A 56,842-nucleotide genomic window follows, 5' to 3' on the forward strand; every position below is an offset into this window, starting at 1 on the left:
CGGCTCGCCCGGCGCCATGGGCAGCGGCGCGAGCCGGATGGCGTCGTTGCCGGCGGCCAGCCGCCGCCACGCCGCCTCGATGTCCGCCGGCTGCAGCCCGTGTTCGAGCCACTGCGCGGCGTCCTGAAAGTCGTGCCCAGCCGCCAGCCAGTTCAGCACCGCGCGGGTGCCGGCCTGCGTGCTGAAACCCTTGCCGGCGCGCGCCGTGTAGGGCCCGACCACCAGGTAGCAGCGATGCACCGCGCGCGTGAGCGCCACGTAGGCCAGGCGCAGCGTCTCGGCCGCCTGCTCCGTGCGCTGCCGCAGCTTCAGCGCCGCCTCGTCACGGGCGTCGCCGCAGCCCGCGCGCAGGTCCAGCACCGGCCGCCCCTGGGCGTCGTGCGTTTCCACCATCCCCGGCGCGGCGGCCGGCGGGGCCTGCGCGTCCCACAGGAAGGGGCAGAACACGATGCCGTACTCCAGCCCCTTGGCCTTGTGGATGGTGACGATGCGCACCAGCGCCTGGTCCGACTCCAGCCGCAGCTGGTCGGCCTCGTCCGCGCCCGGCTGCGCGCGGCGCAGCGCCAGCCAGCGCAGCAGCCCCTCGGCCGACGTGCCCTGCTGCTCGGCCGCCTCGTGCAGCCGCTCGCCCAGGTGCAGCAGGTTCGTGAGCCGCCGCGCGCCGTCGGGGCGCGCCAGCAGCCGCGCGGCCACGCCGGCCTCCTGCAGCCAGCGCCGCAGCATCGCCGCCACACCGTGCTCGAACCAGCACGCGCGCCAGCTTGCCAAGCGCTCCAGGTGCGCCGCCAGGGCGGTTTCGTCCTGCTCCAGCGCCTCCAGCGCCGTGGCGTCGAAGCCCATGGCCTCGGTCGCCAGCGCGGCGCGCAGCCGGCCGGCGTGCGCGGGCTCCAGCACCGCGGCCAGCACGCTCTGCAGCTCGCCGGCCTCCGGCGCGTGGAACACGCTGGCCGGCGACAGCGCCACGCTGCCCACGCCCAGCGCGGCCAGCGCCTGGCGCACCAGTGCGCCCTGCGCATGGCTGCGCACCAGCACGGCGATGTCCCCGCCCGCCAACGGCCGGCCGTCCACCCGCATGCGCCCGGCGCGGCCCTCGCGCAGCAGCCGCGCGATCTCCGCCGCCGTCGCCTGCACGGCCGCGTGCAGCGCCGCCTCGCGCAGCGCAGGCTGATCGCCCTGGTCGCGCGGCAGCAGCCACAGCTGCAGCGCGCCCAGGTCGCCGGCAGCGGGAGAGTCGTCCTCGAAGGCCGGGCGTGGCCGGTCACCGACGCCCACCGGCGCGATCTCCAGCCCCGGCAGCAGGAAGCTGCGGCCGTGCGACAGGAACAGGTGGTTCAGCGCCGACACCAGCGCCGCGCTGGAGCGCTGGTTGCGGTCCAGCGTGTAGACGCTTGCGGCGCGCTCGCGCGCGCGCAGGTAGGTGGGCAGGTCGGCGTTGCGGAAGCCGTAGATCGCCTGCTTGGGATCGCCCACCAGCAGCAGCGGCGCGTCCGCCGCGTCCGCCTCGCCCCAGACCCTCTCGACGATGGCCCACTGCAGCGGGTCGGTGTCCTGGAACTCGTCGATCAGCGCCGCCGGGAAGCGTGCGCGCAGCGCCGCCGCCAAGGCCGGCACCGCCTGCAGCCGCTCGTGCAGGTTGAACAGCATGTCGTCGAAGGCGGCCACCCGCAGCTCGCGCTTGCGCTGGCGCAGCGCGGCGCCGGCCTCCTCGAACAGCCGCCGCAGCAGCCGCAGCCGGGCCAGCTCCAGCTGCCGGTCCGCCCGGCGGCGGGTGGCCAGCAGCGCGTCGGCCAGGCCGAAGAAGGGGTGCGCCGGTGGGCTGAAACCCTTGCGGGTGCGCTGCGCGAGCGTGGCGGCGCACAGCAGCTCCAGCTTGTCGCCCTCCAGGTCCAGCGGCGCGAGCGCGTCGCCGCCGTGCATCCAGCGCTGCCAGCCGGCCAGCGCGGTGGCGACGCTCTCGGCGCCGTAGCTCTGGGCGTACAGGCCCGGAGCCGCCTCGTGCAGCGCCTGCGCCACGGCCTCGCGCCCGGATTGCCAGCAGGCGCGGGCGGCGTCGAGGGCCTCGGCGAGGCCGGCGGTGGGGGTCTCGTCCGCTGCCTCGTCCAGCGCCACGGGCCACAGGCAGGGTGACAGCGGTTTGCCCAGGCGCCGCGCCAGCAGCGCGGCGAACTTGCGCGGCGTGTCGCGGCGGGCGGCCAGGTGCGCGGCCAGGGCGGGGTCGAGGTCCTCGGTGGCGACGTGGCGGCGCCAGAAGTCGTGCACGGCCTGGTGCAGCAGCGCCGAGTCGTCGGCCAGCGGCGTCAGCGCCAGCGGCAGCCCGGCGGCGAAGGGCAGCTCGGCCAGCGCGCGCTGGCAGAAGCCGTGGATGGTGAAGATCGCGGCCTCGTCGAAGCTCTGCAGCGCCAGCCGCAGGCGCTGCGCCAGCGTGGCGTCGTCCAGGCCGTGCGCTTGGTGCAGGTGGCGCAGCAGCGCGGGCACGAAGGGGTCGCCGTCGTGGGCGTCGCCGCCCTGCAGCACTTCCAGCGTCTCCACCACCCGGGCACGGATGCGCTCGCGCAGTTCGGCGGTGGCGGCGTTGGTGAAGGTGAGCACCAGGATCCGCGGCAGCTCCAGGCCGCGCTCCAGCAGCAGCCGCAGCACCAGGCCGCAGACGTGCCAGGTCTTGCCCGTGCCGGCCGACGCCTCGATCAGCCGGATGCCGTCGAGCGGGGCGGCGAAGAGGTCCAGGGGGGCGAGGGTCATGGGGCGCTGCCCCGCAAGCACCGCCGCAGCGGCCCGAAGACCGTGCGCGCGCAGCGCACGAATTCCTCGTCCAGCGGCTCCGCGCAGCCGCGCAGCGCCAGCCGGTAGGCTTCGTCCTCGCTTTCGCCGGGGCGTTGCGGCGTGCCGCGCCAGGCCGCGCGCGCCCGCGGCAGCGACTCCTTGCCCTCCATGAACTCCCAGGCCGAGCGCGGGAAGAAGTGAAGTGGCCGCGACAGCCCTTGCCGGTACAGCGCCATCAGCTCGGCCAGCGTGCGGCGCGGATGCGCCACCTCGCCCAGCTCGAACGCCCCGTCGCGCGCCTGCCAGCGCGTGCGCGGGGCCACGCCCGGCGGGCGACCGGCGTTCAGCCACAGGTGCCACAGCCAGGCCTCAATGAAATCGTGCGGCCCGGCATCGCCATAGCGGCCCAGCCACAGGCCCTGCGGGCGCAGGTCGGCGCGGGCGCCCTCCAGTTGCCACGGCTCGCCCTCCAGCTCGAAGTCCAGCGTGCCGCTCCAGGGCGGCAGCGCCTGTGCCGCCCCGCGCAGCGCGCCGGCGTAGTCCGTCAGGGCGCCCATCTCGCGCCGCAGCAGCAGTCCGCCCAGCCGGCCGGTGGGGTACTCGGTGCCGGCCCGGGCCAGGCGCAGCAGCGCGCCTGGGTCGCCGCCTTGCGCCAGCGCGGGCAGCAGCCGCCGCGCCAGCGAGCGGCGGGAGCGGACATCGGGCAACAAGTCCTCCTCCTCGGCCAGGGCCTCCCGCGAGCGCGGCAGCGCCAGGCCCAGGCGCCGCTCCAGCAACACGCGGCAGGGGTTGCGGAAGAACGCGGCCAGCTGCTCCAGCGTCACGTGGCGCCAGTACTCCTCGCTGACGGGCAGCGGTGCGCCGAAGAAGGGCCGTCCAGGCACCTCGGGCGCGGCGGCCGGGAGCGCATCCCCTTCAGCCTCGTCATCCAAGACATCCGGCAGCGACGGCCCCCACGCGGGCACGTCCGCCGGCGTCTCCGCGCCGCGCTGCAGGGCCCGCGCCATGTCGGCATCGAAGCTGCGCAGGCGCGGGTCGGAGGCCGGGTCGAAGGCGGCCGGGTCGAAGGCGTGCAGCGGGTGCTCCACCACCAGCCGGGCTCGCGCGGCGGCGCGCGCCGCCGCGGAGCCATCCGCCGCGACAGCGGGCACCAGCACGTCCAACAGCTCGGACACCAGCACCGACGGCGGCAGCGGCGCGTGGTCGCGCACGCCGCGGCCGGTATAGGACAGCAGCAGGCGCTCGCGCGCCGAGAGCAGCAGGTCCAGGAATAGATTTCGGTCGTCTTGGCGGCGCTGCCGGTCGCCGCGGCGCGGTGCCAGCGCCAGCAGGTCGAACTCGGCCGGGCGCTCGGTGGCGGGGAAGGCACCGTCGTCCAGCCCGATCACGCACACCACCCGGAAGGGCAGGCCGCGCAGCGCGTCCATGGGCGCGAAGGTCAATCGCCCGGCGGGCACCGCGCCGGGTGCGCCCGCGTCGAGCTGCGCCTGCAGCGCGGCGCGCACCACGGGCAGCGGCAACGGCTCCTCCAGCGCGGCCGCGCGCCATTGCTCGTGCAGCGCGGCCAGGGCGTGCTGCAACTCGCGCCAGTCCGCGCGCTCGGCCTCGCCGGGAGCCAGCAACGCCTCGGCGGCCTCCAGCAGCGCGGCGCGCCACCGCGCGGGCGGCAGCGGGTGCGACAGCAGCGCGTCCAGCCGGCGCAGCGTGCTGCCGAAGCGCCAGAACGCGCCCAGCGCCAGCGTGTCCTCCTCGCCCTCGCAGGCGCCGACGGGCAGCCGGTCGCCGAAGGGCTCCGAGGGTGCCGAGGGCAGGGCGTAGCCCAGGAACAGCCGCGACAGGCCTTCGCCGAGGCTGTGGCGCCCGCCGTCCAGGCCGGAGCGGATGGCGGCCTCGCGCAGCCACGTGCGCACCTGCTCCAGCGCGTCGGCCTCGAAGTCGAAACGCCGCGCCACCAGCGGCTGCAGCAGCAGCTCGAAGACCTGGCCGGCGCTGAAGCGCGAACCCACCAGCCCCAGCAGCGACAGCAGCACCCGCGCCGGCGCGTTCACGCGGCTGGGTACGCGGCCGGCGATGGCGAAGGGGATGAAGCGCCCGCGCGGGGCGGTGCCGAACACCGCTTCCACCAGCGGCGCGGCGGCGTCCAGCGCCGGCGTGACGACCAGGATGTCCGAAGGCTGCAGCGTTTCGTCGGCGGCGAAGAGCGCGAGCAGCCGGTCCTGCAGCACCTCCAGCTCGCGCAGCCGCGAGTGCGCGACGTGGACCTCCACGCTGTGGTCATCCGGCTCCAGCGCCACGCTGCCCGGCTCCAGGTCGCGCAGCGCCAGCACCGCGTCCTGCAGCCGGGCCAGCAGCGTCGGGGCGCCGCGGGGGATGAAAGCCTCGACCTCGATCTCGGCCTCGGTGGCGGCCTCCAGCAGCAGGTCCAGCTGCGCCTGCGTCTGCCGGCCCCAGGCGGCCAGCAGCCGCTGTCCGACCTCGTGGTAGAGCGCGCGGCCCTGCTGCTCCAGCCGCGCCAGGCGGCGCGCGTCCACCACCTCGAACCAGTATTCGCGGCAGGGGTTGAGCACGTAGCAGCACACGTCGATGCGCCGCGCCAGCGCCTGCAGCAGCGCCAGGTGCAGCGGCGCGAGGGCGAAGGGCATGAACACGTGCACCCGGCGCGGCAGCCCGGCCGCGCGCAGAGCCTCCTCATCCAGGCGCTGCAGCGCCAGCAGCGGCGCTTCGGCGGGGTGGCGCTGCGCCAGGCCGAGGTCGAGCCGAAGGCGGCGCCAGAGTGCGGCCTGCCAGGCCTCGTCTTCCGTCTCCGCCTCGATGCCGGCGGGCCGGCCGTCGCTCCAGCCCTGCAGCCAGTCGGCGCGATAGGCCAGGAGCTGATCCATCAGCGCCGCGCCGCGCTGTGCCAGCTCCCAGCGCATGAGGGCATCGGCGCCGCCCAGCCAGGCCTGCAGCCGCGGCTGCGCGGACACCCAATCCGCGTCGCCCAGCACGCCGTAGAGGCGCCAGGCGAGTTCGGCCGGCGCGAAGGGTGCGAGCCCGGGAGCGCCGGGCAGCAGCCGCGCGCACTGCGTCGCGAGCCAGTCGGGCAGGGTGCTGAAGCTCAGGTTGGCGCACACGCCCTGCGCGTCGGCCAGGGCCAGCGACAGCGCCCGGCGCACCGCGTCGCCGGGCACGACGAGGTGGACGCTCTCGAAGGGATCGCCGCTGGGGGGCTCCGTCTGCAGGGCCTGCAGCAGCGCGTGCTGCAGCGCCTCGAAACGGTTGGAAAAACAAAGGCTCAACATCGGTACTGCGGACGCGCGCGTGCCGGGAGAGCATGTCACCACCGGGCCCGCCGGGCGGAGGTTGAAACCCCTGCGGCCCGCGCGCGAGGGCGGGAGGATAGCGGCGGGGGGCATGTCCGTGCGGGCCACGGGCGCACTGCTTGCCGTGGAGACGGCCCGCCATTTTCCGGGCCGCACATCACCACCGAGGGAGACGGGCATGGAGCTCTACATCGCGCCGCTGGGGCGCGCCATCGAGCGGCTGGACGAGGGACTGCGGCGCTGCCTGCTGGACCCGAGCGATCTGCTGATCCGCGACGGGCTGATCCAGCGCTTCGAATTCAGCTTCGACCTGGCGCACAAGGCGCTGCGGCGCTGCCTGACGCTGGCCACCTCGGAGCCGAAGACGGTGGAGGCGATGGACATGCCGACGCTGATCCACCTGGCGCACGAGCAGGGCGTCTTGCCGGGCGACTGGCCGCTGTGGCGGGTGTGGCACGACCTGCGCGCCCATGTCGGCCACGGCGACGACGAGCCCATGGGGCCGGACGTGGTGGCGGCGATTCCGCGGTTTCTGGACGAGCTGCGGTATTTGCAGAGGAGGTTGGCGGGGAGGGTGGTGTGAGGGGCAGGCAAGGACGGATTTCCTCTTCGAGGTGGGCGTGCTGAGCCGGGCCGGCGCCGACGAATCCTTCAAGGCCCTGGTGGGGCCGCGGCGGGTGCTGGCGCAGGACGGGACGTCCTGAGCACCGCCGGCACTGCCGCGGCCGGCGCTCACCCCTCAGCGCGCCGCCAGCGCCCGTGCCGCCCGTGCCGCCGGGGACGGTGCGGCCTCCTCGTAACCGCGCCGGTAATGGCTGCCGCCGCTGAGGAACAGCTCGCGGTTGGCGATCGCCTCGGCCAGCTCCGCCTTGACCTGCGCGCGCGTCTTCTGCCCTTGCGGCGCGAAGGGCGCCGGGCCGGATTCGCCCAGGGAGCGCGCCAGCGGCGGCACGCCGCCGTTGCTGACCTCGCCGCGCGCCACGGCCTCGGCCAGCTCGGCCTTCACCTGCGCCCGCGTCTTGCCGCCCGGTGCGGCCAGCAGCCCCGGCGCCGATTCGGCGTAGTGGAAGTCGTAGGGCCGCGCCAGCGGCGGCACGCCGCCGTTGGACACCTCGCCGCGCGCCACGGCTTCGGCCAGCTCGGCGCGCACCTGCGCACGCGTCTTGCCCATGCCGGCCGTGTCGGCGAAGGGTGGCGGCGCGGACTCGCGGATGTACGCCAGCACGCCCTCGGCGGCCTGCGCGTTGAAGGACAACAGCGCCGCGGCGGCAGCGGCCAGGACGGTGGTGATCAGGGTGGCTTTCATGGCGGACCTTTCGTTGCGGTGGACCTGGGGTCCAGCACCGTCGGCGGGAGAGGAGGAGGTGCCGGGGCTGGTGCTGACAACTCTGGCCGCCGGACTTCACGCCGCCGTCCAGCAAGGTTCACGTTTTGATCACCGCGCCCGCCCCCTTGCTTGCCGCCGTGGAGGGGCCGCGTGAAGATGCCGCCGCCATGAACATCGTCATCCTTGGGGCCGGGCGCGTGGGAGAGAGCGTCGCCGAGAGCCTGGCCTCGGAAGCCAACGACATCACCGTCATCGACACCGACCCGGCCCGGCTGTCGGTGCTGCAGGACCGGCTCGACCTCAAGGGCGTGGCGGGCAACGGCATCCAGCCCTCGGTGCTGCGCGACGCGGGGCTGCCCGACGCCGACCTCTTCATCGCCTGCGCGCAGCTGGACGAGTCCAACCTCGTGGCCTGCAAGGTGGCGCGCCAGCTCTTCAACGTGCCCACCACCATCGCGCGGCTGCGCAGCCCGGAGTTCCAGGAAGGCACGCCGCTGACCACCGAGCGCGAGGGCTTCGGCGTCGATCGCGTCATCTGTCCCGAGGAGTCGGTGATGCGCTCGATCTGGCAGCTCATCCGCTACCCCGAGGCGCTGCAGGTGCTGGAGCTGGCGCAGGGGCGGCTGAGCCTGGTGGCGGTGCGCGCCGTGGCCGGCGGGCCGCTGGTGCAACACCGGCTCGACGAGATCCCCAAGCTCGTGCCCGGCGCCGACATGCGCATCGTCGCCATCTACCGCCAGGACAAGCCCATCGCCGACGTGTGCGGCACCACCTGCATCGAGCCCGGCGACGAGGTGTTCGTGCTCAGCGCCACGCAGCACCTGCGCGGCGTGCTGGGCGCGCTGCGCGAGCGCGACCGCCCGGTGCGGCGCGTCATGATCGCCGGCGGCGGCCGGGTGGGGCTGCGGCTGGCGCGGCAGCTGCGCGGCGAGGTGAACGTGAAGATCGTCGAGATGAACCGCGCGCGCTGCGACTACCTGGCCACGCAGCTCCCGGGCGACGTGCTCATCCTCAACGGCGACTCCACCGACGAGGAGCTGATGGGCGACGAGAACGTGCAGGACATGGACCTGTTCCTGGCCCTGACCAGCGACGACGAGGACAACATCATGGCCTGCCTGCTGGCCAAGCGGATGGGCGCGCGCCACGTGCTGGCGCTCATCAACCGCAAGGCCTACGCCGACCTGGTGCAGGGCACCACCATCGACATCGCGCTGTCGCCGGCGCAGGCCGTCATCGGCGAGCTGCTGGCGCACGTGCGCTGGGGCAACGTCGAGGCGGTGCACTCGCTGCGCCACGGCACGGCCGAGGTGCTGGAGGCGGTGGTCAGCGGCGACCAGACCACCAGCAAGCTCGTGGGCCGGCGCATCGACCAGATCCCGCTGCCCGCCGGCGCGCAGATCGGCGCCATCGTGCGCGGGCTGCCCGAGCGCGGCGAAGCCGTCGTGGGACGGCGCGAGCGGCGGGGCCGCGGCGCGGGCGAGGGGCTGACGCTGCGCGAGCGGCGCGGCGCCATGGACGTGAGCGCCGCCGAGATCGTCATTGCCCACCACGACACCGAAGTGCGCGCCGGCGACCACCTCATCGTCTTCCTGCCCAACAAGAAACAGGTGCGGCAAGTGCAGAAGCTGTTCCAGGTTTCGCCCATGTTCATCTAGGCGGCGAGGCGCGCTTGCAGAGCCTGCTACCCGTCCTGGCCGTGCTCGGCGGCGTGCTGATGCTGTTCGCCGGCGCGATGCTGGTGCCGCTGGCCTTCGCCTACTTCGGCGACGACGCGGCGCTGCGGTCCTACGACGGCGCCATCCTCATCACCTTCTTCTGCGGCCTGGCGCTGTTCCTGCTGGGCCGGCGCTCCCACCGCGAGCTGCTGCCGCGCGACGGCTTCCTGCTGGTGAGCCTGGTGTGGACGGTGCTGCCGGCCTTCGGCGCGCTGCCGCTGCTGTTCCACATCGACGGCCTCTCGTTCACCGACGCCTACTTCGAAGCCGTCTCGGGCCTGACCACCACCGGCGCCACCGTGCTCACCGGGCTGGAGAAGCTGCCGCTGTCGATCAACGTCTGGCGCTGCCTGATGGTGTTCATCGGCGGCATGGGCATCCTGGTGCTGGCGGTGGCGATCCTGCCGCTGCTGGGGGTGGGTGGCTCGCAGCTGTTCAAGGCCGAGACGCCGGGCCCGATGAAGGACCAGAAGCTCACCCCGCGCATCGCCGAAACCGCGCGCGGACTGTGGACCATCTACTTCGTGATGGCGCTGGCCTGCTTCCTGGCCTACCGCCTGGCCGGCATGAGCTGGGCCGACGCCTTCATGCACATGTGCACCACGGTGAGCCTGGGGGGCTTTGCCGCCTACGACGCGAGCTTCGGCGCCTTCGACTCGCCGGCCATCGAGATGGTGGCCACCGTGTTCATGACGCTGGCGGGCCTGAACTTCGCGCTGTACTTCGTGGCCTGGCGCCGGCGCAGCCTCCGCGGGCTGCTGTGCGACCTGGAGGCGCGCCTGTACCTGTTCCTGCTGGCGGCGGCCGTGGTGGTGCTGACGCTGTTCCTGATGGCGCACGAGGTGTACCCCACCTTCTTCGAGACGCTGCGCCACACCGCCTTCCACGTCGTCTCGATCGCCACCACCACCGGCTTCGCGACGCGGGACTACGCGCAGTGGCCGTCCTTCGCGCCGCTGATGCTGCTGTTCATGTCCTGCTTCACTTGCTGCGCGGGCTCGACCGGCGGGGGCATCAAGCTGATCCGCTCGCTGCTGCTGATGAAGAGCGCGCAGCGCGAGTTCAAGCGCATCGTGCATCCGCGCGCGGTGGTGCCGATCACGCTGGGCGAGGCCGCGGTGGACGCCAACGTGCTGCTGTCGGTGCTGGCCTTCATGCTGATCTACGGCGCGGTGATGGTGGGGGCGACGCTGCTGCTGCTGTTCTCGGGGCTGGAGGTGGTGACGGCCTTCACGGCGGTGCTCGCCAGCCTGAACAACACCGGCCCGGGCCTGGGCGTGGTCGGCCCGGCCGGCACCTTCCAGCCGCTCACCGACTTCCAGGTCTGGGTCTGCACCATCACCATGCTGCTGGGGCGGCTGGAGCTGTTTTCGATCCTGGTGCTGTTCACGGCGGCGTTCTGGAGGAAGTGAGGGCAGTGCCCTTCAGCGCTTCAGCGCAGTCCGTGTGGATGTCCGCCTGCGCGTACCGCTGTCCGGGAAGAGTGCGACGTCAGGACGCCTCGCGTGCCGTGGGGCTGGCCGTGGGAAAAACGTTGTCATCCCGTACATGGACGCCCCTGTCATGCAAGCACTTCGTGGTGGATGGCGAGGGCCCGGCGCGCTGGCGGCGCGGCGGGAGGCGCTGGCGGCTTGATTCCAGGTTCCGCTTGCCAGTCAAGTCATACGGGTTTGGAAAATTTATGAGACCCGTATGAGCAGGCGCCCGCCCGTCGGCCTATGCGGCCGGCATGGCGTGGGTGGGCGCCTGTAAATAGGCCATCGAAAAGCTTTGCGCCGGTACCGGCCGGCCCCGGTAGTAGCCCTGCATCTCATTGCAGCCTATGAGCTGCAGATGCCTGTACTCGGACTCGGTTTCGACGCCTTCGGCGACCACTTTCAGGCCGAGGGAGTGCCCCAGTGAAATGACCGCCTTGACGATGCTCGCATTCTGATGGTCCGAGGAAATGTTGCGAATGAAGCTCTTGTCGATCTTCAGCGTGTCCATGGGCAGGCTTTTCAGGTGGCTGAGGCTCGAATAGCCGGTGCCGAAGTCGTCGATCGAGAGGCGAACCCCCAAATCCTTGAGCCTGCGCAAGGTCTGCATCGACCGCTCGATATGGCGCATCATGCCGTTCTCGGTGACTTCGATTTCCAGATAACGAGGTGCCAGCCCGCTTTCCCGGAGCGCATGGGTGATCTGGGGAAGCAGCGAATCCTTTTCCAATTGCAGTGGGGAAACGTTCACCGAAACCGAAATGGGAGGAAGGCCGGCGTCCTGCCATTTCCGGTTCTGCAGACAGGCGGTGTGCAGCACCCATTCACCGATCGCTTCCATCAGGCCGGCGTCTTCCGCCAGCGGAAGAAATACATTCGGGCCCACGACCGGACGGCCGGGCCGTTGCCAGCGGATCAGCGCTTCCGCCCCGACCACGGCCCCGGTGGCGAGATCGCACTTGGGCTGGTAATGCAGCTGGAACTCGTGGTTCTTGAGGGCGTGGCGCAGGCTGGAAATCGTCTCCAGGCGATTGACTGCCGCATCGTCCAGGTTCTCGGAGAAATACTGCGAATTGTTCCGCCCCAGCCGCTTGGCCTCGAACATCGCCGCATCCGCGTGCTTGAGCAGGGCCGCGGAATCGCACCCGTGGGCCGGGAACAGGCTGACGCCCATGCTGCAGGTCACCTGGATCTCGACGCCGTTGGCCACCCAGGGCCTGGCCACGTCGCTCAGGATGCGCTGTACGGTTTTCTCGACGGTCTTTTCGTTGATCTGGTTCACCAGGACCAGCACGAATTCGTCTCCGCCCAGGCGGGCGACGGTGTCGCTTTCGCGCACGCAGTGCCGGAGCCGATCGGCAATCGTGACCAGCAATTCGTCGCCAAGCTGATGGCCCAGGCTGTCATTGATGTATTTGAATTTGTCCAGGTCCAGGAAAACCACGGCCACGCACTTGCCGTTGCGGCGCGCACCGTCTATCGCCTGCTCCAGGCGCTCCTCCAGCAGGGTACGGTTCGCGAGCCGGGTCAGCGGATCGTGGGTGGCTCGGAAATGGATTTCCGCTTCGCTGAGCTTGCGTTGGGTGATGTCCTCGACGGTGCCCTCGTAGAAAAGAACCTCGCCGGCCTCATTGCGCACGGCGCGGGCATTCTCTGAAATCCAGATAACGGAACCATCGCGCCTGTAAACCCGGGACTCGAAATTGGATACGATTCCATGCTTGTCCATGATCTGCATGAATTCGAGCCGCCGGTTGAGGTCCACGTAGAGCTGGGAGCCTATGTCGCGCAGGCCTTCGATCAACTGGCTGGGCGAGTCGTATCCATAAATGCGGGCCAAGGCCGGATTGACGTCAAGATAGCCTTGCGCCATTGTGGACTGGTAAATGCCCTCGATGGCATTTTCAAAAATGCTTCGGTAGCGGCGTTCAGCCTCCAGCAGGTTTTCGTTGGACTTCTTCCGGTCGGTGACGTCCTGGATGATCCCTTCCAGGATCGCCAGGCCTTTGTCCACATACTTGACGGCGGACCCACGCTCCACGACCCAGCGCAGCACGCCGTCCTTTCTCCGGATCCGGTATTCCAGCTCGTACCTTCTGCCATGGTCCACCGCATCCTGGACGACTTGCCGGACATGCTCCCTGTCTTCCGGGTGAATGAGCTGGTCAAAGGGGATTGCATGCTGGCCGAGCAGTTCGCTCGGAAGATGGCCGGTGAGCTCGAAGGCGCCCTGGCTCACGAACTCCATGGTCCACGCCGTGTCGGCCAGGCAGCGATACACCATGCCGTGGATGTTGGCCAGCAGGGCTTCAAGCGAATGAATGGCTGGAGTGGACCCTTTGTCACCCATGAGGGCATCGGAAATGGTATGGGCCATGACTCACAGGCTTTGCAACGACATCGCCTTCAATTCGGCCGGTCGCGCATCGATGTGAACTGCGGATCGCAATCCAAGGCCGTGTTTCGTGAAATAGTTGGAATTTTCAGGCTCGAATTTTTTGGGGATTTGCAGAAATCGGCTTGTCCGATCCTGTTTTTTGTGCAAACGCAATTGGCTTTGCGCGGAAGTGGTGCGCATGGCCTGTCCAGGCACCATGCTGGTGCTGTCGCGAGTCTTGTTCGCTTGAATCTTGAATGGGCGCTGCAGCCGAGTCCGGAAGCACCGGCTGCGGTGTAGTCGCCCACCAGGTCGCCAGCACGATCAGCGAGCCACCGCTGTATACCTGCCAGGTCAACGGCTCGCCCAGCCACAGCAACGCGAACAGCGCGCCGAACACGGGCTCGCAACCCATGAGCAGCGACACGCGCGAAGGGCTGGTGCGCGCGGCGGCGTAGTTCTGCGCGAAGAACGCGAACACGGTGCAGAAGAGCACCAGGAAGCTGATGCTGAACCAGAACACTGGCTCCATCGGCAGCGGCGGCCAGGCGCCGCGGCGTATCAGCAGCGACAACAGCAGCGCGCCGAGGGCCATCACGCCGGCCTGCAGCGCCGTCAGCGTCAGGGCGGGCAGGGCATGCCGTCCGGCCACACGCTTGGTCAGGCAGACCAAGAAGGCCCGCAGCAGTGCCGCCAGCACCATCAGCCCGTTGCCCAGGCCGCTGTGCAGCGTTGCCGCCGCGGCCGTGCCAGCGTCAGCCAGCAGCGCTGCGCCCAGCACCGACACGCCCGCGGCCCAGAACATGCGCGCCGGGGGCCGCTGTCCCAACATGAACCACTCCACCAGCGGCGTGAAGGCCACGCACAAGCTGATGAGGAAGGCGGCGTTGGTAGCCGTGGTCAACGATACGCCGTAGGTCTCGCACAGGAAGATCGCCAGCAGGTTGCCGCCCAGCAGGCCGCCCACCTGTAGCCCCTGGCGCCAGTGGCCGCCCCACAGCGGCTTGAGCGCGGGCAGCAGCAGCACGAAGGTCAGGCCGAAGCGCAGGGCCAGGAATTCAGGCACCGGCAGCTGCTGCGTGGCCTGCTTGGCCAATGCATAGCTGCTGCCCCAGACGGCTGCCACCACCAGCAGCATGAACTCGCCGCTGCCCATGCGGCTGCGCAGCCGCGAGCCGCCCCACGGGTGCCATTCTTGCGCCGGGATACCATTCATGGAATATCAAAAGGAATTTGATTCGGATGCCGGTCATATTAAAAGCCGGTGGAATAATGGCCAACCGTTGAGCCGGAACAAGAGTATTGCGCCGTGGGAACAAATGCATTCTTGAAAATCCTGCCCGAAATGGTGAGCTTCCTGCGGGTGGCTGAATTGGGCAGTTTTTCCGCAGCCGCGAGCCAGCTCGGCATGACGCCCTCGGCCGTGAGCCGGCAGGTCACGCGGCTGGAAAAGGAGCTGGGTGTGCAGTTGATTCAGCGCACCACGCGGCAACTGCGCCTGACCGAGCCGGGCATCGAGGCGTTCGCGCATTGCCGCGCCTTGGTGACGGCGGCCCAGGCCACGATGCAGGTGGCCCAGCAGTTCGTGGGCGAGCCTCGCGGCCAAGTGCGCATCAGCGCACCCAAGGCATTTGCGCGCCACGTGCTGCATCCATTGCTCATGGATTTTCTGGGGCGCCACCCGAGCCTGGATATGCAGCTCATCGTGGCGGATCGGGATATAGACCCCATTCGCGAAGGCGTGGATCTGGTGGTGCGGCTGACCCCCGATCCGCCGCAGGGGCTGGTGGCGCGGCCGCTGATGGCGGTGCGGCAAATCCTGTGCGCCGCGCCGCGTTATCTGGAGGAAAAGGGGGCCATCGGGCATCCGCGCGACCTGCTGGCGCACAGCTGCCTCTACCTGGGCGAGCAGGAGCGCGACAACCGCTGGCGCTTCTGCAAGGGCGACGAGGCGGTGGACGTGATCGTGCAAGGGCGCTACGTCGCCAACCACAGCGAGATCCGGCTGGACGCCGTGCGCGGCGGCCTGGGCGTGGGCTGCTTACCGGACTTCGTGGCCCGCGACGCGCTGGACAGCGGCTCGATCGTGCGCGTGCTCGACGACTGGGAGTTCCAGGCCAACTACCGCGGCCAGGCCTACCTGCTGTTTCCGCCGAACAGCTTCATGCTCTCCAAGTGCCGGGCATTGATCGACCACCTGACGACAGCCCTGCGGCGCCGGGATTGAGCGCCGGCATCACGGCGCTCCCGGCGGCGCCTCCGGCTCCACCTCGCTGGCGGCGGCCTGTGTGGCCGCCTGCCGGCCCGCCGCCGCCTTGCCCGCCTGCGCCGCGCCCGTGTCGCCGTTGCGCCGCACCTGCGCCAGCATTTCTCCCATCCACTGCGTCAGCAGCGCGGTGTAGGCGCGCTGCGCGTTCTCGTCGGTGAGCCCGTGGTCGGCGCCGGCGATGCAGCGGTAGGTCAGCGAGCGCGCCTGCAGGCAGGCCTCGCGGTAGCTGGTGATGACGGGATGCGGCACCCGGTCGTCGTGCTCGGACTCCACGATCAGCACGTCGCCCTCGAAGTCGGCGCAGGCGCGCAGCGCGCGGTTGTCGTCGGCCTTGATGAAGCTGCGACGGTAGGCCTTGAGGTCCTGGTCCTTGTGCAGCCGAACCTTGGGCACTTCCCAGCCGGTGTCGATGTAGAGCGCCGGCACCCGCAGCGCCAGCCAGCGCACGCGGCGCATGCTGGTCAGGATGGCCGCCAGGTAGCCGCCGTAGCTGCTGCCCACCACGGCGATGGCGTCCGGGTCCACGTGCGGATGGCGCGTGAGCCGGTCGTAGGCGGCCAGCACGTCGCGCAGGTTGCTGTCGCGCGAGACGGATTCGCGCTGCTCCTTGGTGTCGGCATGGCCGCGCAGGTCGAAGGTCAGGCACACGCAGCCCAGCGCCGCGATCTCGCGCGCCCGGTTGAGGTACTGCTCCTGGCTGCCGCCCCAGCCGTGCACGAACAGCACGCCGGGCATGGCGGTTCCGGGCGTGATGACGGTGCCGTCGATGCTCACGTCATCGACGGCGATCTCGACGGCTTGCTCGCGTGTGCTCATGGTCCTCCCGTGTGAAGAGTCAGCTTTGGTCGGTGTGCAGCAGCGCGTACTTGGTGAGCGGACCCACGTGCTCGTCCACGCCGCGGTAGTACAGAACGGCGCCTTCGGGCAGCGGGCCGAGCTCGCCGTGCGCCTCCACGGTGGAGGCGCGCGCGGTTTCGCGCCGAGGGTCCTCGCACAGCGCCTGCAGCGCCGCCACCTCGGCGCCGCTGGCGCCGCCGATGCGCCAGGACTGCTCCAGCACGCCGACACACTCGCGCCCGGCGGCGTCGCGGCCCTGCACCACGTCGTAATTGGCGCGCGAGGCCAGGAAGCCTTCGAAGCAGTCGCGCGCGGCCTCGTGGTAGGTGCGCGCCAGCGCCACGGCGCGGGACGCCTCCGGATCGCCGCTGTCCAGTGCCATCTGCTCCAGGCGCTCGAAGCCGCCGCGCACCACCGTGAGCGTGGAGCCGCCGTAAACCTCCTGGCCGTGGCGGTTGTGGGTGTTGCGCTGGGTACCGAAGTAGCTCGCCACCAGCGAGCCCAGGCGCAGCAGCCCGATGCTCCAGGTCTTCACCCCGTCGGCCAGGTTGCGCTCCAGCACCAGGCCGTGGCGCTCGATCTGCTCCACTGGCAGCGCCTCCAGTTGCGCCCGCAGCGCGGCCGCGTCGCGCGCCACCGACTGCCCCGAGCCGCCGACGCCGCAGGCCAGTTTCAACCGCACCGGGCCGTCCGCCAGCAGCCGGGCGCCGGCCTCGCGGGCGTCGTCCAGGCTGAAGGCCGAGTAGCCGGGCAGCACGCTGTCGCGCACGCGCTCGCCGAAGCATTCGCTCCAGCCCGCGGGCGCGGCGGCACCGGGCCGGACCAGCCCGTGCGTGATGGCCTTGCTGGCGACGAAGGGCGCGGGCACCACGCCGCCAAACAAGTCCTCCTCGCCGCGGATGCCCAGGCGGTGCGCCGTCTCCAGCGAGGTGATGGTCTCGTTGGGCACCACGTAGCCCAGCGCGCCGGGCAGGTAGCTGGTGTCGGGTGCGATGTCGCCTTCCGTGAAGTCGCAGCCCAGCAGGGTGGCCAGGCGCTGCGCGATGCCGCGCTGGGTGGCCAGCTCGTGCTCGCGCGCATCGGCGCGGCAGGCCACGAAGCTCAAGCGCTTGAGCGGCGTGAGCGCATGGCACGTGCTGCCGGGCGGCTCGACGAGGGCCGAGGGAGGATGCCGGCCACCGGCCGACGGGACGAGGAGAGCTGCTGCGTTCGCCATGGGGAACCCCGGATCGGTCGGCGAAAGTGCCGGATGCCCGGGATTCGGCAACGGCCGTGCCCAGGCCTTTCCAGCGGGAGCCCGGGCGCGGCGCCCGTGGACGGCTCAGCGTTTGGAAAGCTGCAGCAGCCGCATCAGCGTGGCCGCGTTGCGCTGGCCCTGGTCCTCGAAGTTGTTGTTGAACACCACGTGGCAGCTCGCCACGCGCGCGGCGAGCTGGCGCAGGTGCTCGGCGATGCCGGCCAGTTCGGCCTCGCTGTAGTCGTAGTTGAAGCGGTCCGAGGCGGCGGTGGTGGGGCCGGCCGTGTTCCAGCTCTCGGTGTTGCGCCCGTGCAGCCGCAGCAGCGCGATGCCGGGGTGCGTCGCCTCCCACAGCGCCGGCACGCTGTTGCTGAAGCCCTGCGGGCCGTCCACCACGGTGTGCACCAGGCTCAGGTCGCGCAGCAGCGCCAGCGTGTCCGCCCGGTGCTTCTCGTCGAACCAGCTCTTGTGGCGGAACTCCACGCTGAGCAGGTGCTCGGGCATGTGCGCGACGCAATCCTGCACGTGCTCGATGCCGGCCGGGTTGCACACCACCCAGGGCGCGAACTGGAAGTGCACCAGCCCCAGCCGGCCGGCGTCCTGCAGCGGCTGCAGCGCCTGCTGAAAACGGCGCCACAGCTCGGCACGAATCTCCGGCGGCACGTGCTTCCAGTACAGGTTGCGTCCTTCCGGCCAGGCCAGCGCCTGGCGCAGATCCTCGTGCAGCACCTTGGTTTGCGTCTGGTGGCCGGTGAAGAGCCGGAAGGCCTTGACGTTCATCGTGAAGTCCGCCGGCGTGCGCTCGGACCACAGCCGCGCCGTGCTGGGGGAGGGCATGGCGTAGTAGGAGGAGTCCACCTCCACCAGCGGGAACTGCGAGGCGTAGTAGCGCAGCCGCGCCTCGGCGCTGTTGGCCTCCTTGGGATAGAAGCGCCCGCAGTCGATCAGCGACTTGTCCGTCCACGACGCGGTGCCGATCCGGATGTCCATGCAACCACCTTTCGCTGCCGCCGTGGCTGTTCAGTCAGTCCTGTTCCAGCGCCCGCGCCGCGCCCAGCAGGGCCGGCTCCTCGGCGCGGATGACGAAGGTGGGAATGCGGCCGAGGTAGTCGCGGTAGCGTCCCTTGTCCTCGAAGGCGGCGCGGAAGGGCGACGCGGCGAAGTAGGGGCCGAGCTTGGGCACGATGCCGCCGCCCACGTACACGCCGCCGCGCGCGCCTAGCGTCAGCGCCAGGTTGCCCGCGGCGCTGCCCAGCAGCGCGCAGAAGCGCTGCAGCGCCTCAACGCACTGGGCGTCGCTGCCGGCCAGCGCCTTCTGGCTGATCTGCGCGGCGCTCAGCGACTGCGCCGGCACGCCGTCGAGCGTGGCGATGGCGCGGTAGAGGTTCTCCAGGCCCATGCCGGAAACGACGCGCTCAACCGATACGTGGTCGAACTGCTTCCACAGCACGCGCAGGATGTCGGCCTCGCGCTCGCAGGTGGGCGCCGCCGTGGCATGGCCGCCCTCGCCGGGCACGGCGATCCAGCGCCCGTCGTGGCCGCACACCAGCGAGGCCATGCCCAGCCCGGTGCCCGGGCCGATGAGCACGCGCGGCGCGCGGTCCACGGTGCTGCCGCCGCCCACGGCGTCGAGCTGATCGCCGCCGAGCGCGGGCACCGCCAGCGCCAGGGCCTCGAAGTCGTTGAGCATGCACAGGCGCCGCAGTCCCAGCACCTGGCGCGTGGCCTCGATGGAGAAGCGCCAGGGGCCGTTGGTCATCTGCAGCCAGTCGCCCTCGATGGGGTTGGCAATGGCGATGGCCGCCTCGCGCAGCGGAATCGGCCGGCTCGCCAACTGCGCGAGGTAGGCCTGCACGGCCGCTGCCAGGTCGGCGTGGTCCGCGGTGGGCAGCGTGCGTGCGGAATGCAGGTGGCCGAAGTCGTCGAGCAGGGCGAAGCGGGCGTTGGTGCCGCCCACGTCACCGACGAGGCGCAGGGTGTCAGGTCCGGGCTGCATGGCGAGGCTCCACTCCAATCCCGATCAGGTCCGAAAGATTGCCGTCCCGCCCGCGAAGGCGTCCGGACAGGGACCAACGAAAAAGCCCAGGTTCCGTGAGAAACCTGGGCTTTAGGGTGTTGGTGCCGGTGAAGAGAGTCGAACTCCCGACCTTCGCATTACGAATGCGCTGCTCTACCAACTGAGCTACACCGGCGCTGACAAGAATTAGATTATGGCACAGGTTTGAGGGGGACGACAAGCTTTTTGCTTGAAATTTTTCAAACCCGTTCCGGCAGGGCGTGCGGCGAGGGTTGAGAAGGCCAGGAAAGTGGGGCACGGGGGCTGGGCGATGCGCTGGTGCGTGGGCGCAGCGCGCGGCAAACCCCGTGCCGGTGCCTTCTCAACCGTGGCGGCTCACTTCTTCGCGGCTTCCAGGTGGTAGCCCGTGACCTGCTCCACCTCGTTCTTGGAGCCCAGGATCACGCTCACGCGCTCGTGCAGCTTGGTGGGCTGGATGTCGAGGATGCGCTGGTGGCCGTTGGTGGCGGCGCCGCCGGCCTGCTCCACCAGGAAGGCCATCGGGTTGGCCTCGTACATCAGGCGCAGCTTGCCGGGCTTGCTCGGCTCGCGCGCGTCCCACGGGTACATGAAGATGCCGCCGCGGCTGAGGATGCGGTGCACGTCGGCCACCATGGAGGCGATCCAGCGCATGTTGAAGTCCTTGCCGCGCGGACCCGTGCTGCCGGCCAGGCATTCGTCGATGTAGCGCTTCACCGGGGCGTCCCAGTGGCGCATGTTGCTCATGTTGATCGCGAATTCCTTGGTGTCGGCCGGGATCTGCACGCCCTGATCGACCAGGAACCAGCCGCCGAGCTCGCGGTCGAGCGTGAACATCACCACACCGGCGCCCACGGTCAGCACCAGCGTGGTCTGCGGGCCGTACACGCAGTAGCCCGCGGCCACCTGCTGGCGCCCCGGCTGCAGGAAGTCGGCCTCGCTCACGCCCTCGTGGTCGGCCGGCTTCTTGAGCACCGAGAAGATGGTGCCGATGCTGACGTTGACGTCGATGTTGGAGGAGCCGTCCAGCGGATCGAACAGCAGCAGGAACTCGCCCTGCGGGTAGCGGTTGGGGATGATGTGGATCTCATCCATCTCCTCGCTGGCCATGGCCGCGAGGTGGCCGCCCCACTCGTTGGCCTCGATCAGCACCTCGTTGGAGATGATGTCGAGCTTCTTCTGCACCTCGCCCTGCACGTTCTCGCTGCCGGCGCTGCCCAGCACCTCGCCCAGCGCGCCCTTGTTCACGGCGATGGCGATGCGCTTGCACGCGCGCGCCACCACCTCGATCAGCAGCCGCAGCTGCGCCGGGATGTTGTCGTGCTCGCGCTGCTGCTCGACCAGGTACTGGGTCAGACTGACTCGATGGCTCATGGGTGCTGCCTCCTGGGAAAAATGCTATGGGATTCGGATTCGTCAGGCCGTGACGGCCTCGGTGGCCTCGATCGCGTCGTCGGCCAGCGCGCGCATGACGATCTCGCGCACGTCGTTGGAGAGGTCGGGCCTGGAGGCCACGCGCTGGATCGCCTCGCGCGCGGCGCCGCGGTACGGCTCGGCCAGCTTGCGCCAGCGGTCCATCACCCGCGCCAGCCGCGCGGCCAGCTGCGGGTTCATGGCGTCGATCTCGATGACCCGGTCGGCCCAGAACACGTAGCCCGCGGCATCGGCCCGGTGGAAGGCCGCCGGGTTGAACATGGTCAGCGAGAACAGCAGGCTGCGCGCGCGGTTGGGGTTGCGCAGCGAGAAGTCCGGATGCTTGAGCAGCGCCTTGACGCGGGCGAAGACCCGGCCGTCGTGCTCCGGCGCGCGCGCCTGCAGCGCGAACCACTTGTCCAGCACCAGCGCGTCGTCCTTGAACAGCTCGTGAAAGCGCGCCAGCGCGGGCTCGGCCAGCTCGGCGTGCGACTCCACCAGGGCCAACAGCGCGCCCAGCCGCTCCGTCATGTTGCCCGCGTCCTTGAAGCGCTGGTAGGCGCGGCCCGGCCACACCGGGTCGCCGCTGCGCTGCGCGTGCAGGCACAGCATCGACAGCGCCAGGTTCGCCAGCGCGCGGCGCCCGGCCTGCGCCACCGTGGGCTGATAGCCCTCGCGCAGCTGGTGGTGCTCCCAGGCCCAGGCCCAGTCGGCGTGCAGGTGCTGCGCCAGTTGTGCGCGCATCGACTCGCGCACCGCGTGCACGCGCTGCGGGTCCACCACCGGCAGCTGCTCGGCCACGTAGCCCTCGGTGGGCAGCTGCAGCACCAGCTCCTTGAACGAGGCGTCCAGCGTCGGGTGGCGCAGCACGGTGCGCATGGCCTCGATGAAGGCGTCGTCCAAGTGCGCCGAGGCATGGCCCTCGGCGGCGGCGCACAGCCGCGTGAGCGCCAGGCGCTGGCCCGATTCCCAGCGGTTGAAGGCGTCGGTGTCGTGCGCCAGCAGCACCAGGCGCTCGGCGTCGGACAGGCCGTCGTCCAGGATCACCGGCGCGGAGAAGCCGCGCAGCAGCGAGGGCACCGGCGCGGCGCCCACGTTCACGAAGGTCCAGCTTTGCTCGGCCTGCTCCAGCACCAGCACGCGCTCGGTGTGGCCGCCGGCTTCCTCGCCTTCGAGCTGCAGTGTCAGCGGCGTGCCGTCGTGCGCCAGCAGCCCCATCGCCACCGGGATCACGAAGGGCTGCTTCACCGGCTGCCCGGGGGAGGGCGCGCAGCGCTGCTGCAGCGTCAGCGTGTAGCGGCTGGTCTCGGGGTCGTACACGCCGCGCGCGATGACGGTGGGCGTGCCGGCCTGCGCGTACCAGCGCTTGAAGGCCTCCAGCCGCGTGCTCAAGGCGCTGCCGGGGTTGGCGTCCGCGATGGCCTGGGCGAAGTCGTCGCAGGTCACGGCCTGCCCGTCATGGCGCTCGAAGTAGAGGCTCATGCCGTTGGCAAAACCCTCGCGGCCCACCAGCGTGGACATCATGCGCACGACTTCCGCGCCCTTGTCGTAGACGGTGGCGGTATAGAAATTGTTGATCTCGACGTAGCTGTCGGGGCGCACCGGGTGCGCCATGGGGCCGGCATCCTCGGGGAACTGGGTCGAGCGCAGCTGGCGCACGTCCTCGATGCGGCGCACGGCGCGCGCGCTGGCGCCGCCGCTCATGTCCATCGAGAACTCCTGGTCGCGGAAGACCGTCAGGCCTTCCTTGAGGCTGAGCTGGAACCAGTCGCGGCAGGTGACGCGGTTGCCGGTCCAGTTGTGGAAGTATTCGTGCGCCACCACGCTCTCGACGCCGAAGAAGTCCACGTCGGTGGCCGTGGCCGGGCTGGCCAGCACGTACTTGGTGTTGAAGATGTTGAGGCCCTTGTTCTCCATGGCCCCCATGTTGAAGTCCTCGACCGCCACGATCATGAAGCGCTCGAGGTCCAGCGGCAGCTTGAAGCGCGCCTCGTCCCACACCACCGAGGCGATGAGCGAGTTCATCGCGTGCTCGGTCTTGTCCAGGTCGCCGCGGCGCACGTACACCTGCAGCAGGTGCTCCTTGCCGTTGCGGGTGCGGATCTTCTGCTCGCGCGCCACCAGGTCCGCCGCCACCAGGGCGAAGAGGTAGCTGGGCTTCGGGAAGGGGTCGTGCCACTTGGCGTAGTGGCGCCCGCCGGGCAGCTCGCCCTGCTCGAGCAGGTTGCCGTTGGACAGCAGCACCGGGTACTTGGCCTTGTCCGCGCGCAGCGTCACCGTGTACACGGCCATCACGTCGGGCCGGTCCAGGAAGTAGGTGATGCGCCTGAAACCTTCGGCCTCGCACTGCGTGAAGAAGCCGTTGCCGCTGGTGTAGAGGCCGGAGAGCTCGGTGTTCTTCTCGGGGCAGCAGCTGTTCTTGATCTCCAGCGTGAAGCTCGCATCCTCGGGCGGATGGTCGATCACGAGCGTGCCGTCCTCGTGGCGGAAGCTCACGCTCTCGCCGTTGGCCAGCACGCGCAGCAGCGTGAGGCCCTCGCCGTGCAGGCGCAGCGGCTGCGGCGCGGCCTGCGCGTCGCGTTCGATGAGCAGCTTGGAGCTCACCAGCGTCTTAGCCGGCTCCAGGTCGAATGCCAGCTCGACGCTGCGGATGCGGTAGGCCGGCGCGAGGTAGTCCTCGCGGCGGACGAGTTGGGCGGTGCCTTCGCGCATGTGCTGCTGCTCCGGTGCGTGTCTCGAAAGGTTGAGGTGTCTCCCGTTCGGGCTGAGCTTGTCGAAGCCGGTGGCCTGGTTGGGCTGCGGGCCCTTCGACGAGCTCAGGGCGAACGGGACTTCGGCGGGGTTTACAAGCCCTGCTTGAGGCTGGCGGCGATGAAGGCGTCGAGGTCGCCGTCCAGCACCTTCTGGGTGTTGGAGATCTCGACGTTGGTGCGCAGGTCCTTGATGCGGCTCTGGTCCAGCACGTAGGAGCGGATCTGGTGGCCCCAGCCCACGTCGGTCTTGGCGTCCTCCAGCTTCTGCTGCTCGGCCATCTTCTTGCGCATCTCGTGCTCGTACAGGCGCGAGCGCAGCATCTGCCAGGCTTCGTCGCGGTTGCGGTGCTGCGAACGGTCGTTCTGGCACTGCACGACGATGCCGGTGGGGATGTGCGTCAGGCGCACCGCCGAGTCGGTCTTGTTGATGTGCTGGCCGCCCGCGCCGGAGGCGCGGAAGGTGTCGGTGCGCACGTCGGCCGGGTTGATGTCGATCTCGATCGAGTCATCGACTTCCGGATACACGAACAGCGACGCGAAGCTGGTGTGGCGCCCGCCGGAGCTGTCGAAGGGGCTCTTGCGCACCAGGCGGTGCACGCCGGTCTCGCTGCGCAGGTGACCGAAGGCGTAGTCGCCTTCCACCTTGATGGTTGCGCTCCGAATACCCGCCACGTCCCCCTCGGTTTCCTCCATGACCTCGGCTTTGAAACCCTTGCGCTCGCAGTACTTGAGGTACTGTCGCAACAGCATGCTGGCCCAGTCGCAGGCCTCGGTGCCGCCGGCGCCGGCCTGGATGTCGATGAAGCAGTTGCTGGGGTCGGCGGGGTTGTTGAACATGCGGCGGAACTCCAGCTGTTCCACCGTGCCTTGCAGTTGCTGCGCCTCGGACTCGATGTGCTCCAGGGCCGCGAAGTCCTCGTCGGCCTTGCTCATCTCCCAGAGCTCGAGGTTGTCGCCGAGGTTGCGCTCGAGATGGTTGATGGTCTCGACCACCGTCTCCAGCGACTTCTTCTCGCGGCCCAGCTCCTGGGCGCGCTTGGGCTCGTTCCAGACGCTGGGGTTCTCCAGCGCGGCGTTGACTTCGTTCAGGCGGAGCGCTTTGCGGTCGTAGTCAAAGATACCCCCTTAGCGCTTGGGTGCGCTCGCTCAGGTCGGACAGCAGGCTGCCGATGGCGTTGATGCGTTCGATGTCCATGTGTGGGGACCCGCGGTCGTTGATGCTTGAAAGGGTTGGATTTTCGCACGCGCGCCTTGCCGGGACGGGCGGCGCGGGCGTTGTAAGACAATTCCACACCGGCGGCGGGTGCAAGGCCTGCCGCGCACCGGAGGAGACATGCAAGCCCAGGGCCGCCTACAGGCCGACATCCCCAACGACGCCGCCGCGTCGCCGAGCGCGCCCGCGCCCGCGCTGGCGCGGCACTGGCGGCGCACGCGCGTGCTGACGGCGGTGCTGCTGCTGGTGTGGTTCGGCGCGAGCTTCGTGACGGTGTTCTTCGCCGCGGAGCTGCGCCAGCGCTTCTTCGGCTGGCCGCTGGGTTTCTGGATCGCCTCGCAGGGCGCGCTGCTGGTGTTCCTGCTGGTGGTGGTGGTGTACGCCTGGGCCATGGGCCGCATCGACGCCGCCAGCGGGCTGGGCGAGGAGCCCTGAGATGGCCGTGCCGCCGCAGGATGCGCGCTTCCGCTCCCAGCTCGACCGCATCTATCTGGCCTTCGCGCTGGCCTTCGTGACCTTCGTGGTGCTGCTGGGCTTGGCCGAGGCGGTGGCGGGGCTGTCCAAGCGCTGGATCGGCTTCAGCTTCCTGCTGCTGACGGTGCTGCTGTATGCGGGCATCGGCATCCTGAGCCGCACCACCGATCCGGCCGAGTACTACGTGGCGGGCCGGCGCGTGCCCGCCTTCTACAACGGCATGGCCACCGCCGCGGACTGGATGAGCGCGGCCTCCTTCATCGGCATGGCCGGCACGCTGTACCTCAGCGGCTTCGGCGGCCTGGCCTACGTCATGGGCTGGACCGGCGGCTACTGCCTCATGGCGCTGCTGCTGGCGCCGTACCTGCGCAAGTTCGGCCAGTACACCATTCCCGACTTCCTGGGCGCGCGCTACGAGGGCCACCTGCCGCGGCTCATCGGCGTGGCCTGCGCCATCCTGGTGAGCTTCATGTACCTGGTGGCGCAGATCTACGGCGTGGGCCTGATCACGGCGCGCCTGACCGGTCTGCCCTTCGAGGTGGGCGTGTTCGTGGGCCTGGGCGGCATCCTGGTGTGCTCGTTCCTGGGCGGCATGCGCGCCGTGACCTGGACGCAGGTGGCGCAGTACATCGTGCTGATCCTGGCCTACCTGGTGCCGGTGTGCTGGCTGGCGGCCAAGCAGACCGGGCTGCCGCTGCCGCTGGTGGTCTACGGCGTGCAGTTGGAAAAAGTCAGCGAGCGCGAGCAGCAGCTCAAGATCGACCCGCGCGAGAAGGAGGTGATCGCCACCTTCCAGGGCCGCGCCGATGCCTACGCGCGCCGCCTGGAGAACGTGCCGGCGGCGCTGGAGGCCGAGGTCGATGCCGCCAAGGCGCGCGTGGCGCGGCTGAAGCACACCAACGCGCCGCAGTCGGAAATCCACGCCGCGGAGCGGGCGCTGGCGCAGCTGCCCCACAACGAGGCCGAGGCGCGGCGCATGTGGGAGGCGGAGAAGGCCGCCAACGAGGCGCGCGCGCGGCCGTTGGCGGGCATGCCCGAGCACGCCGTGCCCTTTGCCGGCGAGCCCGACGGCGACCCGCTGGCGCGCAGCAGCCCCGAGTCCTCGCGGCGCAACTTCCTGGCGCTGGTGTTCTGCCTGATGGTGGGCTCCGCGGCGCTGCCGCACGTGCTCACGCGCTACTACACGACGCCCTCGGTGCGCGAGGCGCGCGCCTCGGTGGCGTGGAGCCTGTTCTTCATCGTGCTGCTCTACGTCACGGCGCCGGCGCTGGCGGTGCTGGTGAAGTACGAGATCTTCAACGTGCTGGTGGGCACGCCCTTCGACCGGCTGCCGGCGTGGATCGCCAACTGGTCCAAGGTCGATCCGGGGCTGCTGTCGGTGCAGGACGTCAACGGCGACGGCATCTTCCAGCTCGGGGAGATGAAGATCGGCGGCGACATCATCATGCTGGCCACGCCCGAGATCGCCGGGCTGCCCTACGTCATCGCCGGCATGGTGGCCGCCGGCGGGCTGGCCGCGGCGCTGTCCACCGCCGACGGGCTGCTGCTGACCATCTCCAACGCGCTGAGCCACGACACCTACTACCGCGTCATCAGCCCCGGCGCGGGCACGGCGCGGCGCGTGACCATCTCCAAGGCGCTGCTGCTGGTGGTGGCGCTGGCCGCGGCGGCGGTGGCGGCGCACAAGCCGGCGGACATCCTGTTCCTGGTCTCGGCCACCTTCTCGCTGGCGGCCTCGGCCTTCTTCCCGGCGCTGGTGCTGGGCATCTTCTGGAAGCGCGCCACGCGCGTGGCCGCCTGCTGGGGCATGGTGCTGGGGCTGGCCACCGCGGCGTCCTACATGGTGCTGACCCAGCCCTGGCTGCGCCGCGTCTTCCGCATCGACGCGCCGCTGGAGCTGTGGTGGGACCTGCACCCGGTCTCCGCCGGCGTGCTGGGCGTGCCGGTGGGCTTCGCCACCATCGTGCTGCTGAGCCTGTTCACCCGCGCGCCCTCGGCCGAAACCCAGGCGGCGTTGGTCAGCTGGCGCTACCCCGGGCAAACCCGGGGGTAACCTGGATCAATTGAGATCCGTCAAACCGGGTGCTGACGGCCCCTCCTAGATTGCCGTCCACCACACCCCGGTTGGAGACGGCCATGCACAGGTTGGAAAAGCTCATCGATCGGCTCGGCGGCACCGAGCTGCTGCTGGTCAGCCTGGCGATCAGCGGGGTGCCGGCGCTGTTCAGCGCGATGCTTTGAGCCCATCCCTTGCCAGCAAAGCATTTCGTTCGCCCTTGAGGTATCGAAGGGTCAGCACGAACGGACTTTCGGTGTTCGAAGACTTGGTGGGATGCGTACCTGAGGACAGAGAGCTTTCTCAGAGTTTTCCGCCTGCGGCATCCAGAAACGCCTCCACCGCCGCCGCCACCGCCTGCGGCTGGTCGTGGTGCAGCATGTGGCCGCAGCGCGCAAGCGTCACACGGCGGTGCGGCGGCAGCGTCGCCATGCGGGCTTCGAAGTCCTCGCGCGGGTAGGCCGCGCCCCAGCGCTGCAGCACCTGGGTGTTTTCTCCCTCCACCCACAGCAGCGGCGCCGTGATGCGCCGCCACGCCGCCAGCACTTCCTCCTTGCGGTAGAGCACCGGGTTCACGCGCTTGTGCGCCGGGTCGGCGCGCAGCCGCCAGCGCCCGTCGCCATCGGGCTCGGCCCAGTGCCCGGCCAGCCAGGCCGCCTTGTCCGCATCCAGGAACGGATCGTTCATGCGCAGCCGCCGTGCCACCGCCTCCAGGCTCTCGTAGGGTTTCAGTTGCGGCGTCTCCCTGAGCTCGTCGAGCCACTTCTCCAACCGCGAGGGCGCCTGCGCGGGACGCGTGTCCGGCATGCCGAAGCCCTCCAGGTTGACCAGGCGGCGCACCCGGCGCGGACGCACGCCGGCATAGACCATCGCCACGTTGCCGCCCAGGCTGTGGCCCAGCAGGTCCACGGGCGTGTCGGGGCACAGGGCGTCGAGCAAGGCGTCCAGGTCGCCCAGGTAGTCGGGGAACCAGTAGGCGTCGGCGCCGGGCACGGCGGTGAGGCCGAAGCCGCGCCAGTCCGGCGCGATCACCCAGCGCGGCGCGGCCAGCGCGTCCACCAGGAACTGGAAGGAGGCGCCCACGTCCATCCAGCCGTGCAGCAGCACCAGCGGCGGACGTTGCGCCGTGGCGAGCGCCGGATCGCCCCAGGTCAGCACGTGGTAGCGCAGCTGGCGGATGTCGAGGAAGCGGCTGAGGGCGGGGACGCGGGGTTCGTAGATGGGTGAGCTCATGCGCGCCACTCTAGGCCAGGCCCGGGTTGTGCCGGAGAGGCAGCCGCCATACGCGCTCCTAAGCTGCCCCGCCATGCAGACCGACCCTGACACCCCCCGCTCCGAGGCCACTGTGCCCGCCACGCCCGACCGCCACGCCGCGCTGGTGCAAGCCTGGCGCTGGCGCGTGCCGCCGGACTTCAACCTCGCCGAGGCCTGCTGCGGGCGCTGGGCGCGCGAGACCCCGCAGGCCGTGGCCATCCGCCAGGTGGAGGCGGATGGCGCGGTGCGTACCGTCAGCTACGCCGAGCTGCAACGCGACGCCAATCGCCTCTCGCACGCACTGCGCCGCCTGGGCGTGGCGCGCGGGGACCGCGTGGCGATCGTGCTGCCGCAGCGCATCGAGACGGCGGTGGCGCACGTGGCGCTGCATCAGCTCGGCGCCATCGCCATGCCGTTGACCACGCTCTTTGGCCCCGAGGCGCTGGAGTTCCGGCTGCGGCACAGCGAGTCGGTGCTGGCGATCACGGACGAGGCCGGCATCGAGGCCCTGCGCAGCCTGCGCGCCACCGTGCCGGGGTTGCAGACGCTGCTGGCCGTGGGCGGCGCCCAGGGCCGCGGCGAGGCGGACACGGTGGACTGGGATGCCGCGCTGGCCGCCGCGCCCGACGGCTTCGAGCGCGAGCCCACCGGCGCCGACGATCCCGCCATCCTCATCTACACCAGCGGCACCACCGGCGCGCCCAAGGGCGCGCTGCTGCCCCAGCGGGCGCTGCTTGGAAATCTCACCGGCTTCGTCGCCAGCCAGAACGGTTTCGACCTGGGCCCGCCCTGGGGCCTGCCGGCGCTGGAGGAGGGCGGCGCGGCCCCTTCCGCCGAAGCGCCGCCGGTGCCCGGCCCGTTCTGGAGCCCGGCCGACTGGGCCTGGACCGGCGGGCTGATGGACGTGCTGCTGCCCACGCTGTTCTTCGGCCGCGAGGTACTGGCCTACCGCGGGCGCTTCGACCCCGTGCGCGCCTTCGAGCTGATGCAGGCGCACGGCGTGACGCACAGCTTCCTGTTCCCCACGGCGCTGAAGGCGATGATGAAAGCGGTGCCACGCCCGCGCGAGCGTTTCAGCCTGCGCCTGCGCGGGCTGATGAGCGCGGGCGAGGCCGTCGGCGACGCCGTCTTCAACTGGTGCCGCGACGAAGTGGGCGTGGTGGTCAACGAGATGTTTGGCCAGACCGAGGTGAACTACATCGTGGGCAACTGCGCCACGCCGGCCACGGCCGACGGCCGCCCGGCCCAGGGCTGGCCGGCGCGGCCCGGCAGCATGGGGCGCGGCTACCCGGGGCACCGGGTGGCGGTGATCGACGACGACGGGAACGTGTGCCCGCCGGGCGTGGTGGGCGACGTGGCGCTGCACCGGCTGGACGTGCACGGCGAGCCGGACCCGATCTTCTTCCTGGGCTACTGGCGCAACGAGGAGGCCACGCGCGCCAAGTTCACCGGCGACCCGATGGACAGCTGGTGCCGCACCGGCGACATGGCGGAGATGGATGCCGAGGGCTACCTCTGGTATCGCGGGCGCAGCGACGACATGTTCAAGGCGGCGGGCTACCGCATCGGTCCGGGCGAGATCGAGAACTGCCTGTTGAAACACCCGGCGGTGGCCAATGCCGCGGTGGTGCCCAAGCCGGACCCGGAGCGCGGCGCGCTGGTGAAGGCCTACGTGGTGCTCGCTCCCGGCTTCCACGGCGATGCGGCGCTCATTGAAGAGCTGCAGCAGCACGTGCGCGGGCGGCTGGCGCCCTACGAATACCCGAAGGAAATCGAGTTCATCGACCAGTTGCCGATGACGACGACGGGGAAGGTGCAGAGGAAGGTGTTGAGGGAGAGGGAAGCGGCGCGCGTTCAGGGCCGCCCACAGGGCTGAAACACGGCCGCTGCACGGCGCAGTGCCGGCCGTCTTCGAGTCCAGGGTCATCCCGCGTTGGCCGGTAACAGGCATGGCGGATGCCCGCCACCAGCGCCGGCCAGCCGCACAAGTCCCCGCGCGCCGTGCCGGCCATTCCGACCAGGAGGCTCGACCATGGACGATCAACAGCAGCGCGGACCGCAGGACGCGCAGATGCAGCAACAGGGTGGACCTTCGGCCCAGCAGGGCGGCAGCCAGCAGCAGGGTGGTCAGCAGTCCCAGTTCAGCGCGTCCTCGGGACAGCAGGGCGGCGCTTCAGGCGGTACCGGCCCGCAGCAGGGCGGCCCCGGCTCTGAGGACACCACCCGCCGCGGCGGCAATCCCTACACCGATTTCTTCACCCGCCGCGGCACCAGCCCCATGGAACTGCTCAAGCGGCTCGACGAGGACGTGGACCGCCTCTTCCACCAGTTCGTCGGCGGCGGGCGCGAACTGCTGCGCAGCCGCCTGCGCGACCGCGGCGGCATGGACTCCACGGCGGACATGGGCAGTAGCTCCGCCGCCGGCAGCAGCGGCGGCACGGACGGGCGACAGACCGAAGCCGCCGGCGGCGCGTCCTCGGCCAGCACCGCCCTGTCGCCGATGTCCGCCTCGGGCTGGCTGCCGGAGGTCGAGGTGTCCGAGCGCAACGGAAAGCTCCACGTCCACGTCGATCTGCCCGGCATGTCGCGCGAGGACCTGCAGGTCCACTTCGACAGCGACCAGCTCGTGCTGCAGGGCGAGCGGCGCAGCACCCGCACCACGAACCAGCCCGGCGGTTACTACCGCACCGAGCGCACCTATGGGCAGTTCCGGCGCGTCATCCCGCTGCCCGAGGGCGTCAACCCCGACACCGCGCAGGCCGGCTTCCACAACGGCGTGCTGGAAATCTGCTTCGACATGCCGGTGCGCCACAACCGCACGCGGCAGATTCCGATCCAGGAAGGCGCCGTGACGCCGGCTACGCCCACGGCCTCCGGCGCTGGCCTGGGCCAGACCGGCTCCACCGGCGGCAGCCCGATGGGCGGCACGGGTGTGGGCGGGGGGCCGTCGATGGGCGGCTCCATGGGCAGCAGCGGTGGCGGGCTCAGCGGCGGCGGCAGCGGCCGGCCGGCCTCCAGCGCCGCCGGCAGCGAGGTCGGGCCTCAGGAATAAGGCGCCCGAACCAGCGCCACGGGGCGCCGCGCACCTTGCCCCAGCCCGCTCCCACCGGGCGGGTGGGGAGAGCGCAGCGGATGCCATCGGGGTCTTCCCGCCGCATCCCGCGAATCAATGGTGATGCACACTCATGTCCATGCTTGACACCATCCCCCTGGGCCGCAGCGAGCTGCGCGTCACGCCCATCTGCCTGGGCACCATGACCTTCGGCGAGCAGGTGGACGAGGCCACCAGCCACCGCATCCTGGACCGCGCGCTGGAGCGCGGCGTCAACTTCATCGACACGGCGGAGATGTACCCCGTGCCGCCCAGCGCGCAGCGCTACGGCGAGACCGAGCGCATCCTGGGCGCCTGGTTCAAGAGCCGCCCCGGCGTGCGCCAGCGCGTGGTGCTGGCCACCAAGGTGGCCGGGCCCTCGCGCTACGACTGGATCGGCGGCGGCGTGCCCGACCTGCGCCCCGAGCGCATCGTCGAGGCCTGCGAGCACAGCCTGCGGCGCCTGGGCGTGGAGTGCATCGACCTCTACCAGATCCACTGGCCCGCGCGCCACGTGCCGGCCTTCGGCGGCGTGTACTTCGAGCCCTCCAAGCTCCGGCCCGTCACCGGCATCGAGGCGCAGCTGCAAGCGCTGGAGCGCCTGGTGCGGGACGGCAAGGTGCGCGCCATCGGCCTGTCCAACGAGACGCCCTGGGGCGTGGCGGAGTTCGTGCGTATCGCCGAGGCGCGCGGGCTGCCGCGCATTGCTACCGTCCAGAACCCGTACTGCCTCGTCAACCGCGTGGTGGACAACGGCCTGGACGAGGCGCTCTACCACGCCCAGGTTTCGCTGCTGGCGTATTCGCCGCTGGGCTTCGGGCTGCTGACGGGCAAGTACGACCAGCGCGGCCTCAACGACGTGGACAACCCCGGCCGGCTGGCGCAGTTCGAGTCCATGAAGCAGCAGCGCTGGGGCCGCATCGAGGCGCTGCAGGCCGCGCGCCACTACAACGCGCTGGCGCGCGCCAACGGCCTCACGCCCACGCGGCTGGCGCTGGCCTGGTGCTACCGCAACTGGCGCGTGGCCAGCACCATCCTCGGCGTCACCAGCGTGGCGCAGCTCGACGAGAACCTGGACGCCTGGGACACGCAGCTCTCGCCGGAGCTGCTCAAGGTCATCGACGACATCCGCTGGTCGCACCGCGACCCGGCACAGTGAAGCGGCCCGCGACAAGAAGAACATGGCAAAGAAGGACAGGCACGTCAGCGAGACGCCCGCGACCCAGTTCCTGCGCCGCCACGGCGTGAGCTTCACCGAGCACCCTTACGAGTACGTGGACCACGGCGGCACCGCCGAGTCCTCGCGCCAGCTCGGCGTGGACGAGCACAGCGTGGTCAAGACGCTGGTGATGCAGGACGAGCGCGCGCAGCCGCTGATCGTGCTCATGCATGGCGACCGCCAAGTCAGCACCAAGGCCCTGGCGCGCGAGATCGGCGTCAAGAGCGTGGAGCCCTGCAAGCCCGAGGTGGCGCAGCGCCACAGCGGCTACCTGGTGGGTGGCACCTCGCCCTTCGGCACGAAGAAGGCGATGCCGGTGTTCGTGGAGGCCGGCGTCCTGGCGCTGGAAAAGATCTGCATCAACGGCGGCAAGCGCGGCTATCTGGTGGGGCTCGATCCCAAGCTGCTCACCATGCTGCTGGACGCCAAGCCGGTGCACTGCGCGTTGTAGAGGCGCGTACCCGGCATCGGGCAAGCGACATGAAAAAGGCGGCCTGGGGCCGCCTTTGTTTTCACCGGAGTGTCTTTGCAGCGTTGCCCGGCGTCAGGCCGTGCCGATCCCGCTCACCCCGCCGGCCTGCCCGCCGCCCTCATCACCCGCAGGCGTATCGGGCGCGAGGCGGAAGCCCACCTTGAGCGTGACCTGGTAGTGGCCGATGCGGCCGTCGATCACGTGGCCTCGTGTTTCCACCACCTCGAACCAGTCGATGTGGCGCACCGTGAGCGCGGCGGTCTCGATAGCGTTGCGGATCGCGTCGTCGGTGCTGGTGGTGGAGGACCCCACCAGCTCGATGAGCTTGTAGACGTGTTCGGACATGGCTTTTTCTCCTTGGCCGCGCCTCGCTCCTCGACGGTCCCGCGACGGCAGGCGCCGGCGGCGCGGCCAGCCTGTGGGGCAAGTCGCCTGCCAGGGCCGCCCAGTCCGGGCCCGGCGAAGCGGGGGAGGGCACGCTCAAGCGAGCTGGCCGCGAGGCGTGCCGCGCCGATCGGCGCGCAGGCGCACCCAGGGCTGCGCCGCCATCTGCCGGTCCTGCAGCCGCGACAGCAGCGCCAGCGCCAGCACCGCGCCCAGCAGCGCCATGAACATGTCGGCCTGGCTGTCGCCCAGGTCGCCCTGCATGCCCATGAAGTCCTGCAGCGGCTGCTGGAAGAACAGCGCCAGGCGCCATTGCAGGATCTCGTAGCACGCGCTCAGCGCCAGCGCCACGCTGGCCGCGAGCACGGCGGCCGCACTCCGGTGCGTCACCCAGGCGCATCGCAGCAGCAGCTCGCGCACCACCAGCGCCGGCACGAAACCCTGCACGAAGTGGCCCAGCCGGTCATACGGGTTGCGCGAGAGGCCCAGTGCATCGGCCAGCCAGAAGCCCAGCGGTACGCGCTGGAAGCTGTAGGCCGCGCCGGTGAGCACCACCAGCGCGAACAGCGACAGCAGCAGGTAACTCAGCGGCGTCAGCGCAAAGCGCCGATGGCTCAGCACCAGCAGCGCCCCAACCCCGAACACCGGCGCGGCCTCGGCCAGCCAGCCGAGGCGGTCGTAGGGCTGCAGCCCCGAGATGATCAGCGCCAGTCCCACCGCCAATGCGCAGGCGACGGGCACGGCGCTGGGCAGCGAGGAGGCGCGGCTGGGGTACTGCATGGTGGGGGTCTCCGAAAGGCGATCTGTGCCGTCCTGTCAACCCCCCGAGCATTCCAAGTGCCCGCCCCGGGTGGGTGTCCGATCAGTGTCCGCCCAGGCGCTTGTGCAGTTGCTTCAGGAACCACCACACGCCGCCGACCACCGGGGCCACGGCCAGGCCCACCACCACGTCGGCCGGGGGCATGACGCTGGCCAGCGCCGGCACGCCCTTGGCCGCCTTGGCCAGGTAGCCCACCAGCCCCAGCGCGTAATAGCTGATGGCCACCACCGACAGGCCTTCCACCGTCTGCTGCAGCCGCAGCTGCAATTGCTGGCGGTGGGCGAACAGCTTGAACACTTCCTGGTTGGTCGCTTCGCGCTGCACCTCCACGCGCACGCGCGCCAAGCTGACAGCGCGGTTGATGCGGTCGGCCACGTCGGTGAGCCGCGCGTCGGTGCTCTCGCACAGCGCCATGGCCGGTGCGAAGCGGCGGCCGAAGAAGCCCGAGAGCGTCTGCACGCCCTCGATGCGGCGCTCGCGCAGGTCCGCCAGGCGGCGCTGCACGATCTGGTGGTAGGCGCGCGTGGCCGAGAAGCGGTAGCGCGTGCGCGCCGCGCCGTGCTCGATCTCGGCGGCCAGCTTGGTCAGCGTCTCGAACGCGGCGGCGTCGTCGTGCTGGTCGTCGTTGGCCATGGCGTCCACGGTGCGCTGCAGCGTGCGCTCCAGGCTCGCCAGGGCCTGTGCCTCCTTCTGCGCCACCGGGAAGCCCAGCATGGCCAGCATCCGGTAGGTCTCGATCTCGCACAGCCGCTGCGCCTCGCGCGCGGCCTGGTCGGTGGGCAGGCCCATGTCCAGCAGCACGAAGCGCGTGAAGCCGTCGCCGCGCAGGCGCAGGTCGGTGAAGACCACCGCCTGGCCGTCGGCGATGACGGCGCCCAGCAGCGGCGCGCCGTCCTCGCACATGTCGCCGCTGCAGCTGCCCAGCGCGGTGGCGATGCGCCGGCGCAGCCGCGGCAGGTTGTCCTCGTCGGCCCGCAGCAGCAGCACGTGGGCCGCGGCGATCATGGGCGTGCCCTCGGGCGGCGCCAGCGCGCGCACGAAGGCCGCGGGCAACAGCTCGGTGGCCGCGGCGTGTTCCAGCAGGTCGTCCAGCGCGCCGTCCTCGGGGGTGCCGCCGGGCAGGTGCAGCGGGCGGTTGACCTGCCAGCTCACGAACTCGCCGTGGCGCTCGAAGCGCATCTCGAAGCGCGGCGTGCGCAGCACGTGGTGCCGCGCCTGCGGCGGCGGCTCGGGCTCGCCGCAGGCACGGCACAGCTCGGCCAGCGCTCCTTCCGCCAGCGCCGCGCTCATGCCCCACTGGGCCCAGGACGACACGACGCTGGGCGTGCGCACCGGCAGCGCCGGGCGCGCATGCAGCTCGCCGTGCAACTCGGTGTGGCTGCGCGGGAGCCAGGCGGCGGGGGGCGGCGCACTCAGTGCGGGCGAGGCGGGCGAAGACTCGGTCAAGGTGTTCATGCGCTTCAAGGGGGCTGCCAGCGTGCCACTGTAATGGGCGCGCCTGACGGGACCGCGCCGCGCCTTGTCAAGGGGGCTCAGGGGGGCGCCGCTTACACTGGTGGGCTCTTAACTGTCTGCACACTGCAACCGAGGGACATGGAGCTGTTGGCTAGCCTGCTGGCGCTGGTGGGCGCGTACCTGCTGGGGTCGCTGTCCTTTGCCGTGATCGTGAGCCGGCTCATGGGCCTGTCGGACCCGCGCAGCTACGGATCGAAGAACCCCGGGGCCACCAACGTGCTGCGCTCGGGCAACCGCAAGGCCGCGGCGCTGACGCTGCTGTTCGATGCGCTCAAGGGCACCGCCGCGGTGCTCATCGCCCAGGCCCTGGCGCCGCGCCTGGGCTTCTCGGACACCACCATTGCCTTCGTCGGCCTGGCGGCCTTCCTCGGCCACCTCTGGCCGGTGTTCTTCCACTTCAAGGGCGGCAAGGGCGTGGCCACGGCGCTGGGCGTGCTGCTGGCGCTCAACCCGCTGCTGGGCCTGGCGACGCTGGCGACCTGGCTGATCGTTGCGTACTTCTTCCGCTACTCGTCGCTGGCGGCCATCGTCGCGGCGCTGTTTGCCCCGTTCTACGAGCTGCTGATCTGGGGCGCGAGCCCCACGGCGCTGGCCGTGGCGGTGATGGGGCTGCTGCTGGTCTGGCGCCACAGCGGCAACATCAAGAAGCTGATGGCCGGCACCGAGAGCCGTATCGGCCAGAAGGCCGCCGCCGCACCGGGCGCGCATGCCGCGCCCGGCCACCACCCCGGCCCCGCGCATCCCCATGCGCCGGGCAAGCACCGCAACAAGCACAAAGGAGCGAAGTGATGGTCCAACGCTACGACGTCGGTTCCCGCCTGTCGGAGATGGCCGTGCACAACGGCACCGTGTACCTGGCCGGCCAGGTGCCCACCGATGCCACCCAGGACATCGGCGGCCAGACCCGCCAGGTGCTGGACCAGATCGACGCGCTGCTGGCGCGCGCCCACACCGACAAGAGCCGGCTGCTGATGGTGCAGATCTTCTTGACGGACCTGGCCGACTTCCCCGGCATGAACGCCGTCTGGGATGAATGGGTGGCCGAAGGCAACGCGCCCCCGCGCGCCACGGTGCAGGCCCAGCTCGCCAACCCGGAGTGGAAGATCGAGATCGTGGCGACGGCCGCGCTCTGACCCTCTGCCGCCCATGAAAACGGCCGCCCTCGGGCGGCCGTTTCGTCTTGCGGCCTGGGTCAGAAATCCAGCCCCAGCTCCGACGCATCCCCCCGCCCTTGCCGCACCAGCACGGGCTCGTCGCCGGAGAGGTCGATCACGGTGGTGGGCGCCATCGGGCAAGCGCCCGAGTCCAGCACGGCCTCGACCTGCTTCTGCAGCCGCTCACGGATCTCCTGCGGGTCGTTCAGCGGATCCTCGTCGCCGGGCAGGATCAGCGTGGTCGCCAGCAGCGGCTGGCCCAGCTGCTCCAGCAGCGCCTGTGTCACGCGGTGCTCGGGTACGCGCAGGCCGATGGTGCGCCGCGAGGGATGGCTCAGCCGGCGCGGCACCTCCTTGGTCGCCTCCAGGATGAAGGTGAAGGGCCCCGGCGTGGCCAGCTTCAGCAGCCGGTACTGATGGTTGTCCACCCGGGCGTAGCTGGCGAGCTCGGAGAGGTCGCGGCACAGCAGCGTGAGGTGGTGCTTCTCGTCCACCTGCCGGATGCGGCGCAGCTTCTCCGCCGCCGCCTTGTCGTCCAGCTGGCACACCAGCGCGTAGCTGGAGTCGGTGGGCACGGCGCAGATGCCGCCGCCTTGCAGCATCTGCGCCGCCTGCTTCAGCAGCCGCGGCTGCGGGTTCTCGGGGTGGAGCTCGAAGTATTGGGACATGCTTTTTGTTGTCGATTCCGTTCGGGCTGAGCTTGTCGAAACCCTGCGGCCCGGCCAAGCTGCTGGCCCTTCGACAAGCTCAGGGCGAACGGAAAGAGGTTTGCGTCAGGGCGTGTGCACCCGCTCGGCCAGCATTTCCCACACCGGGATCAGCTTCGGCGGCAGTAGCGGCAGGGTGCCGATGTCGGTATGGCTTTCGTCGGGACTGTGGAAATCGCTGCCGCGCGAGGCGTAGAGGCCGAGTTCCAGCGCCAGGGCGGCGTACTTGCCGTATTCGTCGGGGCGGTGGCTGCCGGTGACCACTTCCACCCCTTCGCCACCCAGGGACTTGAACTCGCTGAAGAAGGCGTGCTCCTCCAGCGGCGTGAAGTGGTAGCGCCCGGGATGCGCGATGACGGCCATGCCGCCGGCGCCGCGTATCCAGCGCACCGCGTCGGCCAGCGTCGCCCAGCGGTGCGGCACGAAGCCGGGCTTGCCCTCGGCCAGGTAGTGGCGGAAGACCTCCGGCGTGCTGGCGCACACGCCGGTCTCCACCAGGAAGCGCGCGAAGTGCGTGCGCGAGACCAGCTCGGGGTTGCCCGCGTACTTCAGCGCGCCCTCGTAGGCGCCCTCGATACCCACCGCCGCCAGCGCCTGCGCCATCTCGCGCGCGCGCTGGCCGCGCCCGCCGCGTGTGGCCTCCAGGCCCTCGCGCAGCGTCGGATCGTCGATGTCGAAGCCCAGCCCGACGATGTGCACCGTCTTGCCGGCAAAGGTCACCGAGATCTCCACGCCGCTGAGGAAGGGCATTCCCAGCTCCAGCGCCGCGCGGCGCGCGCGGTGCTGGCCGCCGATTTCGTCGTGGTCCGTGAGGGACCACAGCTGCACGCCGTTGGCGTGCGCCCGGGCCGCCACGCCTTCCGGGCTCAACGTGCCGTCGGACACGTCGGAGTGGCAGTGCAGGTCGGCGTTGAGTGCAAGGGCTTCGATCACTGGAGGATTGTAGGCAGCGGGGTCCTGGCGGAACTTACGCGGCTTGGTGGCGCGGATGGCGCCCCGGCCGCGACCGGACCGGGACGCCCGGGCCGCGCTTCAGCGCTGCACCCGCAGGATCTGGCCGGGGTTCTCGTCCGTGATCAGGTACAGCCAGCCATCGGGCCCCTGGCGCACGTCGCGCACCCGCTTGCCCAAGTCGCCGAACAGCCGCTCGCGGGTGGCGACGCCGGTGCCGCCGGGCGTGAGCCGCCACACCGCCCGGTCCAGCATGGCCGCCACGAACAGGCTGCCCTGCCACTCGGGGAACTTGTCGCCCGTGTAGAAGCTGATGCCCCCGGGCGCGATGGAGATGGGCACCCACCAGCTCAGCGGCTGCTGCAGGCCCTCCGCCGCGGAGGCGCCGCCCACGGGGGTGCAGCTGTCCACCGGCGTGGCGCCGTACTCGCAACCGTAGGAGATCAGCGGCCAGCCGTAGTTGAACCCGGGCTGCACGATGTTGATTTCGTCGCCGCCCTGCGGACCGTGCTCCGCTTCCCAGAGCGCGCCGGTGACGGGATGGAAAGCCAGGCCCTGCGGATTGCGGTGGCCGATGCTCCAGATCTCGGGTGCGCCGCTGCCGACGGCGTAGGGGTTGCCCGGTGCCGGTGCACCGTCGGTGGTGATGCGCGCGATCTTGCCGATGCCGCTCGCCGGGTCCTGTGCCTGGCCGCGCGTGCCGGCTTCGAAGCGGTCGCCCAGCGTCACCAGCAGCGCACCGCTGGCATCGAACAGCAGCCGCCCGCCGTAGTTGCGCTCGCCGTTGACCTTCGGCTCCTGGGTGTAGATCTTGCGCCCCTGCTCCAGGCTGGCCAGGTCCGCCGAGAGCTCGGCGCGCCACACCGCCAGGCCGCTGGCGCCGCCGCTGCCTTCCTCGACGTAGCTGAGATAGACGCGCCGGTTGGTGGCGAAGGCCGGGTCCAGCACCACGTCGAACAGGCCGGCCTGCAGCGGAGGGTTCGCGTTCTGGTTGCTGGCGAAGATCCGGGGCAGCCCGGTGATGGGCGCCGAGAGCCTGCTGCCGTCGGCGCTGAGATGGCGCAGCCGCCCGGGCCGCTCCGTCACCAGCATCGACCCGTCCGGCAGGAAGGCCAGGCTCCACGGGTGCACCAGGTTGCCGCGCAACGTCGAAATCTTGGCCGGTCCGGGTTCGGCAGGCGCCGGGGCTGGCGGCGCGGGTTCGGGCGCCGGAGACGGCGTCGCTGGCTCCGGCACGGGCGCCGCAGGTTCGGGCGCCGGAGACGGCGGTACGGACGGCGCGGGGTCCGGCGAGGGTGCGGTCACCGGGGCCCCCACGGGCCCGGCGGTCCCACCGCCGCCACCACCACCGCCACCGCAGCCGGTCGTGGCCAGGGCCACCGCCACGGCGGCGCTCCAGAGCCACTGCACGCGCCGGGGCAGCGAAGAAGCCGATGCGCCCGCATCGGCGCACGCCGGGGCGCGGGGGCAGTCCAGAAGACGGGGAGTATGGTTTTTCATGGCGAGTCCCCTCTCAGCGTGCGATGCGCAGGATGCGGCCGTTGTCCTCGTCGGTCAGCACGATCAGAGCACCGTCGGGCGCTTGCTTCACCTGGCGCATGCGCCGGCCCAGGCCGCGGTACAGGGCCGAGCGCGACACGACCTTGCGGCCATTGATGACCAGGCGCCACAGGGCCTGGTCCTTGAGTGCGGCCACGAAGAGGTTGCCGCGCCATTCGGGGAACATCGCTCCGCTGTAGAAGCCGATGCCGCTGGGCGCGATGGAGGTCGGCACCCACCAGGTCTGCGGTTGCTCCAAGCCGGCTGCGACGCTTTGTCCGCCGACCGGGGTGCAGTTGCCTACCGGAGTGCCGTACTCGCAGCCATAGGAGATGCGTGGCCAGCCGTAATGCTGGCCGCGCTCGATGACATTGACCTCGTCACCACCCTGCGGCCCGTGCTCGGCCGCCCACAGGTCACCCGTGAAGGGGTTCACTGCCAAGCCCTGCGGGTTGCGGTGGCCGCGGCTCCAGATCTCGGGCCGCGCACCGGCCTGGCCGAACCAGGGGTTGTCCGCCGGCACACTGCCGTCGCGGTTGATGCGCACGATCTTGCCGTGGTGCGAGCCCAGCCACTGCGCCTTGAGGCGCTGGCCGCTGGTGAAATGGTCGCCCAGCGTGACGAAGAGCTTGTTGCCGTTCAGCGCCATGCGCCCACCGTAGTTGGCGACGCTGACGCCGACCGGTACCTTGGGCGCGGCGCGGAAGATCACGCGCAGGTCGCGCAGGCTGTTGTTCACCAGCCGTGCGCGCGCCACGGCGATGCCCACGGCGTTGTACTGCGGCCCGGTGCCGCGCTCGGTGTAGCTGAGGTAGACCCAGTTGTCGCCGCCGAGCTGCTCCGTGAGCACGTCCAGCATGCCGCCCTGTCCACCGACGAAGATGCGCGGCGGCAGCCCGGTGATGTTGACGATGCTGTTGCCGTTGGCGCTGATGCGGCGCAACCGCCCCGCGCGCTCGGTCACGAGCATGCTGCCGTCACCCAGGAAATCCACCCCCCAGGGATGGTTGAGCCCGGTACGCAGCGTTTGCGCGGCCGGTAGCGTCTCGGCCGCAGCTTCGGCTGCGTGCTCCAGGGCCATCGGCGCCTCGGTGGCACTGCCAGCATCGCCCCCACCGCCGCAGCCCGGCAGCATTGCCGCCAAGCCCGCCATTCCACCCCAACCGGCGAACCGGTTGAGCGCTTGGCGCCGCGAGCAATTCGCGGCCAGCACGGACTCACCCGCGCATTGCAGATCACGCATACGCACCTCAACGACGTTTTTTCCGAACACGCTGTCCGTCCGGGGCCGCTTCGTGTGGCGGTAGGACGACATGCGTTTTCAGCAGTTGACGTGCCCAGCGTGGGGCTTGCCCACGGGCGCGACGCAGCCGGTGCCGCGGCCTGGGACCGCGGGCCGCGCCGCGGTCGCTCAGGGCGCGCGGCGTGCGCCCTTGCGGTGGGACGACCTGTGGCGCAGGGCCACCGCGGCGCCCAGCGCCGCCCCCACCAGCGCCAGCGAGCCGGGCTCGGGAACGGCGTGGCTTTGCGGGGGCGAAACCAGCCCGCCGGCGGGCTCCGACAGGCCACCCTGGGGCGAGGAATTGAAGCCGCCGTCGCCCGCCGGACGCACGTAGACGCTCAGGTGCGAGAGGTCCTGGCGCACGCCATTGACGTTGAAGGAGGGCGAGAGCCAGGTGCCGCCGCCGGAACCGTCGAAGGCGACATCGTGAAAGTAGTAAAGGCCGTAGCCGTTGCCGGACTTCAGCGCGACCACCATGTCGAGCAGGACCGGGTCGGTACCCATCCCGGTGCCCGTGAGCGTCCAGTGGCCTGCGGGGGCCTGGGCGCCCGCGTCCACGGAGAACCTGATGCCCAGCACCTGGTTGGACACGTTGTTGCCCCCGGTGTTGTCCTTGGCCGCCAACATCCAGCCGCTGCCCCAGCTCAGGCCCAGGTCGTCGATGCCCTTGTCGTTGCCGGGGACCAGGCCGTAGAAGTCGTTGGCCGCGGCCAGCTCGGTGTACGCATCGGCGCCGTAGGTCATGCCGCTGCTGTCGGGTACGGCACCTTCGCCTGCCGCGCCGCTGTCATTGGGAACATCGCTCCAACCGGGCGAGGCGTTGTTGCCGTTGCCCTGGCCATTGCCCTGGCCCTGGCCCTTGCCCTGGCCCTTGCCGTGACCCTGACCGGTGGAGGTGGCGGCGCTGGACGGGGGGATGCTGGAAGCGTTGACGGTGCCGGAGGCCATGAGAGGCGCCGCATGCACCGAGATGGCGGCACTGCCGAGAAGGGCTGCACCGAGAAGCCAACTGGCCTTCCGCTGGATGCCCATGACCTGCCTCGATTTCCTGCTGCTACTACGCCCTGTTTATCGGCAGGGCAGCAGGCGGCTTGATGGGGCAGGCTTCGCGGGGCTTGATTCCTGTCAAGAAAACGGGTTTTCCCTGGTCGGGCCGGCCCCGTCCCGCACGAGGCCGCAGCCCGGGCGTCTCAAGCCTGCGCCTGCACTTCCATCTGCAGCCGCTGCTGTCCCTGCCAGACGTCCAGCCTGACGCGGTAGGCCAGCCGCACGGTGCCGGGCAGGGGTGTGACGTGGTTGAACCAGATCGCGTCGCGCAGCACGCCGTGCAGCTTCAAGCGCAGCTTCAGGTGGCGCTCGCCCACCAGGCGCTGCGCCACCACCTGCACCTCGTCGCAGAACAGCGGTGCGTCGAAGGCTTGGCCCCACACCTGCGCCTCCAGCGCCTGCACGGTGGGAGCGTCGAACCACTGCGGTGGCAGCGGCCCGTCCACGGGCAGCCGGCGCTGCAGCGTTGCGGCGTCGAGCTGCTCCTCGGCCACCGTCACCAGCAGTTGCGCGAAGCGCGGGAAGTCGCCCTCCGCCAGCGTGCAGCCCGCCGCCATCGCGTGGCCGCCGAACTTCAGCAGCAGCCCCGGCGCGCGCTTGCTCACCAGGTCCAGCGCGTCACGCAGGTGGAAGCCCGGGATGGATCGGCCCGAGCCCTTGAGCAGCCCGTCCTGGCCGCGCGCGAAGACGAAGGTGGGACGGTGCAGCCGCTCCTTGAGCCGCCCGGCCACGATGCCGACCACGCCCTCGTGGAAGTCGGGGTCGTACAGCGCCACGGCGGCCGGGGAGTCGGTGGACTCGCCTTCGGGCGCGAGCTGCACCAGCAGGTGCTCGGCCTGCTCGCGCATGCCGGCCTCCACCTCGCGGCGCTCGCGGTTGATGGCATCGAGTTGCTGCGCCAGCTCGCGCGCGCGCGCCGGGTCGTCGGTGAGCAGGCACTCGATGCCCAGCGTCATGTCCGCCAGCCGCCCGGCAGCGTTGACGCGCGGGCCCAGCGCGAAGCCGAAGTCGAAGGCGCTGGCGCGCAGCGGGTCGCGCCCGGCCGCGCTGAACAGTGCCTCGATGCCCGGCTGCATGCGCCCGGCGCGGATGCGCTTGAGGCCCTGCGACACCAGGCGGCGGTTGTTGGCGTCGAGCTTCACCACGTCGGCGACGGTGCCCAGGGCGACGAGGTCGAGCAGGGTGTCCAGCTTGGGCTGCGTCTTGAGGTCGAAGCGGCCACGCGTGCGCAACTCGGCCCGCAGTGCCAGCAGCACGTAGAACATCACGCCCACGCCCGCCAGCGACTTGCTCTCGAAGCCGCAGCCGGGCTGGCTGGGATTCACGATGACGTTGGCCTCGGGCAGCAGCACCTGGCCGGCTTCGACGGCGGGGAGGTGGTGGTCGGTCACCAGCACGTCGATGCCGAGCTGGCGCGCATGCGCCACGCCCGCGAGGCTGGCGATGCCGTTGTCCACCGTCACCAGCAGGTCCGGCCGCAGTGGCCGCGCCAGGTCCACGATGGTCGGGCTCAGGCCGTAGCCGTGCACGGCCCGGTCGGGCACCACGTAGCACAGCGAATCGGACGCGGCGCCGAGCATGCGCAGGCCGCGCAGGGCGACGGCGCAGGCGGTGGCGCCGTCGCAGTCGTAGTCGGCCACGATGCAGATGCGCCGCCCGCCCTCCAGGGCGTCAGCCAGCAGCGTGGCGGCCTCGGCGCTGCCGCGCAGCGTGGCCGGCGGCAGCAGGCGGCCGAGGGCGTCGTCCAGCTCCTCGGCGGCGCGCACGCCGCGCGCGGCGAACAGCCGCGCCAGCAGCGGGTGCACGCCGGCCTGCTCCAGCGCGTGCACCGCGCGCGGCGGCACGTCGCGCAACTCCAGCACGGGTTCGGTCATAGGCCCTCCAGCAGCGTGCCGGCGCGCCCGGTGCGCGTGCCGCCCAGGAGTTGCCACCAGCGCCGGGGCTGCGGCTGCAGCGTCAGCGCGCTGCGCTCGCCGCACAGCACCAGGGTGCCTGCGCCGGCCTGCGCCAGCGGGGCGATGTGCTCCTCGTCCAGCGCGGTCCAGTCCTCGCGCCAGGCGTCCCAGTCCTCGTTGAGCGCGGGCGTGCGCAGCCGCTCGTCCACGCGCACGGAAGCTTCGTCGCGCGCGGGCTGGGCCGTGCCGCAGCCGCTGAGCCACGCCCCGTTGACGGGGAGCTCGCCGCGCGCCTCGCGCGCCTCGTTGACCGGGTGGCTGAAGAACATCATCTGCACCTCGTTGAGCAGGCGGCGCAGCAGCCGCGGCTGCTCGGGCAGGTCGCGGTGCAGCGCGTGGCCGATGAGACGGTCCGGCGCCGCCGTGGGCAGCTGCTCCAGCAGCGGGTGGGTGATCAGCCAGTTCAGCGGCCCGTGCCAGTGCAGCTCGAAGCCCTCGGAGACGAAGAGCTCGCCCACGGCCTCGAACAGGCGGCGCGACTCGTCCCCGGCTAGGTTCAGCAGGGCCGGATCGGTGAGGCCGATGTGGTCGCTGCCCAGCAGCAGGTGCACGGGCGTGAGGCGGCCCCAGGGGCGCTGCGGCGGCAGCCCGGCTGCGGCGGCGTCGTGCGCGGCCCAGGGAATCAGCCCGTCCTGCACCTCCCAGCCCAGTGAGCGCGCCAGCGCGCGCTCGTGCGGCGGCGACAGCGAGGCCTCGTCCCCATCGTCGCGCGCGGTCTCGCGCCAGCGCGAGAGCAGGGCATCCAGGTGCGGCAGCCGCAACGACTGCAAGGCTTGCCGGCCGGCTTCGGACAAGGGCGCGGCGAAGGGAATCAGCAAATGCATGGACGGAATTATCCGGGGCGGCTTCGGGCGGGGGCCGTGCCGAGGGTGTGCGGCTGTGGCCGTGAGCTGGTCTGTACCGTTAACCACTCGGTCATCCCCGCGCAGGTGCACTGCTGTCTGGGAATGACGAAGTAGCGGGGGGGGGGGGGCGCCAGCTCGCGGCTGCATCGATCTCGTATGCACGGCTCGTTGGCTGCGCACCGGCCACGCCCGCCCGCGCCGCTACGATGCCGCCCCATGCAAATGCCTTACGAGTGGCAGATCGGCTGGCGCTACACGCGCGCCGGTCGGGCCGGGCGGCGAAACCGCTTCATCTCATTCATCTCCGGCGTCTCCATGCTCGGCATCGGGCTGGGCGTGGCGGCGCTGATCATCGTGCTGTCGGTGATGAATGGCTTCCAGAAGGAAGTGCGCGACCGCATGCTCAGCGTCATTTCGCACGTCGAGGTGCTGGAGCCAGGCGGTGCCGCGCTGCCCGACTGGCGCGCCGTGGCCGCGCAGGCCCGGCAGCAGCCGCAGGTGCAGGGCGCGGCGCCCTTCATCGCCACGCAGGCGCTGCTGGCGCGCGGCGACAACATGCGCGGCGTGCTGGTGCGCGGCATCGAGCCGGCCGAGGAGGCCACCGTCACGCCGCTGGCGGCACGGCTGCGCGACACCACGCTGGCGCGGCTGCAGCCCGGCGCCTGGCAGATCGTGCTGGGCGCCGAGCTGGCCCGGCAGCTCGGCGTGGCCCCGGGCGACAGCGTCACGCTCGTCGCCCCGGGCGGCCAGGTCACGCCCGCCGGCGTGGTGCCGCGCTTTCGCGCCTTCACGGTGGCGGGCACCTTCTCCGCCGGCCACTACGAGTACGACAGCGCGCTGGCGCTGATCCACCTGGAGGACGCGGCGCGGCTGTTCCGCGTCGAGGGGCCCACCGGCGTGCAGCTGCGCCTGGCCGACGTCAACGAGGCGCGCGCCGTGGCGCAGCAGCTCGGCGCCTCGATGCCGCAGCTGCTCGTGCGCGACTGGACCCGCACCAACGCCGCCTGGTTCGACGCGGTGCAGATCGAGAAGCGGCTGATGTTCATCATCCTCACGCTCATCGTCGCGGTGGCGGCTTTCAACCTGGTCTCCACGCTCGTGATGACCGTCACCGACAAGCGCGCCGACATCGCCATCCTGCGCACCCTGGGCGCGAGCCCGCGCTCGATCATGGGCATCTTCGTGGTGCAGGGCGCCGCGGCCGGGATCATCGGCACCCTGGGCGGCACGGCGCTGGGGCTGCTGGTGGCGCTGAACGTGGGCACCATCGTCCCGGCCATCGAGCGCATGCTCAACGTCAACTTCCTGCCCGGCAGTATTTACGTCATCAACCACATGCCCAGCGACCCGCAGCGCGGCGACATCATTCCCATCGTCCTCATCTCCCTGCTGCTGGCCCTGCTGGCCACGCTGTACCCGAGCTGGCGCGCCAGCCGCGTCAACCCGGCGGAGGCGCTGCGCTATGAGTGAGGCCTTCACCGCCCGGGCCCAGGCGCCGGCCGCCGCGGGTGTCCCGGCCCCCGGCGAGGCGGTGCTGTCGTGCGCCGGGCTGTCCAAGCGATTCCATGACGGCACGCTGGACGTGCAGGTGCTGCGCGACGTCACGCTGCAGGTGCAGTGCGCGCACACGCTGGCCATCGTCGGCGCCTCCGGCTCGGGCAAGAGCACGCTGCTGCACCTGCTCGGCGGGCTGGACGCGCCCAGCAGCGGGCGCGTGCAACTGCTGGGCCGCGACTTCGCGGCCATGAACGCCGCCGAGCAGGGCCGCTGGCGCAACGCGCACCTGGGCTTCATCTACCAGTTCCACCACCTGCTGCCGGAGTTCACGGCGCTGGACAACGTCGCCATGCCGCTGCGCGTGCGCCGCATGGCGCTGGAGCCCGCGCGCGAACAGGCGCGGCAGATGCTCGCGCGCGTGGGACTGGCGCAGCGCGTGCAGCACCGGCCCAGCGAGCTCTCCGGCGGCGAGCGTCAGCGCGTGGCGATCGCTCGCGCGCTGGTGGCGCAGCCGGCCTGCGTGCTGGCCGACGAGCCCACCGGCAACCTCGACCGCGACACCGCCGACGCGGTGTTCGCGCTGATGCTGGAGCTCGCGCGCGAGCGCGGCACGGCCTTCGTGCTGGTCACGCACGACGAGCGCCTGGCCGCGCGTTGTGACCAGGCGCTGCGCCTGATCCAGGGCGTGCTGCAGCCCTCCTGAAGGCCAAAGGAGGCCCGGGATTTGCCTGCTAGGGCTACTCCCGATTCACAAGTCCCCCTCCACGGACTTGGCAACCGGGACGAACCAATGTCGGTTCATGCGGGTCTAAGAAGACCGGCCTTACAGGAGGATCGTTGTGAAAGTTCTTGCCATCACTTCCTTGGTCGTCGCCGCGCTGGGGGCCTCGTCGGCCATGGCGCAAAGCCAACCCCTGACACGTGATGAAGTCCGGGCGGACCTGACCCAGGCCCGTTCCAGCGGCGCGCTGGAGCGCACCGACCATAACTACGGCACCTGGTGGGCGGACAACCCGTCTTCGCCCAACTACAGCCAGAGCTACAGCACGGGCCCCGCGATCAGCGACACCGGCATGGCCAGCAGCTCGCCCATGTCCTACGACAGCAGCAGCATGGGCGCGGCGGGCCGCAGCTATGACGGCAGCACCAGCGGCGGCCCCGCCAGCCGCGCGGACGTGGCCGCCGACCGCGACAGCGCCTTGCGCAGCGGGCGCTGGATCTTCAATGACCTCGACGGCGTGCAGCGCCTCGAACCGGGCTGGAACAGCCACGCGGGCCACGTCTACATGGGCCCGGCCGACAGCTACTGAGTCCGGCTGAGAGCGCGCCGGCCCGGCCGCCCACCGCCGGGGAAACCGGGCTGGCCCCGGGGCCGTAAGGTCCTCGTCCCGGGCGGTAACTCCGGGCTCTCACAATGGGGACGTGAAGCCGTCCCCGCGATTTCCGCACAGCCTGCCCGCCGCCGCGCTGCGGGTGCTTCTTCTGGTCTTGCTGCTCGCCTTGCCCGTCGCGCCGGTCCTGGCCGCCGCGCCGGAGCCGGACGCGGGCAGCGCGGCCCCCACCTCCGGGGCGCCCGGCCTGGGCCAGCCCGGCGAGCCGGTGGCGCTGGTGGTGGGCTACCAGCCTTACTTCACGTCCGCCTGGTCCGCGCTGGTGATGCGCGGCAAGCGCTTCCATGAGCGCTACCTGCCCAAGGGCTCGACGGTGGAGTTCGAACCGGCACTGCAGGGCCGCAAGATCGCCGCGGCGATGCAGTCGGGCCGCATGCACCTGGGTTACATGGGGCCGGTGTCGGCGCTGGTGGCTGCGGCGCGCTCCGAGGGCCAGCCCGGCGAGCTGCGGCTGGTGGCCGTGCTGGGCCTGGGCTACGACCAGTGCAACGTGCTGCTGGCACGCGTCGGCGGGCCGGCGACGCTGAAGGCGCTGCAAGGCAGCCGCCTGGCCGCGCCGCGAGACAGCTGCGCCGACCGCTTCGCCCGCGAGCTGCTGCGCGAGCGCAGCCTCTCCCCGGCCACGTACCTGGGCCAGAACATCGAACAGATCGCCAACGGCCTGCGCGCCGGGCGCCTGGACGCCGCGGCGGTGTGGGAGCCCGTGGCCACGCGGCTGGAGCAGGAAGGCGTGGCGCGGCGCATCGGCAGCGGGCGCGAGCTGGGGCAGGTGGATGGGGGCTTCCTCGTCATGCGCGCGGAGCTGCTGGAGCGCCGCCCGGACGTGGCCCAGGCCTGGCTGCAGGCCGAGCTGGACGCGCAGCGTTTCCTGGCCGACCCGGCCAATGCCGAGGAGATCGTGCGTCTGGCGCTGGCGCAGACCGCCGGCTTCGACGACGCGACGCTGTGGAACGCGTTCTACGCCGCGGCCGAGGCCGATGCGCAGGTGCCGCGCATGACGCTGCCCTTCGTCTTCGACGAGGCGGCGCGGCGCCTCCTGGCCGACACCATGGCCTACCTGCATGGCGCGGGGCAGGTGCCGTCGGACGTGCTGCCGCCCCGCGCGCTGGCGGTGGAGCCGGCGCAGGCGGTGCTGCGCGGGCGCGGCCTGGCCTCGCCCGTGGGCCGCGTGATGCCGCAGCCCGCGCGCGCCGTCGGCGAGCTGCCCGAAGGGCGCGTGCGCATCACGGTGCGCGAGGGCGGCTGGGGCAACGCCAACACACGCGACATCCGCGACGTGCTGGCGGCCGTGGCGCGCGAGCTGCAGGAGCGCATCCCGGGCCGGCCGCTGGCGCCGATCGTGGTGTCGCACTCCAGGCGCTCGCCCATCTCGCTCTACGAGCGCGGCCCGCGCGGCGAGTACCAGGTACAGCTCACGGCGCGCGACGACCGCTGGGCCGGCTACGTGTACGAGTTCGCGCACGAGTTCTGTCACATCCTGGGCAATTACGACCGCCATCCGCACTTCCAGGGCGCGGGCGCGCACCAGTGGTTCGAGGAGGCGCTGTGCGAGGTGTCCTCGCTCTACACGCTGCAGCGCTTTGCGGTGGAGTGGCAGGTCAAGCCGCCCAGCCCGCGGCTGCAGGCCTATGCCCAGGAACTGCAGGCCAGCGCCGACCGCTTCCTGGCCGAGAAGCACCGACGCCTGGCGCCGGGCCAGACCCTGGCGGCCTGGTACGCCGAGAACGCGCAGCGCCTGCGCGGTGGCGCCTACGACCGGGACCGCAACGAGGTCGTGGCCACGCTGCTGCTGCCGCTGTTCGACGAGAACCCGGAGCTGTGGGAAGCGCTGGGCTACCTCAACCTCGAGGCCCCGGGCGGCAGTTTCGAGCAGTACCTGCGCACCTGGCATGACAACGCGCCGCCCGAGCTGCGCGACAGCATCAGCTACGTGATGGCGCTGTTCTTCGGCCCTGGCGCTGGACGGCGCGACGCGGCCCCGCACATCGAGTTCACGGTGCCTTACGGGCTGAATTCCGGGCCGGACGGCATTGCGCGGCTGCTGGCGCGGCTGCTGGAGCCGGCGCTGGGCGCGGCCATCGAACTGGCCAACGTGCCCGGCGCCTCGGGCAACACGGGGCTCACGCGCTTGCTGGCGACCGGCGACCCGGCCAATGCGCTGGCCATCATTGGCGGCAGCACGGTGTGGGTGTGGGCGGGCGGCACGGGCACGGTGGAGCCGCGGCTGTTCGAGGTGCTGGGCGTGGTTTCCACCTTCGAGTCCTTCCTGTTCGCGCCGGCCGACAGCCCCTTCCGCAGCTTGCAGGACGTGCTGGACTTCGCCAGCAAGAACCCCGACCGCCTGCGCGTGGCGAGCTCCGGCGCGGGCGGGCGCGACGAGCTGGCGATCCGGGCCCTGGGCGCGCAGGGGGCGCGGCTGCTCAACGTGCCGGTGTCCAAGCACGATGAGCGCGTCGCGGCGGTGCTGGACAAGCGCGTGGAGCTGCTGTTCGAGGAGCCGGGCGACGTGGCGGAGCTGCTGGAGCAGGGCAGGCTGCGGCCGCTGGCGGTGCTGGCGGCGCGGCGCGACCCGGCCTTCCCGGAGGTGCCGGCGGCGCAGGAACTGGGCTTCGACCTGCGGCCCTTCACCAGCTTCCGCGCGGTGGTGGCCAATGCGTCCATGGCACCGCAGCGGGTGCGGGCGCTGCGCCAGGAGCTCGCCCGCGTGCTGCAGAGCCCCGACTGGCGCGACTACTGCCGCCACCTGCTGAGCTGCGCCGACCCGCTGACCGAGGAGCAGACGCGCACGTACCTGCAGCGCTACTACGAGGCGGCGAAGGCGTACCGGGCGCAGTTGCCGCGGTGAGGAGTGGTCCCCAAAAGACCGGCGCGCCCCGCGGGGCGCGCCGGTCACGTCATCGGGAAGGCCGCAGGCTCAGGCCACGCGTCCGAACCACCACAGCGACAGCCCCGCCGCGGCCAGGGCCAGCGCGGCGCCCAGGATGGCGAAGAGGGCGGTGATCTCGGTTTCCTTCTTCTCCATCACCAGGCGCGAGGACAGCGTCTGGTACACCTTCTTCAGGTCGGCCGCGGTGCCGGCGTAGAAATACTCGGCGCGGGTGAGGTCGGCGATGGTCTTGAGCGTTTCCTCGTCCAGCCGCACCCGCATGCTCCAGCCCTCGAAGCCGATGGTGTCGCCCTCCTTGGTGCCGATGCCCACGGTGTAGACGCGCACCCCGCGCTCGGCAGCCATGCGGGCCGATTCCACCGGATCCGGCCCCGTGGTGCGCTGGCCGTCGGTGAGCAGGATGACGGCCGCCGAGGCGTAGCTGCCGGGCTCCACGGGCTTGAAGTCACGCTGCTTGTTTTCCTCGTTGTTCTCGCCCAGCGTCTGGGGCGCCATCGGGCGCTGCCCGGTGACCTGGCTCAGGTCGATACCCGCGTCCGGGAAGATGGTGGCCAGCGACAGCACGATGCCACTGCCGATGGCCGTGGCGCGCTGGAGCTGGAAGCGGTCGATGGCGGCCACCACGTCCTCGCGGCTGAAGGTGGGCGCCTGCACCACCGCGGCCGTGCCGGCGAAGCTCACCACGCCCACGCGCACGTCGCGCGGCAGGTCGGCCAGGAAGGCCTTGGCCGCGCTCTGCGCCGCCACCAGCCGCGTGGGCTGCACGTCGGCGGCGCGCATGCTGCCGGAGACGTCCATGGCCAGGATGATGGTCTGCTCGGCCAGCGGCAGCGTCATCACCGCCGTGGGCCGTGCCGAGGCCAGCAGCAGCGTGCCCAGCGACAGCAGCAGCAGCACCGGCGGCACGTGGCGTTTCCAGGTGCCGCCGCGGCCCAGCGCCTGCTTCACCAGCCCCAGGTCGGCATAGGGCAAGACCACCTGCTTGCGCCGGCGCAGCAGCCACAGGTACAGCAGCACCAGCAGCGGCAGCAGCAGCAGCGTCCACAGCAGCGAGGGCCACAGGAAATTCATCATGGCGACTCCCAGCAATCCCGGTGGTTCTAAATGACATGGGGCCGCGGCGCCACGCTGCCGGCGGCCAGTCGGCTGCGCTGGCGCCGCAGGTGTACGAAGCGCACGATCGCGGCGGCCAGGTCCTCGTCGCTGGCCAGCTCCAGCGTGTCCACGCCGGCCTGCGCCAGGCCGGTGCGCAACTCGGCTTCGCGCCGCCGCGCCACGTTGGCGAAGCGCTGGCGAAAGCCTCTGGAATGCGTGTCCACCATCAGTTGCTCGCCGGTCTCGGCGTCCTGGATGTAGACCATGCCCAGGTCGGGCAGCTCCAGCTCCAGCGGGTCGTACAGCCGCACCGCGATCACCTCGTGGCGCAGCGCCAGCGCCGACAGCGGCTCGCTCCAGCCCGGCTCGCTGAAGAAGTCCGACAGCACGAACACCAGCGAGCGCCGGCGCAGCTGCTGCAGCGCGCCTTGCAGCAGCTCGTGCAGCCGCGTGCCCTGCGGCATGGCCACCGGCTCGGGGCGGTTCATGAGCCGCTGCAGCAGCTCCAGCACCTGCAGCCGCCCGCTGCGCGCGGGCAGCACGGTGTCCACGCGGCTGCCGTAGAGCAGGGCGCCGACGCGGTTGCCCCGGCGCGCCAGCAGCCGCGCGATCACGGCGGTGAAGTCGATGCCTATCTGCGCCTTGCTGCGCCGGCGCGAGCCGAAGTGCACCGAGGGGCTGAGGTCGAGCAGGAACCAGGCGGCGATGTCGCGGTCCTCGGTGTACTCGCGCACGTAGGGCTGCTGCAGCCGCGCCGTGACGTTCCAGTCGATGCGGCGCACGTCGTCGTGGTGCTGGTACTCGCGCAGGTCCGCCAGGTCCAGCCCCTCGCCGCGGAAGAGGGTGCGGTAATCGCCCTGCAGCCAGCCGTCGAGGCGGCGGATGGTGCTCCACTCCAGGCGCCGCAGCAGCGCCTCGGCGTTGGCACCGGGCAGGGCGTTCATCCCCGTTCGCTCAGCCTCCACCCCCGTTCGCCCTGAGCCTGTCGAAGGGCCTGCCGCCCGGCCGGGACGCGGGGCTTCGATAGGCTCAGCCCGAGCGGCATCCTTTTTCACGGCTTCAGCCATTGGCGGCGAGCTGGACACGGGCTTCCAGCGGTTTGTCGGGCGCGGGCAGCTTCTGCATCAGCTTGCCGATGATGGTGTCGGGCGTGATGCCCTCGGCCAGCGCCTCGTAGCTCAGCGTCAGGCGGTGGCGCAGCACGTCGGCGGCCAGGTCCACCATGTCCTCGGGCAGCACGTAGCCGCGCCCGCGCAGGAAGGCCAGCGCGCGCGCGCCCTCGACCAGGTTGATGGTGGCGCGCGGGCTGGCGCCGAAGGTGATGTAGCGCCCCATGTCGCCCAGCCCCGCGCGCGCCGGGTCGCGCGTGGCGGCCACGAGCTTGACGGCGTACTGCATCAGCGAGGGGTCCACGTACAGGCTGCGGCAGGCCTGCTGCAGCCCGGCGAGCTGCAGCGTGGTGGCCACCGGCTGCACTTCCACCGGCGCGCCGGTGACGCGCTCGACGATGACGAACTCCTCTTCCTCGGTGGGGTAGTCCACCAGCACCTTCATCATGAAGCGGTCCACCTGCGCCTCGGGCAGCGGGTAGGTGCCTTCGGTTTCGATGGGGTTCTGCGTCGCCATCACCAGGAAGGGCTCGGGCACGCGGTGCGTGGTGCCGGCGATGGTGACCTGGCGCTCCTGCATCACCTCCAGCAGCGCGCTCTGCACCTTGGCCGGCGCGCGGTTGATCTCGTCGGCCAGCAGCAGGTTGGTGAACACCGGGCCCAGCGTGGTGCTGAAGTCGCCGCTCTTCTGGTTGTAGATGCGCGTGCCCACCAGGTCGGCGGGCACGAGGTCGGGCGTGAACTGGATGCGCTTGAACTGCCCGCGCAGCGTCTGCGACAGGGTCTTGACGGTGAGTGTCTTGGCCAGGCCGGGGACGCCCTCCACCAGCAGGTGGCCCTGCGCGAGCATGGCCACCAGCACACGCTCCAGGAAGCGGTCTTGGCCCACCACCACGCGCTTGACTTCGTAGAGCACGCGCTCCATTAGGGCCGCGGTTTCGCTGTTGCTGCCGTGCATTCGAATCCTCCCGTCGGGAAATGGATGTGGTGGGAAAGCCGGTTGAGGAAGCGGGCCGGCGCCACCGCGGCCGGCCCGCGTGGGGGCGTCAGAACGGCGGCAGCCCGGCGCCGCCGGCGGCGTTCTCGATCGGCACGGCGAAGCCGATGCCCACGAAAAAGCGCTGCTGTACCGGGTTGAGGATGGCGGTGACGATGCCCACCACCTCGCCGTCGTCGGTGACCAGCGGGCCGCCGGAACTGCCCGGGTTGGCCATGGCATCGAACTGGATCAGGTTGGAGAGCACCTGCTTGCCTTCGGGCGAGCGGAACTCGCGCTTGAGCCCGGAAACCACGCCCGCCGACACCGAGGGCCCGATGCCGAAGGGGAAGCCCACGGCCGTGACACGGTCGCCGGGCTTGAGGTCGGCGGTGGAGCGCAGCGTGGCGGCCTGCAGGTCGTCGGGGATGCGCTGCGCGCGCAGCACCGCCAGGTCGTTCTCGGGCATGACGTTGACCACCGTGGCCTCCGACTCCAGCCCGTCGGAGAACACCACCTGCACCCGCCGCGCGCCGCTGACCACGTGCAGGTTGGTCAGGATCAGCCCGCTGTCCACGATCACCACGCCGCTGCCCACGCCGACCTCGTTGCCATGGGCCGGGCTGTCGCCGCCCACGCCCTTCTTGCCCGGGTCGGGCTTGGCCACGCCGTTGCTCGGCCCGCTCCCGGCGGCGGCGTCGGCCGGGCCGTCGTCGTCCAGCCCCACCACGCGCACCACCGAGCCGCGGATCTTGTCGAAGGCCTTGGCGGTGGGCGAGGGCAGCGGCTGGGTTTCGAGCGCCTTGCGTACCGCGGCGTCGATGTGCTTTTGCGTGATCACTTGCGCCGCTGGGCGCGAGGCCTCCCACAGCACCACCGGTCCACCCAGCAGCAGCGCGCCGGCCAGCGCCCAGCCCCAGGCCGGCAGCGCCAGGGCACGGCGCCGCTTGGGCGTCAAGGACTTGGTGGCGTCGGGAGAGGCGGGCGGGGAGGCGGCCGTCGCGGCGGCGGGGGCTGCGGAGGCCTGGGCCGGGGGTGCGGCGGCCGGCTGGCCGGGCATGGGTTCAGTCCGATCCACCTCCGGCGGGCGCACCCGGCTGGAGTGGCTGTAAAGCGGTGTCCGGTTCGACCTGCGCCCGTTCATCTGCGCCCCCTGCTGTGCAGCAATGCGGCCCCACGGTAGCACGATCCTCGCTCAGGCATCATGGGGCGCATGGGTTACGCCGCTTTGCCGTGGGTTGACACCCACTGTCATCTGGATGCCGACGAATTCGAAGCCGATCGCGACGCGGTGGTGCAACGCGCACGCGATGCTTCCATCCAGCAAATCGTGCTCCCGGCGGTGGCGCCGGCGAACTTCGAAACCGTGCGCGCGCTGGCCCAGTCCCACGGTCTGGGCTACGCGCTGGGCATCCATCCTATGTATGTGCAAGGCGCCGGCGCGCAGGCGCTGCAGGCCCTGCGGGAGTCCTTGCGGCAGCACCGCGGCGACCCGCGCCTGGTGGCCGTGGGCGAGATCGGGCTGGACTTCTTCGTGCCCGGCCTGGACCGCGCGCTGCAGGAAGAAGTGCTGGCCGGGCAGCTGGCGCTGGCGCGCGAGCACGGGCTGCCGGTGCTGCTGCACAGCCGCCGCGCGGTGGACCGGCTGCTGATGCACCTGCGCCGCGCCGGCGTGACCGGCGGCATCGCGCACGCCTTCAACGGCAGCGCGCAGCAGGCGCGCGCCTTCTTGGACCTGGGCTTCAGGCTGGGCTTCGGCGGGGCCATGACCTTCGAGCGCGCGCTGCAGATCCGGCGCCTGGCCGCCGAGCTGCCGGCCGACGCGCTGGTGCTGGAGACCGACGCGCCCGACATTCCGCCGCAGTGGCTCTACCGCAAGGCCGCCGAGCGCGCCGAAGGTGCGGCCATCGGCGCGCGCAACGAGCCGGCCGAGCTGCCGCGCATCGCGCTGGCGCTGGCCGCGCTGCGCGGCTGGTCGGCCGAGGAAACCGCGGCCGTGACCGCCGCCAACGCCCGGGCCGCACTGCCGCGGCTCGCGCCGCTGATGCCCTGAGCCCGGCACCCCGTCCCGGCAAGGCACACTCGCGGCCCTTTTCCCTATACAGCGCAGCGAGATCCCACCACATGGCCAGCAAGAAGACCCCGGCACGCCAGGCGCAGGCCGGCGCCACCATTTCCGAGTACGCCGGCGTGCGCTACCTGCACCTGGGCACGGAGTGGGTGCAGGGCGCGATGCGCGTGCGCAAGCCGCAGCAGATCGAACTCGAATACGTGCAGCGCATGATGGCCTGGATGCTGTGGCGCCCCAGCGCCGAAGTCGCGCAGGGGCAGGCGGTGCAGCTGGGCCTGGGCGCCGGTGCCATCACCCGCTTCTGCCACCAGGCGCTCAGGATGAAGACCACCGCC

At 71.1% G+C, this 56,842-nt stretch carries 45 protein-coding genes and 1 tRNA gene (1 of these 46 cut by a window edge); 18 read left to right on the forward strand and 28 right to left on the reverse strand.

Features of this window, described 5'->3' with window-relative positions; genetic code table 11:
• Both Q0741_RS01095 and recC read right to left on the reverse strand, forming a co-directional pair.
• Window positions 1-2,739 (reverse strand): UvrD-helicase domain-containing protein (locus tag Q0741_RS01095; RefSeq protein WP_298231357.1); only part of this gene is annotated, 2,739 nt, incomplete at its 3' end.
• Entirely contained in the window at window positions 2,736-6,041 is a 3,306-nt protein-coding gene (gene recC, locus Q0741_RS01100) for an exodeoxyribonuclease V subunit gamma (RefSeq protein WP_298231358.1), read from the reverse strand. The genes recC and Q0741_RS01095, both read right to left, overlap by 4 nt.
• A gap of 199 nt (window positions 6,042-6,240) precedes the next feature.
• Between recC and Q0741_RS01105 the strand changes: the two genes are divergently transcribed.
• Window positions 6,241-6,645 (forward strand): nucleotidyltransferase substrate binding protein, encoded by a 405-nt coding sequence (locus Q0741_RS01105; RefSeq protein WP_298231359.1) that lies wholly within the window; start codon window positions 6,241-6,243, stop codon window positions 6,643-6,645.
• 156 nt (window positions 6,646-6,801) lie between these two features.
• On the opposite strand, the gene Q0741_RS01110 is transcribed toward Q0741_RS01105, so the two are convergent.
• A complete protein-coding gene (locus Q0741_RS01110) occupies window positions 6,802-7,368 on the reverse strand; it encodes a DUF4148 domain-containing protein (RefSeq protein ID WP_298231360.1) in 567 nt (188 codons plus the stop codon).
• Between the two features lie 188 nt (window positions 7,369-7,556).
• On the opposite strand from Q0741_RS01110, the gene trkA reads away from it, so the two are divergent.
• Complete coding sequence (gene trkA, locus Q0741_RS01115; protein WP_298231361.1) at window positions 7,557-9,047, forward strand: Trk system potassium transporter TrkA; 1,491 nt, start codon at window positions 7,557-7,559, stop codon at window positions 9,045-9,047.
• Between the two features lie 14 nt (window positions 9,048-9,061).
• Entirely contained in the window at window positions 9,062-10,519 is a 1,458-nt protein-coding gene (locus Q0741_RS01120; protein ID WP_298231362.1) for a TrkH family potassium uptake protein, read from the forward strand.
• Between the two features lie 304 nt (window positions 10,520-10,823).
• Here the strand turns inward: Q0741_RS01120 and Q0741_RS01125 are convergent, their stop codons facing one another.
• Window positions 10,824-12,959: a bifunctional diguanylate cyclase/phosphodiesterase gene (locus Q0741_RS01125; RefSeq protein WP_298231363.1), complete on the reverse strand. Its 2,136-nt coding sequence runs from the start codon at window positions 12,957-12,959 to the stop codon at window positions 10,824-10,826.
• Window positions 12,960-13,065: 106 nt separating this feature from the next.
• Window positions 13,066-14,175, reverse strand: a complete 1,110-nt coding sequence (locus Q0741_RS01130) for a DMT family transporter (protein WP_298231364.1) — start codon at window positions 14,173-14,175, stop codon at window positions 13,066-13,068.
• Between the two features lie 93 nt (window positions 14,176-14,268).
• Here Q0741_RS01130 and Q0741_RS01135 point away from each other — a divergent pair, with 93 nt between their 5' ends.
• Window positions 14,269-15,186: a LysR family transcriptional regulator gene (locus Q0741_RS01135; protein ID WP_298231365.1), complete on the forward strand. Its 918-nt coding sequence runs from the start codon at window positions 14,269-14,271 to the stop codon at window positions 15,184-15,186.
• Window positions 15,187-15,195: 9 nt separating this feature from the next.
• Here Q0741_RS01135 and Q0741_RS01140 read toward each other — a convergent pair whose 3' ends face one another.
• The 8 genes from Q0741_RS01140 to prfB all read right to left on the reverse strand — a co-directional run bounded on the left by Q0741_RS01140 (window position 15,196) and on the right by prfB (window position 24,698).
• Window positions 15,196-16,044: an alpha/beta fold hydrolase gene (locus Q0741_RS01140; protein WP_298231366.1), complete on the reverse strand. Its 849-nt coding sequence runs from the start codon at window positions 16,042-16,044 to the stop codon at window positions 15,196-15,198.
• Window positions 16,045-16,063: 19 nt separating this feature from the next.
• A complete protein-coding gene (locus Q0741_RS01145) occupies window positions 16,064-17,281 on the reverse strand; it encodes a DUF3182 family protein (RefSeq protein ID WP_298231367.1) in 1,218 nt (405 codons plus the stop codon).
• A 105-nt stretch (window positions 17,282-17,386) separates the two neighbouring features.
• Window positions 17,387-18,292 (reverse strand): DUF72 domain-containing protein, encoded by a 906-nt coding sequence (locus tag Q0741_RS01150; RefSeq protein WP_298231368.1) that lies wholly within the window; start codon window positions 18,290-18,292, stop codon window positions 17,387-17,389.
• 34 nt (window positions 18,293-18,326) lie between these two features.
• Window positions 18,327-19,298: a glucokinase gene (locus Q0741_RS01155; protein WP_298231369.1), complete on the reverse strand. Its 972-nt coding sequence runs from the start codon at window positions 19,296-19,298 to the stop codon at window positions 18,327-18,329.
• Between the two features lie 120 nt (window positions 19,299-19,418).
• Window positions 19,419-19,494, reverse strand: a tRNA-Thr gene (locus Q0741_RS01160).
• A gap of 200 nt (window positions 19,495-19,694) precedes the next feature.
• Entirely contained in the window at window positions 19,695-20,711 is a 1,017-nt protein-coding gene (locus Q0741_RS01165; RefSeq protein WP_298231370.1) for a class 1 fructose-bisphosphatase, read from the reverse strand.
• 42 nt (window positions 20,712-20,753) lie between these two features.
• A complete protein-coding gene (gene pepN, locus Q0741_RS01170; RefSeq protein ID WP_298231371.1) occupies window positions 20,754-23,462 on the reverse strand; it encodes an aminopeptidase N in 2,709 nt (902 codons plus the stop codon).
• A 131-nt stretch (window positions 23,463-23,593) separates the two neighbouring features.
• Window positions 23,594-24,698 (reverse strand): peptide chain release factor 2 gene (gene prfB, locus Q0741_RS01175; RefSeq protein ID WP_298231372.1). Its coding sequence is split into 2 segments (ribosomal slippage): window positions 23,594-24,616 and window positions 24,618-24,698, totalling 1,104 coding nucleotides; the frame shifts between segments, so codons are not numbered across the junction.
• 138 nt (window positions 24,699-24,836) lie between these two features.
• Between prfB and Q0741_RS01180 the strand changes: the two genes are divergently transcribed.
• On the forward strand, window positions 24,837-25,151 hold the full coding sequence (locus Q0741_RS01180) for a DUF4212 domain-containing protein (protein ID WP_298231373.1): 315 nt from the start codon (window positions 24,837-24,839) through the stop codon (window positions 25,149-25,151).
• 1 nt (window position 25,152) lies between these two features.
• The gene (locus tag Q0741_RS01185) at window positions 25,153-27,243 is read left to right on the forward strand and encodes a sodium:solute symporter family protein (protein WP_298231374.1); all 2,091 of its coding nucleotides are present in this window, start codon (window positions 25,153-25,155) and stop codon (window positions 27,241-27,243) included.
• A 306-nt stretch (window positions 27,244-27,549) separates the two neighbouring features.
• Here the strand turns inward: Q0741_RS01185 and Q0741_RS01190 are convergent, their stop codons facing one another.
• Window positions 27,550-28,479, reverse strand: a complete 930-nt coding sequence (locus tag Q0741_RS01190) for an alpha/beta hydrolase (protein ID WP_298231375.1) — start codon at window positions 28,477-28,479, stop codon at window positions 27,550-27,552.
• A 73-nt stretch (window positions 28,480-28,552) separates the two neighbouring features.
• Here Q0741_RS01190 and Q0741_RS01195 point away from each other — a divergent pair, with 73 nt between their 5' ends.
• The 4 genes from Q0741_RS01195 (at window position 28,553) to ybaK (ending at window position 33,261) form a co-directional block, all read left to right on the forward strand.
• Window positions 28,553-30,376 (forward strand): acyl-CoA synthetase, encoded by a 1,824-nt coding sequence (locus tag Q0741_RS01195; RefSeq protein WP_298231376.1) that lies wholly within the window; start codon window positions 28,553-28,555, stop codon window positions 30,374-30,376.
• Window positions 30,377-30,532: 156 nt separating this feature from the next.
• The gene (locus Q0741_RS01200; protein ID WP_298231377.1) at window positions 30,533-31,552 is read left to right on the forward strand and encodes an Hsp20/alpha crystallin family protein; all 1,020 of its coding nucleotides are present in this window, start codon (window positions 30,533-30,535) and stop codon (window positions 31,550-31,552) included.
• 133 nt (window positions 31,553-31,685) lie between these two features.
• The gene (locus Q0741_RS01205; RefSeq protein WP_298231378.1) at window positions 31,686-32,750 is read left to right on the forward strand and encodes an aldo/keto reductase; all 1,065 of its coding nucleotides are present in this window, start codon (window positions 31,686-31,688) and stop codon (window positions 32,748-32,750) included.
• Window positions 32,751-32,772: 22 nt separating this feature from the next.
• Window positions 32,773-33,261 (forward strand): Cys-tRNA(Pro) deacylase, encoded by a 489-nt coding sequence (gene ybaK / locus Q0741_RS01210; protein ID WP_298231379.1) that lies wholly within the window; start codon window positions 32,773-32,775, stop codon window positions 33,259-33,261.
• A 93-nt stretch (window positions 33,262-33,354) separates the two neighbouring features.
• Here the strand turns inward: ybaK and Q0741_RS01215 are convergent, their stop codons facing one another.
• From Q0741_RS01215 to Q0741_RS01225, 3 genes are all read right to left on the reverse strand, one after another.
• Window positions 33,355-33,627 carry a dodecin gene (locus Q0741_RS01215; protein ID WP_298231380.1) on the reverse strand — a complete coding sequence of 91 codons (273 nt, stop codon included), beginning with the start codon at window positions 33,625-33,627 and terminating at the stop codon, window positions 33,355-33,357.
• 135 nt (window positions 33,628-33,762) lie between these two features.
• The gene (locus Q0741_RS01220; RefSeq protein WP_298231381.1) at window positions 33,763-34,446 is read right to left on the reverse strand and encodes a DUF2238 domain-containing protein; all 684 of its coding nucleotides are present in this window, start codon (window positions 34,444-34,446) and stop codon (window positions 33,763-33,765) included.
• 82 nt (window positions 34,447-34,528) lie between these two features.
• Entirely contained in the window at window positions 34,529-35,941 is a 1,413-nt protein-coding gene (locus Q0741_RS01225) for a DUF3422 domain-containing protein (RefSeq protein WP_298231382.1), read from the reverse strand.
• Window positions 35,942-36,079: 138 nt separating this feature from the next.
• On the opposite strand from Q0741_RS01225, the gene plsY reads away from it, so the two are divergent.
• Window positions 36,080-36,790: a glycerol-3-phosphate 1-O-acyltransferase PlsY gene (gene plsY / locus Q0741_RS01230; protein WP_298231383.1), complete on the forward strand. Its 711-nt coding sequence runs from the start codon at window positions 36,080-36,082 to the stop codon at window positions 36,788-36,790.
• Window positions 36,790-37,134: a RidA family protein gene (locus tag Q0741_RS01235; RefSeq protein ID WP_298231384.1), complete on the forward strand. Its 345-nt coding sequence runs from the start codon at window positions 36,790-36,792 to the stop codon at window positions 37,132-37,134. The genes plsY and Q0741_RS01235 overlap by 1 nt, the downstream gene beginning before the upstream one ends.
• 59 nt (window positions 37,135-37,193) lie before the next feature.
• Here the strand turns inward: Q0741_RS01235 and Q0741_RS01240 are convergent, their stop codons facing one another.
• From Q0741_RS01240 to Q0741_RS01270, 7 genes are all read right to left on the reverse strand, one after another.
• Window positions 37,194-37,823, reverse strand: a complete 630-nt coding sequence (locus Q0741_RS01240) for an L-threonylcarbamoyladenylate synthase (protein ID WP_298231385.1) — start codon at window positions 37,821-37,823, stop codon at window positions 37,194-37,196.
• A 105-nt stretch (window positions 37,824-37,928) separates the two neighbouring features.
• The gene (locus Q0741_RS01245) at window positions 37,929-38,792 is read right to left on the reverse strand and encodes a 3',5'-nucleoside bisphosphate phosphatase (protein WP_298231404.1); all 864 of its coding nucleotides are present in this window, start codon (window positions 38,790-38,792) and stop codon (window positions 37,929-37,931) included.
• A gap of 102 nt (window positions 38,793-38,894) precedes the next feature.
• The gene (locus Q0741_RS01250; RefSeq protein ID WP_298231386.1) at window positions 38,895-39,959 is read right to left on the reverse strand and encodes a PQQ-dependent sugar dehydrogenase; all 1,065 of its coding nucleotides are present in this window, start codon (window positions 39,957-39,959) and stop codon (window positions 38,895-38,897) included.
• A 367-nt stretch (window positions 39,960-40,326) separates the two neighbouring features.
• On the reverse strand, window positions 40,327-41,505 hold the full coding sequence (locus Q0741_RS01255; RefSeq protein WP_298231405.1) for a PQQ-dependent sugar dehydrogenase: 1,179 nt from the start codon (window positions 41,503-41,505) through the stop codon (window positions 40,327-40,329).
• Window positions 41,506-41,763: 258 nt separating this feature from the next.
• The gene (locus Q0741_RS01260) at window positions 41,764-42,582 is read right to left on the reverse strand and encodes a PEP-CTERM sorting domain-containing protein (RefSeq protein WP_298231387.1); all 819 of its coding nucleotides are present in this window, start codon (window positions 42,580-42,582) and stop codon (window positions 41,764-41,766) included.
• 242 nt (window positions 42,583-42,824) lie between these two features.
• Window positions 42,825-44,555 carry a single-stranded-DNA-specific exonuclease RecJ gene (recJ, locus tag Q0741_RS01265; RefSeq protein WP_298231388.1) on the reverse strand — a complete coding sequence of 577 codons (1,731 nt, stop codon included), beginning with the start codon at window positions 44,553-44,555 and terminating at the stop codon, window positions 42,825-42,827.
• Window positions 44,552-45,460: a hypothetical protein gene (locus Q0741_RS01270; RefSeq protein WP_298231389.1), complete on the reverse strand. Its 909-nt coding sequence runs from the start codon at window positions 45,458-45,460 to the stop codon at window positions 44,552-44,554. The genes recJ and Q0741_RS01270 overlap by 4 nt, the downstream gene beginning before the upstream one ends.
• A gap of 237 nt (window positions 45,461-45,697) precedes the next feature.
• Here Q0741_RS01270 and Q0741_RS01275 point away from each other — a divergent pair, with 237 nt between their 5' ends.
• The 4 genes from Q0741_RS01275 (at window position 45,698) to Q0741_RS01290 (ending at window position 51,214) form a co-directional block, all read left to right on the forward strand.
• Window positions 45,698-46,951, forward strand: a complete 1,254-nt coding sequence (locus tag Q0741_RS01275) for a lipoprotein-releasing ABC transporter permease subunit (protein WP_298231390.1) — start codon at window positions 45,698-45,700, stop codon at window positions 46,949-46,951.
• Window positions 46,944-47,681, forward strand: coding sequence for a lipoprotein-releasing ABC transporter ATP-binding protein LolD (lolD, locus tag Q0741_RS01280; RefSeq protein ID WP_298231391.1), 738 nt, complete (start codon window positions 46,944-46,946; stop codon window positions 47,679-47,681). The genes Q0741_RS01275 and lolD overlap by 8 nt, the downstream gene beginning before the upstream one ends.
• 136 nt (window positions 47,682-47,817) lie before the next feature.
• Window positions 47,818-48,288, forward strand: a complete 471-nt coding sequence (locus tag Q0741_RS01285; RefSeq protein ID WP_298231392.1) for a DUF4148 domain-containing protein — start codon at window positions 47,818-47,820, stop codon at window positions 48,286-48,288.
• A gap of 112 nt (window positions 48,289-48,400) precedes the next feature.
• Window positions 48,401-51,214 carry a tripartite tricarboxylate transporter substrate-binding protein gene (locus Q0741_RS01290; RefSeq protein ID WP_298231393.1) on the forward strand — a complete coding sequence of 938 codons (2,814 nt, stop codon included), beginning with the start codon at window positions 48,401-48,403 and terminating at the stop codon, window positions 51,212-51,214.
• Between the two features lie 69 nt (window positions 51,215-51,283).
• On the opposite strand, the gene Q0741_RS01295 is transcribed toward Q0741_RS01290, so the two are convergent.
• The 4 genes from Q0741_RS01295 to Q0741_RS01310 form a co-directional block, all read right to left on the reverse strand.
• A complete protein-coding gene (locus Q0741_RS01295; protein ID WP_298231394.1) occupies window positions 51,284-52,327 on the reverse strand; it encodes a VWA domain-containing protein in 1,044 nt (347 codons plus the stop codon).
• Window positions 52,328-52,356: 29 nt separating this feature from the next.
• The gene (locus tag Q0741_RS01300) at window positions 52,357-53,295 is read right to left on the reverse strand and encodes a DUF58 domain-containing protein (protein ID WP_298231395.1); all 939 of its coding nucleotides are present in this window, start codon (window positions 53,293-53,295) and stop codon (window positions 52,357-52,359) included.
• A gap of 115 nt (window positions 53,296-53,410) precedes the next feature.
• Window positions 53,411-54,418, reverse strand: a complete 1,008-nt coding sequence (locus tag Q0741_RS01305) for a MoxR family ATPase (RefSeq protein WP_298231396.1) — start codon at window positions 54,416-54,418, stop codon at window positions 53,411-53,413.
• Between the two features lie 88 nt (window positions 54,419-54,506).
• Window positions 54,507-55,496 (reverse strand): trypsin-like peptidase domain-containing protein, encoded by a 990-nt coding sequence (locus tag Q0741_RS01310; protein WP_298231397.1) that lies wholly within the window; start codon window positions 55,494-55,496, stop codon window positions 54,507-54,509.
• A gap of 153 nt (window positions 55,497-55,649) precedes the next feature.
• Here Q0741_RS01310 and Q0741_RS01315 point away from each other — a divergent pair, with 153 nt between their 5' ends.
• Window positions 55,650-56,489, forward strand: coding sequence for a TatD family hydrolase (locus Q0741_RS01315; RefSeq protein ID WP_298231398.1), 840 nt, complete (start codon window positions 55,650-55,652; stop codon window positions 56,487-56,489).
• Between the two features lie 71 nt (window positions 56,490-56,560).
• Window positions 56,561-56,842, forward strand: the 5' portion of a protein-coding gene (locus tag Q0741_RS01320) for a spermidine synthase (RefSeq protein ID WP_298231399.1). It continues 492 nt past the right edge of the window; only the first 282 of its 774 coding nucleotides appear in the window; it begins with the start codon at window positions 56,561-56,563; the stop codon falls past the right edge of the window.

The organism is uncultured Azohydromonas sp. (assembly GCF_937926365.1).
Taxonomy (GTDB): domain Bacteria; phylum Pseudomonadota; class Gammaproteobacteria; order Burkholderiales; family Burkholderiaceae_C; genus Azohydromonas.

Excerpts from the sequence above, each read along its gene's own strand:
- recC (WP_298231358.1), bottom strand. The coding sequence starts at position 6,041 with ATGTTGAGCCTTTGTTTTTCCAACCGTTTCGAGGCGCTGCAGCACGCG.
- Q0741_RS01105 (WP_298231359.1), top strand. The coding sequence starts at position 6,241 with ATGGAGCTCTACATCGCGCCGCTGGGGCGCGCCATCGAGCGGCTGGAC.
- Q0741_RS01110 (WP_298231360.1), bottom strand. The coding sequence starts at position 7,368 with ATGAAAGCCACCCTGATCACCACCGTCCTGGCCGCTGCCGCCGCGGCG.
- trkA (WP_298231361.1), top strand. The coding sequence starts at position 7,557 with ATGAACATCGTCATCCTTGGGGCCGGGCGCGTGGGAGAGAGCGTCGCC.
- Q0741_RS01125 (WP_298231363.1), bottom strand. The coding sequence starts at position 12,959 with ATGGCCCATACCATTTCCGATGCCCTCATGGGTGACAAAGGGTCCACT.
- Q0741_RS01130 (WP_298231364.1), bottom strand. The coding sequence starts at position 14,175 with ATGAATGGTATCCCGGCGCAAGAATGGCACCCGTGGGGCGGCTCGCGG.
- Q0741_RS01140 (WP_298231366.1), bottom strand. The coding sequence starts at position 16,044 with ATGAGCACACGCGAGCAAGCCGTCGAGATCGCCGTCGATGACGTGAGC.
- Q0741_RS01145 (WP_298231367.1), bottom strand. The coding sequence starts at position 17,281 with ATGGCGAACGCAGCAGCTCTCCTCGTCCCGTCGGCCGGTGGCCGGCAT.
- Q0741_RS01150 (WP_298231368.1), bottom strand. The coding sequence starts at position 18,292 with ATGGACATCCGGATCGGCACCGCGTCGTGGACGGACAAGTCGCTGATC.
- Q0741_RS01155 (WP_298231369.1), bottom strand. The coding sequence starts at position 19,298 with ATGCAGCCCGGACCTGACACCCTGCGCCTCGTCGGTGACGTGGGCGGC.
- Q0741_RS01165 (WP_298231370.1), bottom strand. The coding sequence starts at position 20,711 with ATGAGCCATCGAGTCAGTCTGACCCAGTACCTGGTCGAGCAGCAGCGC.
- pepN (WP_298231371.1), bottom strand. The coding sequence starts at position 23,462 with ATGCGCGAAGGCACCGCCCAACTCGTCCGCCGCGAGGACTACCTCGCG.
- Q0741_RS01180 (WP_298231373.1), top strand. The coding sequence starts at position 24,837 with ATGCAAGCCCAGGGCCGCCTACAGGCCGACATCCCCAACGACGCCGCC.
- Q0741_RS01185 (WP_298231374.1), top strand. The coding sequence starts at position 25,153 with ATGGCCGTGCCGCCGCAGGATGCGCGCTTCCGCTCCCAGCTCGACCGC.
- Q0741_RS01190 (WP_298231375.1), bottom strand. The coding sequence starts at position 28,479 with ATGAGCTCACCCATCTACGAACCCCGCGTCCCCGCCCTCAGCCGCTTC.
- Q0741_RS01195 (WP_298231376.1), top strand. The coding sequence starts at position 28,553 with ATGCAGACCGACCCTGACACCCCCCGCTCCGAGGCCACTGTGCCCGCC.
- Q0741_RS01200 (WP_298231377.1), top strand. The coding sequence starts at position 30,533 with ATGGACGATCAACAGCAGCGCGGACCGCAGGACGCGCAGATGCAGCAA.
- Q0741_RS01205 (WP_298231378.1), top strand. The coding sequence starts at position 31,686 with ATGTCCATGCTTGACACCATCCCCCTGGGCCGCAGCGAGCTGCGCGTC.
- ybaK (WP_298231379.1), top strand. The coding sequence starts at position 32,773 with ATGGCAAAGAAGGACAGGCACGTCAGCGAGACGCCCGCGACCCAGTTC.
- Q0741_RS01215 (WP_298231380.1), bottom strand. The coding sequence starts at position 33,627 with ATGTCCGAACACGTCTACAAGCTCATCGAGCTGGTGGGGTCCTCCACC.
- Q0741_RS01220 (WP_298231381.1), bottom strand. The coding sequence starts at position 34,446 with ATGCAGTACCCCAGCCGCGCCTCCTCGCTGCCCAGCGCCGTGCCCGTC.
- Q0741_RS01225 (WP_298231382.1), bottom strand. The coding sequence starts at position 35,941 with ATGAACACCTTGACCGAGTCTTCGCCCGCCTCGCCCGCACTGAGTGCG.
- plsY (WP_298231383.1), top strand. The coding sequence starts at position 36,080 with ATGGAGCTGTTGGCTAGCCTGCTGGCGCTGGTGGGCGCGTACCTGCTG.
- Q0741_RS01235 (WP_298231384.1), top strand. The coding sequence starts at position 36,790 with ATGGTCCAACGCTACGACGTCGGTTCCCGCCTGTCGGAGATGGCCGTG.
- Q0741_RS01240 (WP_298231385.1), bottom strand. The coding sequence starts at position 37,823 with ATGTCCCAATACTTCGAGCTCCACCCCGAGAACCCGCAGCCGCGGCTG.
- Q0741_RS01255 (WP_298231405.1), bottom strand. The coding sequence starts at position 41,505 with ATGGCGGGCTTGGCGGCAATGCTGCCGGGCTGCGGCGGTGGGGGCGAT.
- Q0741_RS01260 (WP_298231387.1), bottom strand. The coding sequence starts at position 42,582 with ATGGCCTCCGGCACCGTCAACGCTTCCAGCATCCCCCCGTCCAGCGCC.
- recJ (WP_298231388.1), bottom strand. The coding sequence starts at position 44,555 with ATGACCGAACCCGTGCTGGAGTTGCGCGACGTGCCGCCGCGCGCGGTG.
- Q0741_RS01270 (WP_298231389.1), bottom strand. The coding sequence starts at position 45,460 with ATGCATTTGCTGATTCCCTTCGCCGCGCCCTTGTCCGAAGCCGGCCGG.
- Q0741_RS01275 (WP_298231390.1), top strand. The coding sequence starts at position 45,698 with ATGCAAATGCCTTACGAGTGGCAGATCGGCTGGCGCTACACGCGCGCC.
- lolD (WP_298231391.1), top strand. The coding sequence starts at position 46,944 with ATGAGTGAGGCCTTCACCGCCCGGGCCCAGGCGCCGGCCGCCGCGGGT.
- Q0741_RS01295 (WP_298231394.1), bottom strand. The coding sequence starts at position 52,327 with ATGAATTTCCTGTGGCCCTCGCTGCTGTGGACGCTGCTGCTGCTGCCG.
- Q0741_RS01300 (WP_298231395.1), bottom strand. The coding sequence starts at position 53,295 with ATGAACGCCCTGCCCGGTGCCAACGCCGAGGCGCTGCTGCGGCGCCTG.
- Q0741_RS01305 (WP_298231396.1), bottom strand. The coding sequence starts at position 54,418 with ATGCACGGCAGCAACAGCGAAACCGCGGCCCTAATGGAGCGCGTGCTC.
- Q0741_RS01310 (WP_298231397.1), bottom strand. The coding sequence starts at position 55,496 with ATGCCCGGCCAGCCGGCCGCCGCACCCCCGGCCCAGGCCTCCGCAGCC.
- Q0741_RS01315 (WP_298231398.1), top strand. The coding sequence starts at position 55,650 with ATGGGTTACGCCGCTTTGCCGTGGGTTGACACCCACTGTCATCTGGAT.